The organism is Achromobacter sp. (assembly GCF_049647645.1).
Taxonomy (GTDB): domain Bacteria; phylum Pseudomonadota; class Gammaproteobacteria; order Burkholderiales; family Burkholderiaceae_B; genus Achromobacter.
The window spans coordinates 1-56,299 of the sequence record NZ_JBARYB010000031.1 but is presented as its reverse complement, the minus strand read 5'-3'; the positions used below and the strand labels follow the sequence as shown (position 1 = coordinate 56,299).

Annotated in this window: 50 protein-coding genes and 1 pseudogene; 17 read left to right on the top strand and 34 right to left on the bottom strand. The window is 67.5% G+C overall.

The genetic code is table 11. The features are described from left to right. From WBB14_RS03485 to WBB14_RS03470, 4 genes and pseudogenes are all read right to left on the bottom strand, one after another. A pseudogene (locus WBB14_RS03485) lies at positions 1-218 on the bottom strand (SAM-dependent methyltransferase); the annotation flags it as partial. Between the two features lie 303 nt (positions 219-521). Then, complete coding sequence (locus WBB14_RS03480; protein WP_424238590.1) at positions 522-1,346, bottom strand: class I SAM-dependent methyltransferase; 825 nt, start codon at positions 1,344-1,346, stop codon at positions 522-524. 123 nt (positions 1,347-1,469) lie between these two features. Further along, positions 1,470-2,153, bottom strand: coding sequence for a GntR family transcriptional regulator (locus WBB14_RS03475; protein ID WP_424238589.1), 684 nt, complete (start codon positions 2,151-2,153; stop codon positions 1,470-1,472). A gap of 8 nt (positions 2,154-2,161) precedes the next feature. Further along, a complete protein-coding gene (locus WBB14_RS03470; RefSeq protein ID WP_424238588.1) occupies positions 2,162-3,937 on the bottom strand; it encodes an IlvD/Edd family dehydratase in 1,776 nt (591 codons plus the stop codon). 219 nt (positions 3,938-4,156) lie between these two features. Here WBB14_RS03470 and WBB14_RS03465 point away from each other — a divergent pair, with 219 nt between their 5' ends. Both WBB14_RS03465 and pdeR read left to right on the top strand, forming a co-directional pair. After that, positions 4,157-5,152 (top strand): Bug family tripartite tricarboxylate transporter substrate binding protein, encoded by a 996-nt coding sequence (locus WBB14_RS03465; protein WP_424238587.1) that lies wholly within the window; start codon positions 4,157-4,159, stop codon positions 5,150-5,152. 287 nt (positions 5,153-5,439) lie between these two features. After that, positions 5,440-7,437, top strand: coding sequence for a cyclic di-GMP phosphodiesterase (gene pdeR, locus WBB14_RS03460; protein ID WP_424238586.1), 1,998 nt, complete (start codon positions 5,440-5,442; stop codon positions 7,435-7,437). 24 nt (positions 7,438-7,461) lie between these two features. On the opposite strand, the gene WBB14_RS03455 is transcribed toward pdeR, so the two are convergent. Beyond that, positions 7,462-8,346 (bottom strand): crotonase/enoyl-CoA hydratase family protein, encoded by an 885-nt coding sequence (locus WBB14_RS03455; RefSeq protein ID WP_424238585.1) that lies wholly within the window; start codon positions 8,344-8,346, stop codon positions 7,462-7,464. A gap of 344 nt (positions 8,347-8,690) precedes the next feature. Next, positions 8,691-9,434, bottom strand: coding sequence for an SDR family oxidoreductase (locus WBB14_RS03450; protein ID WP_424238584.1), 744 nt, complete (start codon positions 9,432-9,434; stop codon positions 8,691-8,693). A gap of 115 nt (positions 9,435-9,549) precedes the next feature. On the opposite strand from WBB14_RS03450, the gene WBB14_RS03445 reads away from it, so the two are divergent. Beyond that, positions 9,550-10,461, top strand: a complete 912-nt coding sequence (locus tag WBB14_RS03445; RefSeq protein WP_424238583.1) for a LysR family transcriptional regulator — start codon at positions 9,550-9,552, stop codon at positions 10,459-10,461. Here the strand turns inward: WBB14_RS03445 and WBB14_RS03440 are convergent. The 4 genes from WBB14_RS03440 to WBB14_RS03425 all read right to left on the bottom strand — a co-directional run bounded on the left by WBB14_RS03440 (position 10,440) and on the right by WBB14_RS03425 (position 15,483). Then, the gene (locus WBB14_RS03440) at positions 10,440-11,834 is read right to left on the bottom strand and encodes a GntP family permease (protein ID WP_424238582.1); all 1,395 of its coding nucleotides are present in this window, start codon (positions 11,832-11,834) and stop codon (positions 10,440-10,442) included. The genes WBB14_RS03445 and WBB14_RS03440 overlap by 22 nt on opposite strands. A gap of 91 nt (positions 11,835-11,925) precedes the next feature. Further along, a complete protein-coding gene (locus tag WBB14_RS03435) occupies positions 11,926-12,735 on the bottom strand; it encodes an aminoglycoside phosphotransferase family protein (protein WP_424238581.1) in 810 nt (269 codons plus the stop codon). A gap of 25 nt (positions 12,736-12,760) precedes the next feature. Next, the gene (locus WBB14_RS03430; RefSeq protein WP_424238580.1) at positions 12,761-14,047 is read right to left on the bottom strand and encodes an MFS transporter; all 1,287 of its coding nucleotides are present in this window, start codon (positions 14,045-14,047) and stop codon (positions 12,761-12,763) included. Between the two features lie 8 nt (positions 14,048-14,055). After that, positions 14,056-15,483, bottom strand: coding sequence for an amidase (locus WBB14_RS03425; RefSeq protein WP_424238579.1), 1,428 nt, complete (start codon positions 15,481-15,483; stop codon positions 14,056-14,058). A 123-nt stretch (positions 15,484-15,606) separates the two neighbouring features. On the opposite strand from WBB14_RS03425, the gene gcvA reads away from it, so the two are divergent. Then, on the top strand, positions 15,607-16,494 hold the full coding sequence (gene gcvA / locus WBB14_RS03420; RefSeq protein WP_424238578.1) for a transcriptional regulator GcvA: 888 nt from the start codon (positions 15,607-15,609) through the stop codon (positions 16,492-16,494). Between the two features lie 34 nt (positions 16,495-16,528). On the opposite strand, the gene WBB14_RS03415 is transcribed toward gcvA, so the two are convergent. Next, complete coding sequence (locus tag WBB14_RS03415) at positions 16,529-16,969, bottom strand: NUDIX hydrolase (protein ID WP_424238577.1); 441 nt, start codon at positions 16,967-16,969, stop codon at positions 16,529-16,531. A 151-nt stretch (positions 16,970-17,120) separates the two neighbouring features. Between WBB14_RS03415 and WBB14_RS03410 the strand changes: the two genes are divergently transcribed. The 4 genes from WBB14_RS03410 (at position 17,121) to WBB14_RS03395 (ending at position 20,883) form a co-directional block, all read left to right on the top strand. After that, positions 17,121-17,996 carry a LysR family transcriptional regulator gene (locus WBB14_RS03410; protein ID WP_424238576.1) on the top strand — a complete coding sequence of 292 codons (876 nt, stop codon included), beginning with the start codon at positions 17,121-17,123 and terminating at the stop codon, positions 17,994-17,996. A 131-nt stretch (positions 17,997-18,127) separates the two neighbouring features. Beyond that, a complete protein-coding gene (locus tag WBB14_RS03405; protein ID WP_088139915.1) occupies positions 18,128-18,913 on the top strand; it encodes an aldolase in 786 nt (261 codons plus the stop codon). A 45-nt stretch (positions 18,914-18,958) separates the two neighbouring features. Further along, a complete protein-coding gene (locus WBB14_RS03400; RefSeq protein ID WP_424238593.1) occupies positions 18,959-20,293 on the top strand; it encodes an MFS transporter in 1,335 nt (444 codons plus the stop codon). Next, on the top strand, positions 20,290-20,883 hold the full coding sequence (locus WBB14_RS03395; protein WP_424238575.1) for a 2-hydroxychromene-2-carboxylate isomerase: 594 nt from the start codon (positions 20,290-20,292) through the stop codon (positions 20,881-20,883). Before WBB14_RS03400 ends, WBB14_RS03395 begins: the two co-directional genes overlap by 4 nt. A 35-nt stretch (positions 20,884-20,918) precedes the next feature. Here WBB14_RS03395 and WBB14_RS03390 read toward each other — a convergent pair whose 3' ends face one another. From WBB14_RS03390 to WBB14_RS03350, 9 genes are all read right to left on the bottom strand, one after another. Continuing rightward, positions 20,919-22,643: an HAL/PAL/TAL family ammonia-lyase gene (locus tag WBB14_RS03390; RefSeq protein ID WP_424238574.1), complete on the bottom strand. Its 1,725-nt coding sequence runs from the start codon at positions 22,641-22,643 to the stop codon at positions 20,919-20,921. A gap of 98 nt (positions 22,644-22,741) precedes the next feature. Next, positions 22,742-23,836 carry an MBL fold metallo-hydrolase gene (locus tag WBB14_RS03385; protein WP_424238573.1) on the bottom strand — a complete coding sequence of 365 codons (1,095 nt, stop codon included), beginning with the start codon at positions 23,834-23,836 and terminating at the stop codon, positions 22,742-22,744. After that, entirely contained in the window at positions 23,829-25,169 is a 1,341-nt protein-coding gene (locus tag WBB14_RS03380; protein WP_424238572.1) for an MFS transporter, read from the bottom strand. Before WBB14_RS03380 ends, WBB14_RS03385 begins: the two co-directional genes overlap by 8 nt. 92 nt (positions 25,170-25,261) lie before the next feature. Beyond that, on the bottom strand, positions 25,262-26,398 hold the full coding sequence (locus WBB14_RS03375) for an acyl-CoA dehydrogenase family protein (protein WP_424238571.1): 1,137 nt from the start codon (positions 26,396-26,398) through the stop codon (positions 25,262-25,264). Between the two features lie 9 nt (positions 26,399-26,407). Then, positions 26,408-27,610 carry an acyl-CoA dehydrogenase family protein gene (locus WBB14_RS03370; protein WP_424238570.1) on the bottom strand — a complete coding sequence of 401 codons (1,203 nt, stop codon included), beginning with the start codon at positions 27,608-27,610 and terminating at the stop codon, positions 26,408-26,410. A gap of 11 nt (positions 27,611-27,621) precedes the next feature. Next, positions 27,622-28,809, bottom strand: coding sequence for a CaiB/BaiF CoA transferase family protein (locus WBB14_RS03365; protein ID WP_424238569.1), 1,188 nt, complete (start codon positions 28,807-28,809; stop codon positions 27,622-27,624). A 5-nt stretch (positions 28,810-28,814) separates the two neighbouring features. Next, positions 28,815-30,491: a urocanate hydratase gene (locus tag WBB14_RS03360; RefSeq protein ID WP_424238568.1), complete on the bottom strand. Its 1,677-nt coding sequence runs from the start codon at positions 30,489-30,491 to the stop codon at positions 28,815-28,817. A gap of 10 nt (positions 30,492-30,501) precedes the next feature. Further along, entirely contained in the window at positions 30,502-31,593 is a 1,092-nt protein-coding gene (locus WBB14_RS03355) for a DUF917 domain-containing protein (protein ID WP_424238567.1), read from the bottom strand. A 220-nt stretch (positions 31,594-31,813) separates the two neighbouring features. After that, positions 31,814-32,704: a LysR family transcriptional regulator gene (locus tag WBB14_RS03350; protein WP_424238566.1), complete on the bottom strand. Its 891-nt coding sequence runs from the start codon at positions 32,702-32,704 to the stop codon at positions 31,814-31,816. A gap of 100 nt (positions 32,705-32,804) precedes the next feature. On the opposite strand from WBB14_RS03350, the gene WBB14_RS03345 reads away from it, so the two are divergent. From WBB14_RS03345 to WBB14_RS03330, 4 genes are all read left to right on the top strand, one after another. Continuing rightward, complete coding sequence (locus WBB14_RS03345; protein ID WP_424238565.1) at positions 32,805-34,160, top strand: dihydroorotase; 1,356 nt, start codon at positions 32,805-32,807, stop codon at positions 34,158-34,160. Positions 34,161-34,171: 11 nt separating this feature from the next. After that, a complete protein-coding gene (locus WBB14_RS03340) occupies positions 34,172-35,437 on the top strand; it encodes a Zn-dependent hydrolase (protein WP_424238564.1) in 1,266 nt (421 codons plus the stop codon). A 115-nt stretch (positions 35,438-35,552) separates the two neighbouring features. Further along, entirely contained in the window at positions 35,553-35,888 is a 336-nt protein-coding gene (locus WBB14_RS03335; RefSeq protein WP_013393043.1) for a thioredoxin family protein, read from the top strand. Between the two features lie 50 nt (positions 35,889-35,938). Next, positions 35,939-36,823 (top strand): DMT family transporter, encoded by an 885-nt coding sequence (locus tag WBB14_RS03330; protein WP_424238592.1) that lies wholly within the window; start codon positions 35,939-35,941, stop codon positions 36,821-36,823. 22 nt (positions 36,824-36,845) lie between these two features. Here WBB14_RS03330 and WBB14_RS03325 read toward each other — a convergent pair whose 3' ends face one another. Together WBB14_RS03325 and WBB14_RS03320 are read right to left on the bottom strand one after the other, a co-directional pair. Beyond that, positions 36,846-37,745, bottom strand: coding sequence for a DMT family transporter (locus tag WBB14_RS03325; protein ID WP_424238563.1), 900 nt, complete (start codon positions 37,743-37,745; stop codon positions 36,846-36,848). Beyond that, positions 37,736-38,464, bottom strand: a complete 729-nt coding sequence (locus tag WBB14_RS03320) for a GNAT family N-acetyltransferase (protein ID WP_424238562.1) — start codon at positions 38,462-38,464, stop codon at positions 37,736-37,738. The genes WBB14_RS03325 and WBB14_RS03320 overlap by 10 nt, the downstream gene beginning before the upstream one ends. Positions 38,465-38,588: 124 nt before the next feature. On the opposite strand from WBB14_RS03320, the gene WBB14_RS03315 reads away from it, so the two are divergent. Then, positions 38,589-40,067: a PLP-dependent aminotransferase family protein gene (locus WBB14_RS03315; RefSeq protein ID WP_424238591.1), complete on the top strand. Its 1,479-nt coding sequence runs from the start codon at positions 38,589-38,591 to the stop codon at positions 40,065-40,067. Here WBB14_RS03315 and WBB14_RS03310 read toward each other — a convergent pair. From WBB14_RS03310 to WBB14_RS03290, 5 genes are read right to left on the bottom strand one after another with little or no spacing between them, the layout of a single operon-like run. Beyond that, entirely contained in the window at positions 40,042-40,533 is a 492-nt protein-coding gene (locus tag WBB14_RS03310; protein ID WP_424238561.1) for a MaoC family dehydratase, read from the bottom strand. The two genes, WBB14_RS03315 and WBB14_RS03310, sit on opposite strands and share 26 nt — an antisense overlap. Before the next feature lie 4 nt (positions 40,534-40,537). Next, a complete protein-coding gene (locus tag WBB14_RS03305; protein ID WP_424238560.1) occupies positions 40,538-41,722 on the bottom strand; it encodes an acetyl-CoA C-acyltransferase family protein in 1,185 nt (394 codons plus the stop codon). Further along, complete coding sequence (locus WBB14_RS03300) at positions 41,701-42,603, bottom strand: SDR family NAD(P)-dependent oxidoreductase (RefSeq protein ID WP_424238559.1); 903 nt, start codon at positions 42,601-42,603, stop codon at positions 41,701-41,703. The genes WBB14_RS03305 and WBB14_RS03300 overlap by 22 nt, the downstream gene beginning before the upstream one ends. A gap of 23 nt (positions 42,604-42,626) precedes the next feature. After that, positions 42,627-43,883, bottom strand: a complete 1,257-nt coding sequence (locus WBB14_RS03295; RefSeq protein ID WP_424238558.1) for a CaiB/BaiF CoA transferase family protein — start codon at positions 43,881-43,883, stop codon at positions 42,627-42,629. A 14-nt stretch (positions 43,884-43,897) separates the two neighbouring features. After that, positions 43,898-44,875: a Bug family tripartite tricarboxylate transporter substrate binding protein gene (locus tag WBB14_RS03290; RefSeq protein WP_424238557.1), complete on the bottom strand. Its 978-nt coding sequence runs from the start codon at positions 44,873-44,875 to the stop codon at positions 43,898-43,900. A 91-nt stretch (positions 44,876-44,966) separates the two neighbouring features. On the opposite strand from WBB14_RS03290, the gene WBB14_RS03285 reads away from it, so the two are divergent. Further along, on the top strand, positions 44,967-45,965 hold the full coding sequence (locus WBB14_RS03285; protein WP_424238556.1) for a LysR family transcriptional regulator: 999 nt from the start codon (positions 44,967-44,969) through the stop codon (positions 45,963-45,965). Here the strand turns inward: WBB14_RS03285 and WBB14_RS03280 are convergent. Both WBB14_RS03280 and WBB14_RS03275 read right to left on the bottom strand, forming a co-directional pair. After that, positions 45,900-46,196, bottom strand: a complete 297-nt coding sequence (locus WBB14_RS03280) for a hypothetical protein (protein WP_424238555.1) — start codon at positions 46,194-46,196, stop codon at positions 45,900-45,902. The genes WBB14_RS03285 and WBB14_RS03280 overlap by 66 nt on opposite strands. Continuing rightward, a complete protein-coding gene (locus WBB14_RS03275) occupies positions 46,196-46,828 on the bottom strand; it encodes a LysE family translocator (RefSeq protein ID WP_424238554.1) in 633 nt (210 codons plus the stop codon). The genes WBB14_RS03280 and WBB14_RS03275 overlap by 1 nt, the downstream gene beginning before the upstream one ends. A gap of 152 nt (positions 46,829-46,980) precedes the next feature. Here WBB14_RS03275 and WBB14_RS03270 point away from each other — a divergent pair, with 152 nt between their 5' ends. Further along, on the top strand, positions 46,981-47,796 hold the full coding sequence (locus WBB14_RS03270; RefSeq protein ID WP_424238553.1) for a DUF72 domain-containing protein: 816 nt from the start codon (positions 46,981-46,983) through the stop codon (positions 47,794-47,796). Between the two features lie 11 nt (positions 47,797-47,807). Here the strand turns inward: WBB14_RS03270 and gorA are convergent, their stop codons facing one another. Further along, a complete protein-coding gene (gorA, locus tag WBB14_RS03265; RefSeq protein WP_424238552.1) occupies positions 47,808-49,166 on the bottom strand; it encodes a glutathione-disulfide reductase in 1,359 nt (452 codons plus the stop codon). A gap of 171 nt (positions 49,167-49,337) precedes the next feature. Here gorA and WBB14_RS03260 point away from each other — a divergent pair, with 171 nt between their 5' ends. Next, the gene (locus WBB14_RS03260; RefSeq protein WP_424238551.1) at positions 49,338-49,961 is read left to right on the top strand and encodes a LysE family translocator; all 624 of its coding nucleotides are present in this window, start codon (positions 49,338-49,340) and stop codon (positions 49,959-49,961) included. A gap of 7 nt (positions 49,962-49,968) precedes the next feature. On the opposite strand, the gene aceE is transcribed toward WBB14_RS03260, so the two are convergent. The 3 genes from aceE to nirK form a co-directional block, all read right to left on the bottom strand. After that, entirely contained in the window at positions 49,969-52,632 is a 2,664-nt protein-coding gene (gene aceE / locus WBB14_RS03255) for a pyruvate dehydrogenase (acetyl-transferring), homodimeric type (protein WP_424238550.1), read from the bottom strand. A gap of 157 nt (positions 52,633-52,789) precedes the next feature. Further along, entirely contained in the window at positions 52,790-53,116 is a 327-nt protein-coding gene (locus WBB14_RS03250; protein WP_424238549.1) for a c-type cytochrome, read from the bottom strand. Between the two features lie 129 nt (positions 53,117-53,245). Further along, positions 53,246-54,328 carry a copper-containing nitrite reductase gene (gene nirK, locus WBB14_RS03245; protein ID WP_424238548.1) on the bottom strand — a complete coding sequence of 361 codons (1,083 nt, stop codon included), beginning with the start codon at positions 54,326-54,328 and terminating at the stop codon, positions 53,246-53,248. Positions 54,329-54,484: 156 nt separating this feature from the next. Here nirK and WBB14_RS03240 point away from each other — a divergent pair, with 156 nt between their 5' ends. After that, positions 54,485-55,321 (top strand): Crp/Fnr family transcriptional regulator, encoded by an 837-nt coding sequence (locus WBB14_RS03240; RefSeq protein WP_424238547.1) that lies wholly within the window; start codon positions 54,485-54,487, stop codon positions 55,319-55,321. A gap of 22 nt (positions 55,322-55,343) precedes the next feature. Here WBB14_RS03240 and WBB14_RS03235 read toward each other — a convergent pair whose 3' ends face one another. Further along, positions 55,344-56,228 carry a formylglycine-generating enzyme family protein gene (locus WBB14_RS03235; RefSeq protein WP_424238546.1) on the bottom strand — a complete coding sequence of 295 codons (885 nt, stop codon included), beginning with the start codon at positions 56,226-56,228 and terminating at the stop codon, positions 55,344-55,346. Between the last annotated feature and the right edge of the window lie 71 nt (positions 56,229-56,299).

Here is a 56,299-nt window from a genome sequence, read left to right as displayed (position 1 = left end):
GCCAGGCACAGGATGCGCGGCGCCGGGTTCATGGCCGGCAGCCAGTCCGCGGGCAGGGCGCGCGGCGTGAGGTGCACCTGCCAGTCGCCGCGCCGCGCGGCCTGGATGGTTTCGGCGCTTACCGGTTGCGACCAGGCGCATTGCTGCGCGGCCTGGCGGTCCCAGGCCGTGCGGTTGTGATGGTAGATATCGATAGTGTCAGTCTGCGGGGCAGGCATTGTGTTTTCCTTCTGCTGATGGGGAAAACTGCCGATGGACGCGCAATCCGCGAGTCTGTGCCTTGCAAGAGCGGGACGCGGCGCGCCGATAGGGGCCGGGACCTGCAAGACATCAGAATGGAACAAGCAATGCGGCTCGCGCGCCAGGCAGCGAGGGGAGGCAAGATGCGTGGGCATCCCGGCATTTACTTGTTCACTCTGAGTGCTCCGGTGGATGTGGGAGAGGGTGGCAAGCTTAACCCGGACGGCGCGGCGGGGACAAATGGCTGCCCGCCGCCGGTTCATTCCGCGGCCGTCGCGCAGCTATGTGCTGCGCGGCGTCGTGATCACATGCGCCTGGATCTTTCCCGCGATGGGCCCCGCGCCGTAGTGTGCACGCAGCGCATCGGTCGCGATGTTGATGGCCTGCTCCAGCATATCCGCGCCGCGGGCCTCGATCTCGTTGCGCAGCGGCGTCCCCTGGCAGTAGGCGATCGCGGCCATCTGCGGCGTGTCCGCCCGGCTTTCAAAGGCGACGGTTTCCAACGCCCGTTGTCCGGTGAATCCAGCGCGGGCAAGATCCGCGGCGATGACGGCCGCATCGTAGTAGCCATGGGGCACCCGGCTCATGAACTTGGGGGGATCGCCGGGAAACAGCCGCGCCAGGGCCTGTTCCACGGTATCGGCAAACGCGTTGTCCTCGATGCGGTCCCAGACATTGAACAGAAACGCTCCCCCGGGGCGCAGGACCCGGCGGGCCTCCGCGAAGCCGGCGGCCTTGTCCGGCAGGAACATGTAGCCGAACTGGCATACCACGGCATCGAAAACCTGGTCCTCAAAAGGCAGCTGCAAGGCGTCGGCCTGGCGCCAGCTCACGGCGCGGCTGGCGCCCAGGCCCTGGGCCTGCTCCAGCATGGCCGGGTTGAGGTCGGTCGCGACGATGGCCGTGGCGGCGGGCAGCTGCTCCGCGAGCTGCCGCGTCACCGCGCCCGTGCCCGCCGCGATTTCCAGGACGGTCGCAGGACGCAGCGCCGCCGCGCGCCGGGCGAGGTCTATGGCATAGGGTTCGAAGATGAGGGGAACCATGTACCGCTGATAGAACTGCGGGATGGATCCGGAGAAGACTCGATCGCCAGTGGACGTGTTCATGATGTTCGACTCCAAAGCGGCCGCGCGGGGCGGTCTTCAGACTGAACGCAGCCGCGTTCGGCGGCTGGGAAACTCAATTTTAGGCGTGGCGAGACCGCCTGGCGACAGACGCTCGGCATGGGCCTATGCTCCCAACCGCGCCTGCTCCGCCGCCAGATAGGCATCCCGCGACGGCAGCAGGTGCTCGCGGCATAGCGCCATCAAGGCTTCGCGGTCGCCGTCGCGCAGGGCGTGGATCATGGCCCAGTGTTCCTGGCGGGCGCGTTCGCGGTAGCCGGCGGCGGCCAGCGATCCAAAGCGGATGGGATGGGTGCGGCGGGCGTATTCCTGGATGGCCTGGCCCAGCACCGCGTTGTCCAGCAGGCCGAAGAATTCGCGGTGAAAGCGCTGGTTGCTGCGGAACACGCCGCGCGCGTCGCCGTCGGCGACCGCCGCATCGTGTTCGCGCTGCACGGCCACCAGCGCCGTCAGCCGCGCCTGCGGCACGGGCAGCGGGATCTGGCTGGCCGCATGCACTTCCAGCACCTGGCGCAGCGCGTACAGCTCCATGACTTCGCGCACCGAGTAGGCGCGCACCACCGCGCCGATGTTGCGCTTTTTCTCCACCACGCCCAGCGCCTCCAGGTCGGCCAGGACCTGGCGCACCACATGGCGCTTCAGGGCGAAGCGCGCCATGAGTTCGTCTTCGGTCAGGCGCTGGCGCGGGTGCAGCCGGCCGAAGACGATGTCTTCTTCCAGGATGGCCACCGCGGCCAGCGCGGCGTCCTGGACCTGTGCTTGAAAGGCGTCGGGCGTGACGGCGTCCATGGGCTTGCCTACTTCTTCGGCACGGTGTCGTGCGTGACGCCGGCGCGCAGGAAGTCGAAGTCCACGCCCTGGTCGGCCTGGGTCACGGTCTGCAGGAACAGCTTGCGGTAGCCGCGTTCGGCCGTGGGGCGGACCATGGGCTGGGCCGCGGCGCGGCGCGCCAGTTCGGCGTCATCCACCAGCAGCGCGATCTCGCGGTTGGCCACCGACAGGCGGATGCGGTCGCCGTTCTGCACGTAAGCCAGCGGGCCGCCGATGGCGGCTTCGGGCGTGACGTGCAGCACGATGGTGCCGGCCGCCGTGCCGCTCATGCGGCCGTCGGAGATGCGGACCATGTCTTTCACGCCGGCGCGCGCCAGTTTCTTGGGGATGGGCATGTAGCCGGCTTCGGGCATGCCGGGCGCGCCGGTCGGGCCGATGCGCTTGAGCACCAGGATGTCGTCGGCGGTGACGTCCAGCGCCTCGTCGTCGATGCGTCGCGCCATGTCCTTGGCGTCCTCGAACACCACGGCGCGGCCCTCGTGCTCCATCAGCTCGGGGTTGGCGGCGGACTGCTTGATGATGGCGCCGCCCGGGGCGAGGTTGCCGCGCAGCACGGCCAGGCCGCCCACGGGGTAGATGGGCGAGGCCGCCGTGCGGATCACGTCCTGCGGGAAGGCGGCAGGAGCATCGTCCAGTTCCTCGCCCAGCGTGCGGCCCGACACGGTCAGCGCGTCCAGGTGCAGGTAGGGGCGCAGCTCGCGCAGCAGCGCCGGCATGCCGCCGGCGTGGTGGAAGTCTTCCATGTAGTGCTGGCCCGAGGGCTTCAGGTCCACCAGCACGGGCGTCTCGCGGCTGATGCGGTCCAGGCCGGCCAGGTCGATGTCTATGCCCAGGCGGCCGGCGATGGCCGTCAGGTGCACGATGCCGTTGGTGGACCCGCCGATGGCCAGCAGCACGCGCAGGGCGTTCTCGATGGACTTGCCGGTGAGGATGCGGTCCGGCGTCAGGCGCTGCGCGGCCATGGCCACGGCCGTGGCGCCGGTTTTCTCGGCGACGCGCACGCGGTCGGCGGTGACGGCCGGGGCCGAGGCGCCGCCGGCCACCATCATGCCCAGGGCTTCGGTGATGCAGGCCATGGTGCTGGCCGTGCCCATCACGGAACAGGTGCCCACGCTGGCGACCAGCTGATTGTTCACATCCGCGATCTCGGCCGCGTCGATCTCTTCGGCGCGGTAGCGGCCCCAGTAGCGGCGGCAGTCGGTGCAGGCGCCCACGCGCTCGCCGCGGTGCGAGCCGGTCAGCATCGAGCCCGTGACCAGCTGGATGGCCGGCACGCCGGCGGAAGCCGCGCCCATCAGTTGGGCCGGCACGGTCTTGTCGCAGCCGCCGATCAGCACCACCGCGTCCATGGGCTGGGCGCGGATCATTTCCTCGGTGTCCATCGACATGAGGTTGCGCAGGTACATGCTGGTGGGCTGGGAGAAACTCTCGTGCACCGAAATGGTGGGGAAGTCCATGGGCAGGCCGCCCGCCAGCATGACGCCGCGCTTGACCGCCTCGATCAGCTGCGGGGCGTTGCCGTGGCAGGGGTTATAGCTGCTGCCCGTGTTGACGATGCCGATGATGGGACGCGACAGGGCGTCGTCGGTATAGCCTGCGCCCTTGATGAAGGCCTTGCGCAGGAACAGCGAAAAACCGGTGTCGCCGTAGTTGGTGAGCCCGCGGGCCACGCCGCGCGCGGCCGTGCCTGCACTGTCGAAAGGGCCCGGTGCCGCTGCGCCGTTCTTGGTCTCGTCCTTCATTTTGATCTCGATAATATTATTGATAATCCAATGGCGGCATCATATCCAGCCTTTGAAATCGGCCGCAAGCGATTTATCAATGTCGTTCAATTGATCTTATTGGTTGATCAGTCGATAGAAAAATTCTGATTCTTCAATCAAGTTTCGACACCTACACTGGCGCGGTTGACGAGCCGGGCGTCCGTTTCATTCCTATACCCATCCCGGCAGGAGACCTACATGTCAGACCTGCGTCTGCGGCCGCGCCGCGCCGTGTTGTTTTCCCTGCTGGCCTTGTGCGCCAGCGCTTCCGCTCCCGCCCTGGCCGCCGACGCCTACCCCGACAAGCCCATCCGCATGATCGTGCCTTACCCGCCCGGAGGCGCGACCGACGTGATCGGCCGCGTGCTGGCGCAGGAACTGACCGGTGCGCTTGGCCAGTCGGTGATCGTGGAGAACCGGGCCGGCGCCGCCGGCAACATCGGCGCGGACCAGGTCGCCAAGGCGCAGCCCGACGGTTACACGCTGCTGATGGGTGCGCTGACCAGCCATTCCATCAATGCCGCCCTGTACCGCGGCCGCGTCACCTATGACGTTGAGAAGAGCTTCGCGCCGGTATCCATCGTGGGCACGGTGCCGCTGGTGTTCGTGGTGAACCCGTCGGTGCAGGCGAAAACGCTGGCCGAGTTCATTGCGCTGGCCAAGTCCAAGCCCGGCTACATCACCATGGGTTCGGCCGGCAACGGTTCGCCCCAGCATCTGGCCGCGGAAATGTTCAAGCGCACCGCCGGCGTGGAAGTGCTGCACGTGCCCTACAAGGGCAGCGGTCCGGCCATGACCGACCTGATGGGCGGCCAAGTGCTGAGCATGATCGAAACCGTGCCCGCGGCGCAGGGCAGCATCAAGGCCGGCAAGCTGCGCGCGCTGGCGGTGACGTCGGCTGCGCGCGTGGACGCGCTGCCGGATGTGCCGACGGCGGCCGAAGCGGGCCTGAAGGATTTCGAGGTCAGTTCGATGTTCGGCATCGTGGCGCCCGCCAATACCCCGGCGCCCGTGATCGAGCGCCTGAACGGCGAGCTGAAGAAAATCCTGGCCAAGCCCGAGGTCAAGGCCTCGCTGCTGAACCAGGGCGCGATCGCCACCTGGACTACGCCGGCCGACGCTGGCGCCCGCATTTCGGCGGAGCTGGCGCGCTGGACCAAAGTCATCGACGAAGCAGGCGTGAAGGGGGACTAATACTCCCAAGGTTGCGGCTTTACGTCACACGCCGGAAGTTCCGCTTGGAACTCCCGGCGATTTTGTTTGCGCGCGGGGGGCCGAAAGACGCAACAAGGTTTGCGTGCCTGGTGCGGAAGACGCACTGAAAAAGCTGCACATGCAAAGATTTGCGCTATGAACCGCCAATGGGGACGCAATAAACCGCAATAAAGGCTGCGCGAGATTGTATACAGTGGTTGACCCCGAATAGACTAGGCCGTAATGTACTTTGCGGGCCTTCCCAGGGCGGCAGAAGGGGGATAACAATGACAGACGACCAAGACGAAAAGTCGATTCTGTACACGCATTTCGGTACGCATAGTCCTTATTGGCGCCTGTCCGCCGATAGCGACGCGTTCGAACTTGCAGCGGTCAAGGGCGCCGCCAACATCGCGATGGCATTGCGCCCGGAACAGGCCGAGACGATACGCAGCCTGACGGGCATCACTTCCAGCGTGCGCATCGACATCTCGCTGTACGGCGACATGCTGCGGCTCCATCTGGTGGGCCGCAAGATCAATCCGAATGAATGGGCGGGCACAGCATCCGCGCATTCCGATACCGAATCCGTGGCCAAGGACCTGGTCGAAGGCCTGTCCTTTGCCGAGACCGTGGTGTCCGAGGCCAACTCGGTCATCGTCATCGTCGACCAGAACGGCCGCGTGCAGCGTTTCAACAAGCTCAGCGAGGAATACACCGGCAAGCGCGAGCAGGACATCATCGGCCGCAGCGTCTTCGAGATGTTCATGACGCGCGAAGAGGCGATCGCCTCGCGCCGCAATATCGCCGAGTTCTACAAGCGCGGGCAGTCCTACGAGGCCGAGCGCCTCATCAATACGGTCAAGGGGCCGCGGCTCTTCCTGTTCCGCAACAAGTTCGTCACCAGCGGCAGCGGCGAAAAGCGCGTCTACCTGATCTGCTCGGGCACCGACATCACCGAGGAACGCCAGGCGCAGGAGCGCCTGCGGGTGCTGGCCAACACCGACATGCTGACCAACCTGCCCAACCGCCACGCGATCACGACGCGCTTGAAGACGGCGCTGGCGGCGGGCCAGGACGGGCGGGGCGGCGTGCTGTTCCTGGACCTGGACAATTTCAAGCGCATCAACGACCACTACGGCCACGGCTTTGGCGACCGCCTGCTCAAGTCGGTGGCGGTAGCGATCTCGTCCTGCCTGGCCGAAGGCCAGACCTTGGCGCGGCTGGGCGGCGACGAATTCATCGTGCTGCACGAATCCGCCCAGGCCTGGGAGCTGGAGGCCACCGCGCAGCGCATCATCGAGCGCCTGCGGGAGCCTTTCCGCCAGGGGCTGATCGAGGTCTACACCAGTTGCTCCATCGGCATCGCCATGTACCCCGAGCACGGCGCCGACCTGGACAGCGTGGTGCGCAGCGCCGACATCGCCATGTATGTGGCCAAGGAAGCGGGGCGTCATACTTACCGCGTGTTCCAGCCCGAGATGGACCGCCGCAACGCGGACTACGTCTGGCTGGACACCAATCTGCGCAAGGCCCTGGCCGAAGACCACCTGATGCTGTACTACCAGCCCAAACTGGCGGGGCGCAACGGCGAGGTCGACGGGGTCGAAGCCCTGGTGCGCTGGCGCTCGCCGGAGCGCGGCATGGTCGGCCCCAACGTCTTCATTCCCTATGCCGAGGAATCGGGCCTGATCTCGCCGCTAGGCGTGTGGGTCATGCGCGAAGCGGCCAGGCAGGCCGCGGCCTGGAAGCGCGACGGCCTGAACATCCGCATCGCCATCAACGTGTCGGCGCGGCAATTGAACGACAAGGGCGTGGTCAGCGACTTCATGCGGGCCATCAGCGATGCCAGCCTGGATCCTTGCCTGCTCGATATCGAATTGACCGAAAGCTGCCTGATCGACGACGAAGGCGCCGCCATCGAGCTGATCAAGCAATTCCGGCAACTGGGCGCGCGCGTCCATCTGGACGATTTCGGCACCGGCTATTCGTCGTTGTCGCAGCTCGCCCGTATTCCGCTGGACGCGATCAAGCTGGACGCCAGCTTCGTGCGCGGCGTCAACGAGAACCCGGTGTCGCAGGCGCTGGCGCGCGCCATCGTGGCCGTGGCGCGCACGCTGGAGCTGAAGGTGATTGCCGAGGGCGTGGAAACTGCCGAAGAGGCGGTTTTCGTGGACACCCTGGGCGTGGACGCCAAGCAGGGCTACCTGTACGCCAAGCCCATGCCGGCGGCGGAACTCACCGCCTGGCTGGCCCAGCGCCGCCGGCTGCATCTCATCGCCTGAGGCAGCCGGCTTCACATTACCGCATCAATGCATGGTGGCTTCCAGCGCGGATTCCGCGCTGGAAGAGGTGCGGCGGTTCTGCGCCATCACCAGGCGCTCCATGTAGGCGCGGTCCTTTGGGTCGATCGAGAAGGCGGCTTCGACCCAGTCCTCGGTAATGTCCATCAGCTCCGAACGCGGCAGGCTCAGCACGCGCTGGCGCGCGCGCAGCATGGCGCGCATGCCGTTGAGCTTGGGCCGCATCACGTCGATGAAGGTGCGCGTGGCCTTGTAGGCGTCGCCCGGCTCGAACAGCACGTCGACCAGGCCCTTGCCATGGAACCATTCGGCGGTGTGCGATTCGCCGGTGCTGATGAGTTCTTCCGCCAGCTTCATGCCAGAGCGCCGCGCCACCAGCGAGTAGCCGCCCATGCCGGGGAAGAGGTTGAACGCCATTTCGGGAAAGCCCATGCGGGCGGTGTTCTGCGCCAGCACGAAGTGGTGGGCCAGCGCGGCCTCGAAGCCGCCGCCCAGGGCCGTGCCCTCGATCATCGCCAGCGAGATCGCGCCGGTATCGAAGCCGCGGGTGGCGGCATGCACGCAATCCACGCAAGCCCGGGCGTACGCCCGCAGCGCTTCGCGCTTGCCGGTGCGTATGGCTTCCGCGAAGAAATTCAGGTCGCCGCCCACGTTGTAGATCTGAGGGACGAGCGAGCCGGTGACCCAGAAGTCGATGGGCAGGCCGGAGTCCTTGGCGGCGCGCGCCAGGGTCATGATCTCGTCGATCAGTTCATGGTTGAAGCACGGACGCGGTTGAGCGCGAAGCATCATCCACATGACCCGGCGTCCCTCCTCGTAGAACGCCGAGAGCTGCTTCAGGTTGCCCGCGGCGGTGAAGGGGTGGCAATCCGGATGAATGAGTTGATTCATTTACTTTCGTCCAATTGATCAAGGTGAGTCGGAGTACTACGGGGTCAGCCTAATACAGACCTTCCGGCTTCCGTCTCATGCAAACCTCGTCCAGCTGGCCAGACTTGTCCGTAAGTCAAAGGCCCGAGTGATCAGTGGAGAAAAGCAATCAGCGCGCGTGGCCGCTCAACCCATCAGGCGATGGCGGCATGGGTAAAACGGATGAGGGATACACGCAAATTCGCGGCGATCGGGGCGATGCGCCGCGCGCGCGCCGTAGGCTGCGCGCTCATGCGTAGGGATGAGGAAGGGCGCGGCCGGGCGGCCGCGCGGGCTTGCATCTTGTAGTTGCGGAATACGCCGAGTCAGGCGACGCCGCCGTTGGCGCGCAGGATCTGGCCGTTGACCCAGCCGGCGTCGGGGCCTGCCAGGAACGACACCACATTGGAGATGTCCTCGGGTTGGCCCAGGCGTTCCAGCGGCGGCATCTTGGCGTAGTGCTCGATCAGCTCGGGGCTCTTGCCGTTGAGGAAGAGTTCGGTGGCGACGGGACCGGGCGCCACGGCGTTGACGGTGATGCGGCGGCCGCGCAGCTCCTTGGCCAGTACTTGGGTAAGGCTCTCCACCGCCGCCTTGCTGGCGATGTAGACGGAGTAGTTCGGCAGGTTGAGTGCGATGGTGGTGCTGGACACGTTGACGATGCTGCCGCCGTCGGCCAGCCGCGTGGCGGCTTCGCGCAGCGTGTTGAAGGTGCCGCGGGTGTTGATGCCAAAGGTCTGTTCGTAGAGCTCGTCGCTGGTCTCGGCCAGCGGCACCATCTTCAGGATGCCGGCGCTGTTGACCAGCACGTCGATGCGGCCCAATCCGGCTTCGACCTGGTCGAACATGGCACGCACCTCGGCCGCCCGCGACACGTCGGCGCGCACCGCCAGGGCGCGGCCGCCGGCCGCGCGGATTTCATTGGCCAGGGCCTCGGCTTCGGCGGCGCTGGAGGCGTAGTTGATGGCGACGGCGTGGCCGTCGCGCGCCAGGCGGCGGACGATGGCGGCGCCTATGCCGCGCGACCCGCCGGTGACGAGCGCGATGCGTTGCGTGGCCTGGGTATTCATGTCGTATCTCCGGTTGCGTAAGGGGTGAGACGTATCATGAACTATTCCAGAAGGAAGATAATTACTCTATATTCGCTAACATAATTTCATTTCCATTAATAATAGGCGCATAGCGATGGACCGGTTCCAGGAAATGCAGGTGTTCGTGCGGATCGCCGAAAGGCGCAGCTTTTCCAAGGCGGCCGAGGACCTGCAGATCCCCCGTCCCACGGTCACCAATCTGGTCAAGCGGATGGAAGCGCGCCTGGGCGCTCGGCTGCTGGAGCGCACCACCCGCCAGGTGCGGCTCACGCATGACGGCGAGGCCCACTATCGGCGCTGCGTGCGGCTGCTGGCGGATCTGGAAGAGGCCGACGGCGCCTTCCTGGATACCTCGCCCAAAGGCTTGTTGCGGGTCAATGCGCAGGGCACGCTGGCCAGGTTCTTCGTCATGCCGGGCCTGCCCGCGTTCCTGGAACGCTACCCCGACATCGTGCTGCAGCTAGGCGAGGACGACCGCCTGGTCGACTTGGTGCGCGAAGGGGTGGACTGCGTGCTGCGCACCGGCATGCTGCAGGATTCGTCGCTGGTCGGGCGCCAGATCGCGCTGATGCCGCAGGTGACGGTGGCCAGCCCGGCCTATCTGGAGCGCTTCGGCATACCCATGCGGCTGGAGGACCTGGAAGGCCATTGCGCGGTCGACTATCTGTCCAGCGCCACGGGGCGGGGCATGCCGCTGGACTTCATGGTCGAGGGCAAGAATGTGCAGATGCGCCCCAGGGCCGTGGTCAGCGTCACGGGCGCGGAGCTCTACACCAGCGCGGCGCTGGCCGGCCTGGGCCTGGTGCAGGTGCCGCGTTACCGCGTCGAGCGCGAGCTGGCCACGGGCGAACTGAAGATCGTGCTGCCCGGCGCGCCGCCCGCGCCCATGCCCGTGTCGGTGCTGTATCCGCAGAACCGCCAGGTGTCGGCGCGGGTGCGCGTCTTTACGCAATGGCTGGCGGAGATCATCGCCGCCGGCCTGGCTCAGACGATGCCGGTCAGGTAGTACACCGCGATCGCCAGGAAAACCGAGGCGGTCGATATCAGGGTGATGGCGAAGATGTCGCCATAAGACTGGCGGTGCGTCAGGCCCGTGACCGCCAGCAAGGTAATGACCGCGCCGTTATGCGGCAGCGTGTCCATGCCGCCGCTGGCCATGGCGGCAATACGGTGCAGCACTTCCATCGGGATGCCCGCCGCGTGGGCGCTGTCGATGAAGGTCTGCGCCATGGCGGCCAGCGCAATGCTCATGCCGCCCGAGGCCGAGCCGGTGATGCCGGCCAGCGCGGTCACGGCCACTGCTTCGCCCACCAGCGGATCGGGGATCGCCTTGAGCGCGTCGGCAACCAGCAGGAATCCAGGCAGGGCGGCGATCACGCCGCCAAAGCCATATTCGGCCGCGGTGTTCATCGAGGCAAGCAGGGCGCCCGACACCGCATTCTTGCTACCCTCGGCGAAATGCGCCTTGATGCCGCGGAACGAGAACAACAGGATGGTGACGATGCCCGCGATCAGCGCGCCCATCACCGCCCACAGCGCGACCTGGTCTTCGGCGTTGACGGGCATGGGCTGGGGCAGGCCCGGCAGCGCGACTTCGGAGCCGGCCGGATACCAGCCCGGTATCCAGCGCGTGAGCAGGTAGTTGGCGACGCCCACCACCACCAGCGGCAGCAACGCGATCAGCGGATGGTGCTCGCGTTCACTGGGTGGCGTGACCGGTTCGTTGCGCAGCTCGGTGCCGTAGGTCTCGCCGGCGGCGGCAGCGCGCTTGCGCCGCCACTCCAGATAGGCGATGCCGGCGGTCAGCGTGAAGCAGGCGCCGATCAGGCCCAGCCAGGGCGCGGCCCAGGTGGTGGTTTCAAAGAAGGTGGTGGGGATGATGTTCTGGATCTGCGGCGTGCCGGGTAGCGCCGTCATGGTGAAGGTGAACGCGCCCAGGGCGATCGCGCCGGGCATCAGCCGCTTCGGGATGCCGCCCTGGCGGAACATCTCGGCCGCGAACGGGTACACCGCGAACACCACCACGAACAGCGACACGCCGCCGTAGGTCAGCACCGCGCAGACCAGCACGATGGCCATGATGGCGCGTTCGGCGCCGATCAGCCGCAGCACCGCCTGCACGATGGCGCGTGAAAAGCCCGACAGCTCGATCAGCTTGCCGAACACGGCGCCCAGCAGGAACACCGGGAAGTAGAGCTTGGCGAAGCCCGCCATGCGTTCCATGAAGATGCCCGAGAACACGGGCGCCAGCGCCGACGGGTCGGTCAGCAGCACCGCGCCCATGGCCGCGATGGGCGCGCACAGGATCACGCTGTAGCCGCGATACGCCGCCAGCATCAGAAATGCCAGCGCCGCCACCACGATGAACAATCCGGTCATTCGATACTCCAGGAATGAAGAGATAAGGGGTGGGAACAGGGCCTACACCTTACCGCATCGAACCAGATGTCTTGCTTACAGGGACCGGGACTCAGCGTTCCAGCAGCGCCTGCGCCTGGCGGGCAATGTCCAGGTCGATCGCGGCATCCTCGCCGCCGCCCATGAACCAGGCGGCGGACAACCCGCACCAGGCCAGGATCCATTGCAGCAGCCGGCGGCGCTCCAGGCCCGACTGCGCGGCAACGAGTTCCAGCCGCCGCTCGAAGCGTCCGGGCACGATGGCCACCGGCGGCACGGGATCGGCCAGATCCGGGTTGCAGAAGATGTTGGCGTAGTCGAAGGCGCGCTCGCCATGCAGGCGCTTGGGATCGATGACCAGCCAGCCGCGCTCGCCGAAGTCCAGGATGTTGTCGTGGTGCACGTCGCCGTGCAGCACCGTCAGGTCGCGCGGGCTGTCGAGCAGGGCGCGGGCGTGGCGGGCGCTGTGCGCCAGAAGGCCGCCTTGCGCCTGCGCCATCGGCCATAGTTCCTCGAACCATTCCTCCAGCGGGCGCAGCGCGGGCAGGGGCCGGGCGCGCGGCGCATGCAGGTCATTCAGCACGCTGCAGATGATGCGGGTGGCCTCGTCGTCGCGCCCGCTGCGGGCGTATTCGGCCAGCGAGCGCGTGCCCGTGGCCCGCTCCAGCAGGATGGCCTCGTCGTCATGGGCCAGCACGCGCGCGGCGCCCTGGCCGTCCCACCAGCGCATCAGCACGCCGCCTTGTTTCTCGTCTTCCTCGTGCGAGACCTTGAGCATGGCGGGCTGGCCGCGATGCCGCACCGGCAGCAGCCGGGCCGCGCGGGTGACGATGGGGGCGCCATCGGGCAGCAGTTGCCAGCGGGAGAGGTAGGTCTCGAACATGGGGCGGGAAGTGTTTCGGGGGCTTTTATAGTAGTGCCCGGCGTGTGTCCGCCGGGCTGGCCCGCGTAGCGGCTTGGCGCGGCAGCAGGCCGGTGACGGCCGCCGCTACCGCATTGCCCGCCGCGCTGGCGATGATGGGCAGCAGATAGGAACCGCTGAGGTCATAGGCATAGCCAGCCGCCACCGGTCCGATCAGGGTACCGAACGCCACGCTGGTGTAGAGCGCGCCGATGATGCCGCTGACATGGCGGCCACCGAAATAATCCATGACCACCGCCGGCATCAAAGCGACCCAGCCGCCGTAGAACGCGCCGAACGCCAGGGCGAACAGCGCCAGCGTCCAGAGCTGGCCGCAAGCGCCCCACAGCGCCAGCGTTGCGGCCATGCCGGCATACATCGTGGCGAGCGAGGCGCGTCGGCCCAGACGGTCGGCCAGCGTGCCCAGCAGGAACCGGCCCGCCGTGCTGCCCACGCCCACCATGCCGAGCAGCAATACGGCCAGTGCGGGCGTGATGCCATGATCCAGCGCGTAGGGGATGAGATGCACGAAAGGCACGAAGACGCCGAAGGCGCCAGCCATGCTTGCCAGATACAACAGCACGAAGGCTTTGCTGCGGATGGCGGCGCGCACCGGCATGCCGGCCGGTGCGGACGGTGTCGTCGTGACGGCGGGCGCAGCATCGCCGTCGGGCTGCAGGCCGCGATCCTGCGGTGAGTTCTCCACCCAGAACGCCGCCGCGCAGCCCAGGACCGCCACCACTGCGGCCAGCGCCAGATAGGCGGCGCGCCAGCCCCACAGCGCTATCAGCGCGGAAGCCAGCGGCGGCACCAGCAGCGTGCCCACGCCTATGCCGCTGACTGCAAGCCCCGAGGCCAGTCCGCGCCGGCGCAGGAACCAGCGCTGCACCGCGCCTACCACCGGCACGTAGGCGCAGCCTACGCCCAGCCCGACGCCCAGGCCATAAGCCAGGTAGATCTGCGTCATGTCCTGAGCGGCGCTGGCGAGCGCCAGCCCCAGTGCCACCAGCAGCATGCCTATCCATGCCATGCGGCGCGAGCCGTAGCGATCCGCCAGGGGGCCGCTGACCACGCCGAAGCCGAAGTAGAGGAAGCCCGCCAGCGAGAACACCAGCGACACCGCGCCGCGCGTGGCGGCGAAGTCGCGCTGCAAGGCTTCGACGAAGGCGCTGAAGGAATAGGCGCTGCCGAAGCCCAGCAGGGTAATGACGAAGGCCGCGGCCACCACCCGCCATCCGTGAAAAATCCGGCCGGCGATGGAGGAGGCGGAGCTGTGTTGCCCATGCATGTTCATCGTCGGCCTCACATCGCTGGCCGGCGCAGGTGCCAGCCCGTGGCCGCCTGAAATGCGGCGCCCAGCTGGAACAGCACAGGCTCGCCCAGATGCGCCGCCACCAGTTGCAGCCCCATCGGCATCCCTGCCTGGCACTGCCCGGCGGGCAGCGTCAGGCAGGGATGGCCCGTCATGTCGAACACGCAGGTATAGCGTTGCAGCGCCTCGACCAGTCCGGGTTGCCGGCCCAGCACGCTGACGGCATTCAGGGTGAGGGGCGGCATGGGCTGCACCGGCGTCAGCAGCGCATCGACTTTGGCGAACAAGGCGTCGACCTGGCCGCGCATGGCCATGCGGCGCAACAGGATGCGCTGGTAGGTTGGGCCCGACAGCGCATGGCCTGCCTCGATCACACTGCTCAGCACCGGTCCGTACTCCGCCTTGCGCGAGGGATAAGTGGGGGCGTGCGCAATGGCCGCTTCCACCGCGCAGAGCGGCGCCCAATCGCGCACGGCCTGCGCGGCGTCATCCGAGGGGAAGCGCAGCGGCACCAGGATCGCGCCCAGCTGCTCGAAGACCTGCATTGCCGCCGCCATCATGCGCTGAGTCTGCGGATCGACCTCACTGGCGTTCCAGTCCGGATCCACGCCGATCCGCAAGCCGCCGACCGGGGTTTCGGCTGCCTGTGTGTAGTGCGGGACAGGCGCCTGCAGTGCCGTCGGATCCGCCGGATCGGGGCCGGCGATTGCCTCCAGCAGTACCGCGGCGTCTTGCGCGCTGCGCGCGATGACGCCGGCATGATCCAGGGAAGCCGCAAGTTCGAATACGCCGTGGCGGCTGACGCGGCCCCAGGTGGGCTTGATGCCGGTCAGCCCGGTGGCGGCGCAGGGCCAGCGTATGGAGCCGCCAGTGTCCGAGGCGGTCGCACCAAAGCATAGGCCCGCAGCCGTCGCCACCGCCGATCCGCTCGATGAAATACCGGTCCAGTAATCCGTGTTCCATGGGTTGCGCGGAGGCGCGACGCTCGGGTGGTGGTCGGAGTACGCGCCTTCGGTCATCTGCAGCTGCCCCAGCAGCACCGCCCCCGCGTCGCGCAGGCGGCGGACTACCGTGGCGTCGTGATCCGCGGGCGTGTCGCGGTGGATGGCGGTGCCGGCGGCGGTCGGTACGCCTTTGCGGCGGAACAGGTCTTTCAGTCCGATGGGCACGCCATGCAGAGGGCCTCGGTAGCGTCCCTGGCGTATCTCGGTTTCCGCGGCCTGCGCCTCTTGCAGCGCAGACGCCGCCGTCACGCGGGCATAGCTGCGCAGGTCATCGTCCAAGGCTTCGATGCGCCGCAACTGGGCGAGCGTGATCTCTACCGGCGAGACCTCGCCCGACCGGATCAGGACGCCGAGCGCGAGCAGGTCCTGGTGGTGCAGGCCGGCTGCGGCCTTGATATTTTCCGTATAGTTCATCTATTCTTTATCTGGCTTTGAGTCATCGGGAGATATTCAAATTAAAGCCTATGGAATCGCAGGACAAACCACGATTTCTATCCTGAATAGATTAGAAAAACTAAATAATTTATTGGTAGCGCCATGACCGCTTCGCGACTGCCCCCGCTTAACGCGCTGCGCGCCTTCGAGGCCGCAGCCCGCCATCTGTCCGTGAAGGATGCGGCACAGGAACTGTGCGTGACGCCCGGCGCGGTCAGCCAGATGATCAAGTCGCTGGAGCAGCATCTGGGCGTGGCCTTGTTCCTGCGCGTGAATCGCGGCATCCAGCTGACGGACGCAGGCCACGGTTTTCTGCCACCGGTGCGCAACGCCTTCCGCCAGATACTGGCCGCATCCGCCCGCATTGCCTTGCCGCCCGAGAGCCGCGTGCTTACGGTCAGCACCACTGCGTTCTTCGCATCGGCCTGGCTGGTTCCCCGGCTGCACGACTTCCACGCGCGCTATCCGCAGATCGATCTGCAGATCGTCACCAGCAACGCGCTGGCCGCATTCGGCCGGGACGGCGCGGACCTCGCCATCCGCCACGGACTGGGCCGCTACGCGGGATTGCAAAGCGAACATGTGTTGACCGTCGAGGTCGTGCCGGTGGCGTCGGCCGGTCTGGTGGCAAAGCAGGGCATGCCGGCAGGTGCGCAGGATTTGCTGGAGTGGCCGCGAGTGCATGACGAGGCGCGCAGCGGCTGGCAACTATGGTTCGCGGCGCAGGGCGTGGAGGATGTGGGCATGCCGAGGGGGCCTGCCTTCGATGATGGCAGCCTGCTGCTGCAGGCGGTGGCTGCGGGCCAGGGCGCGGGCCTGCTGCCGCTGGCGATGGTGCAGGACGAACTGGCGGCGGGACGCCTGATCCGGCTGTCCGGCGACGCCTGGCTGGAAGAATTCGGTTATTACCTGGTGTGGCCGGGCAGGGGCGCCTTGTCAGGCAAGATGAAGGCGTTCCGCGACTGGCTGCTGGAACGCGTGGCGGTTTGAGGAAAGCCGGATCCGCGGCCGGCATACCGAGGCTTCAGAGCGTGGCCGACAGCGCAGCCGCCTTGTGGGCCAGTTCCGCCACGCCGAAGCTGGTCGCGAGCGAGTGCTCGTCCAGTTCTTCCAGCGATACCCAGCGGGCGTCGGCGGCGTCGTCGCCCGCTACCGGTTCACCCGATTGCCAGCGACACAGTACCGCGATCAGGATGAAATGGCGGCGCAGCGCGCCCGCGTCGTCGCGGTCGTAGACGTCGACGGCGTCGAACACATGCAGCGGTTCGGCGCGCACGCCGGTTTCTTCCAGCAGTTCTCGGGCTGCGGCGGCATGGAGGCTTTCGCCCGCATCGATCTTGCCGCCGGGGAAGGCCCAGCGGCCCTGGTCTGGCGGGTTGGCGCGGCGCACCAGCAGCACGCGGCCGTCGCGGACGACTGCGGCGATGGTGGCGGCGATGGGACGCTGGGGGGAGGGCGCGGTCATGCGGGCTTCCTTTCTGTGGCGACGGCCTGGGTATGCCAGGGTACGCCAAGCCGGCCTTAGCGCAAATCCCCGTAGTGCCGGACCGGTCCCTGGTGCACACTGTCAGCCGCGCCGGCATGAGCGCATCGTATATAGGGGGCGGGAGGGCAGCATGGATACACCGGACCGGCAGTTGCGCTATTTCTTGCGCATTGCGGAACTCAAATCGCTATCGCGCGCGGCCGAGGACCTGGACCAGACCCAGTCCGGGCTGAGCCGGCAACTGGCGGCGCTGGAGGCCCACGTGGGCAAGCCGCTGTTCACCCGCACCGGACGCGGCGTGGAGCTGACCGAGGCGGGCGCGCGCCTGTTGGACGGCATCCAGCCCGCCTACCGCAACATAGACCGGGTGCTGGAGGCCGTGCGCCAGCGCGAGGGCGTGACGCAGGGGACGGTCCGGCTCGCCACCGTGCATACGCTCAGCTACTACTTCATGGCCGAGGTGGTGGCCAGTTTTGTCAGCAGCCATGAACACGTGAACCTGTCCGTGATGGGCCGCAGTTCGCCCGAGGTGGTGGCGCTGGTGGAAAGCGGCAAGGCCGACGTGGGCTTCGTCTACGACGCGGCGGTGGCGTCGGACAACCTGGCGTCGGCCACGCTGTTCGATGACGACATGTGCCTGATCGTGCGCGGCGACGTGCCGCTGCCGGACGTCGTCGACCTGGCCGGCATGGATCTGCGGCTGGTGGGCTTCCCGCCGCATTACGCGTTGCGCAAGATGATCCACAGCGCGGGACTGGAGCCCGAGTTCGTGGCCGAGGCCGAAACCATAGACGCCATGCTCAAGCTGGTGTCCTCGGGCGTGGGCGCCTGTATTCTTCCGTCCCGCATTCCCGACAAGCTCTTGACCGAATACGGACTGCGCAAGGTCCGCGTCCATAGCCCCATTTTGCGGCGCCGCGTGGTCGCGATCACCCTGGCCAACCGCCAGCCGCTGCCGCTGGTGAGCGATCTGCTGGCCGTCGCGCACCGCATTGCGGCGCGGTAACCGTCCTGGCGGACTCGAATAGCAGCTATGACCCTGGCTGCATGGCTGTATCGCGGCTGGCTTTCCATACTGTGCATACCTCGCGCGGCGTCCGCTGGCGCCAATGACGCGGGCAATACACAGGGGAAGACATGAGCACCGCATTACGAGAGAAATCCTATTTCGACACCCGCGCCACGCAGGAAATGGCGCGCCACCTGCACGCCGTGCCGCGCAGCATCCAGGAAACCATGGCTTACGCCTGTCGCATTCTGGCCATGACCGAGCAGGAAGCCGGGCTGGCGGGGCAGATCAGCGTGCGTTCGCAGCGTCCGGGGGCCTATTGGACCCTGCGCTTCGGGCTGGGCTTCGACGAAGCCACGCCGGCCGACTTCATCGAAGTGGACCGCGACCTGCATACGCTGACGGGCGAGGGCATGGCCAATCCGGCCACGCGCTTTCACCTGTGGGTCTACGAGGCGCGGCCCGACGTGCAGTCCATCATCCACACGCATTCGCCCTGGGCCTCGGCGCTGGCCGCGGCGCGCCAACCGCTGGTGATCTCGCAGATGGACATGACGCCGCTGCACGACGACTGCGCGTTCCTGGGCGAGTGGCCGGGCGTGCCGATCGCGGACCAGGAGGGCGTGATCATTTCCGGCGCGCTGGGTAAAAAACGCGCCATCATCCTGGCGCATCATGGCTACCTGACGGCTGGCGTCACCTGCGAAGAGGCGACCTATCTGTCGGTGTACCTGGAACGCGCGGCGCGCATGCAGATCCGCGCGCAGGCGTTCGGACCGCTGACGCCGGTGGACGACGCGCTGGCGCGCGAGGCGCACGACTATCTGCTCAAGCCCTCGATCGTCAACGCGACGTTCAACTACTGGGCCCGGCAGACGCATGGCATCCCGCCCTTGCCGCTGCCCGCCGCCTGATACCGCGCAGCCACATTCTTCCAGAACTTTTTTTGGGGAGTCATGATGATGACGACCAAGCCTGCGGCTGCGCGCTCGCGCCGCGACTACGTGACGGCCGGACTGGCCAGCATGATGGGCACCACCATCGAGTGGTACGACTTTTTCTTGTACGGCACCGCTGCCGCGCTGATCTTCAACAAGATATTCTTTCCGTCCTTCGACCCGCTGACGGGCACCCTGGCCGCGTTCGCCACCTATTCCGTGGGCTTTTTCGCGCGGCCCCTGGGCGGCGTGATCTTCGGCCACTATGGCGACAAGATCGGCCGCAAATCCATGCTGCTGATCACTTTGCTGCTGATGGGCGTGCCCACCATCCTGATCGGGCTGATTCCGTCGTATGAGCAGATCGGCTACTGGGCGGCGGTGCTGCTGGTGCTGATGCGTTTCCTGCAAGGCATTGCGGTGGGCGGCGAATGGGGCGGTGCGGTGCTGATGGCGGTGGAGCATGCGCCGGAGGGCAAGAAGGGCTTCTTCGGCAGCCTGCCGCAAGCCGGGGTGGCGCCGGGCCTGATCCTGTCGTCGCTGGCGATGGGGGCGGTCGCCAGCTTGCCGGAAGCCGACATGCTGGCCTGGGGTTGGCGCCTGCCGTTCCTGGCCAGCGTGATATTGCTGCTGGTGGGCTGGTTCATCCGCGTCAAGGTGGCCGAGTCGCCCGACTTCGAGCAGATGAAGGAGAAGGGCGCCAAGGTCGAGGTGCCGGTGGCCGAGGTGTTGAAGCATCATCGCCGCGCCCTGCTGGTGGTGGTGGGCGCCAGGCTGGCGGAAGTGACCTGGTTCTACACCGTGGTGACCTTTTCGCTGGCCTACGCCACGGGCACCCTGGGCATTGCGCGTTCGGTCATGCTGGACGCCACGATCTGGGGCGCCGCCGTCGCGCTGTTCACCATGCCGCTGTTCGGCATGCTAGGCGACAAGATAGGCCACAAATGGGTGTTCATGGTCGGCACCCTGGGCATCCTGGCTTGCGCGCCGGTGTTCTTCCATTTGCTGGGCACCCGCGATACCTCGTGGATCATCCTGGCGGTATGCCTGGCGGTCGGCCTGGTCTACGCTTGCCTGTACGGGCCGGAAGGCACCTTGTTCTCCAGCCAGTTCCCGGCCGAAGTGCGCTACACGGGCATTTCGCTGGCGGTGCAGGTATCCGGCGCCATCGGCGGCGGGCTGGCGCCCATCGTGGCGACCTGGCTGCTGGCCAAGGGCGGGGGCGATCCCAGGTACGTGGTGTGGTACTTGAGCATCCTGGGGGTGATCGCCTTGTTCAGCGCCTGGCTGATGCGCAGCGAGGCCGCGGCCCCTGCCTTGCGGGTGCCTGCCCGCGCAAACCTGAGGACGCCGTGAAGACCATCGACTATTACTTCTGGATGAATTCCGACTGGGCCTACCTGGGCGCCGACAGGCTGGAGGCGCTGGCCGCGCGCCAGCAGGCCAGGATTCGCTACCTGCCGGTGGACCTGCCCGAGGTCTATGGCCGCACCGGCGGCATCCTGCTGGGCCTGCGTTCGCCCGAGCGCCAGGCTTACCGGGTGGCGGAGCTGGCGCGCTGGTGCCGCAAGCTGGATATCCACGTCAACGCGCAGCCGGCATATATGTGCCCGGATGCCGGCCTGGCTTCGCGCATCGTCATCGCGGCGGACCGCGCGGGCCTGCCGGTGGCGGCGCTGTACAAGGCGATCCTCAAGGCCGAGTGGTGCGACGAGCAGGACATCTCTGACGAAGCTACCTTGCGCGCCATCCTGCTGCGCCAGGGGCTGGACGCGCCGACGCTGCTGGCCGCGGCGGCCGAGCCCGGCATCGAGACCATCTACCGCCGCAACACCGACGACGCGGTCGCGGCCGGGGTGTTCGGTTCGCCCGCCTATGTGTACCGCGGCGAGGTGTTCTGGGGGCAGGACAGGCTGGAGATGCTGGAAGAGGCCGTGGCCGCGTAGGCCGCCACGGCAGGCAGGGGCGGCAGGGCAGGCGGTCAGGGCGCCACGCCGGCCCCTGCCGGCTGCCGCTGCCGCACGAGAAAATCGCTGGCGCGGACGATGTCCTCATCGTTGCGGCGGTCTTCGGCCATGTAGGGGACCTGCTTGCGGAAATCGCGCCACAGCGCGCCGGTTCCCGCTCCGATCATGAAGCCGGGACGCTGGGCCACGCGCAGATCCACGGCTTGGGCGGCGTGCATCAGCTCCACGGCCAGCAGCACCGTCAAGCGGTCGACCTGGGCCGCCATCCGGCGGGCCGCGGTTGGCGCATTGGTGCCGACGTCTTCGATGTTGCCGGCCTGGGGCTGCACGTCGGTCATCACCGGCAGCGCCAGCACTCTAATCTCCGTCGCCAGCGACGACACCGTCTTCTGGATCGGGCCGTAGCCAATCGCACCGTTGCCCGGGCTGAGGAACCGAGGGAGTCCGGTGAAGGCGGTGTCGGTCAGCCGCAGCGTGCGCTGGGCCGATAGCTGCGCCACCTGGGACAAGGCGATGCCCATGCCCTGCAAAGGCAGCGCCCAAGCGCTGGGATCGAAGCCGGCGTTCGGCAGCACGGCGCCGCGGACCGGGCCTTGCGTCACGTAGAACTGCAGCTCGTAAGAGGGCGCATTTTCGGCCGGCTGCGCATCCAGCGCCACGCTCGGGTTGTCGTCGGAACTATTGATCTGCAGCAGCAATTGCCGCTGCAGCGGCGCCAGCATGTCGCGCGCCGCGCCGTGCGCCTGGCTCACGGTGCGAAAGCTCAAGGGATCCTGTAGCGCGCGTTGCGTATCCTGCTGCCACAGGGAACTGCCACGCAACAGGGCGCGGATGTGTTCAGCCGTGTTCACTTGGCCGTCATAGGGCCGTTGGGCCTGCGACGCGGACAGCACCGGCGCCAGGTTGCCGTCCAGGCCTTCGAGCGATAGCGCGGCGACCGCATCGGCTTGGGACAGCAGCCTGGCCGCGTCCAGCGCTGCCAGCGATGCGATGGCCGCGCCGTAGGCGTTGGAGCTGACGATGGCCAGGGCGTCCTTGCCGAAGGGCTGCACCGGCTCCAGGCCTGCCTGGCGCAGCGCCTGCGCGGCGGGCAAGCGCTGGCCGCGGTAATAGGCCTGGCCTTCGCCCATCATCGCCAGTCCGATCTGCGGAAGAACCGTGATGTCGGCCTGTCCGACCGAACCCTCGCCGAACATGACCGGGGTGACGCCGCGATTGAGGAATTGGGCGTACTGGCGCAGCACGGCCGGCTGCAAGCCGGAGCCGCCGAACAGCGCGGTGTTCAGCCGGATGAGCATCGCCGCCCGGGTGACTTCCTGAGGCGCTTCCGCGCCGTAGGCGGCGCTGTGCGAGCGCAGCAGGTTGCGGTTGAACTGCTCCGACAACTTGCGGACTTCGGGCGAAATTTCCCCGCCCTTGAAAATGGTCTGGTCCTTGTTCAGTCCCACGCCCCGGTTCAGGCCGTACACAGGCCGGTCCAGGCGCGCGTAGGCCAGCAGCAGGTCGTAGGAGCGTTCCGCGCGCCGCATGGCTTCATCGGCCAGCGTCACGCCGCAGCCTTGTCTGGCGACGGATTCGATCTGCGCCAGGGTGAGCGAGCGGCCGTCCAGATCGACGTCCGAGCAAGCGGTGGCCACGGGTGCGGCAAAGACCCCCAGCAGCGCGGCGGCGCCAAGGGACTGGCGGATGGCCGTCAGGTATGGACGGGCAGGGGCGGACGGCGAGTTCTGCATAGGCATTGCGACTCCGGGCAGGGTGGAAGAAACAGGCGTGGCGACGCCGCCGACCGCCAGGCGGTCGGCGGCGACGAGGCACAGCAGGAAAGAGCGCGGGGGCGCTAGGGCTGGCGCGGGGCGTCCAGGGGCAGGCGTAGCAGGTCCTGACCCAGCACTACGGGTCCGCGGAAAGTCTGCCGCGCCTGCAGCCAATGCTCGGCGGGGGCATCGCCCGGCACCAGGTGCGACAACACCAGCGTCTTGACGCCGGCGCGGGTGGCGACTTCGCCCACCTGCTGCGGCGTGGTGTGGGCCTCCAGCAACTGCTTGGCCAAGGCCTGTTGGCGGGCGTCCCAGGGCTTGGCGCCGACGATGTGGTCGACCCAGGCCGGGTCGATCGCTTCGTGCACCAGGATGTCCGCGCCGCGCGCCAGCTTGATCAGGTTTTCGCTGACCGCGGTATCGCCCGAGAACACCACGGAGCCTGCCTGGGTATCGAAACGGTAGGCGAAATTGGGATACACCAGTCCGTGCGGCACCAGGATGGCGCTGACCTTGACGCGTTCGTCCTGCCAGACGGGAAACGGCTCCATCGGCGGGGCGGGTTCGGTGTTCGGATCCTTGACCACGCCGGCCGGAACCTCGATATCGTGAGCCTGAAAGAACTGCCGGATATCCGGCACGCCTTCGCTGCGTACCCGTATGTTCAGATCGGCCGACATGCCGGCGATGACCGATTCGACCAGGTCGCGAGTACCTGCCGAGGGATTTTCGGCATGGATCACCGGGTCGTCCTTCATGCCAGGGGCGAGCGGCGGCAGGACCCCGCGGCGCCCAGGGCCGTATATCTGCATGGACGCTTTGGCGCGCCGACGGGCGCTCGGGTCGTACATCAACAGGTTCGCCAGGTCGATGATGTGATCGGTGTGCAGGTGCGTCAGGAAGACAGCCTGTTCCGAGCCCGGCTTGACGCCGGCGCGGCGCAACTGGCGGTACGCGCCCGAGCCCAGGTCGACGATATATGCCCGTCCGTCGACCAGGACCGCCGAGGAAATCCCATGAGGCGAATCGTCGCCGTACCAGGTCGGCCCGCCCGCCACGCCCAGCAGCACCAGTTCGGTTGCGCGCGGCGGCTCCGAAGCCGCAAGCGGCGCCGAGCACCAGCCGGCCACCGCGAACGCGGCGGTGGCGATCAATGCATTGCGCGCTTTAAACATGGCGGCCCTGCGGCAGAAGCGTCAAGGCCACCAGCGCGACCACGCTGGCGCCCATCACGTACAGTGCGGGCGCGAACGCCACTCCGGTGGTGTAGGTGATCCAGGTAAGAATGACCGGCGCGAATCCACCCAGGACGGTGACCGCCGTGTTGTAGGACAGGGACATGCCCGAAGAGCGCACCGCAGTCGGAAACACTTCGGACAGTGCCGCCGGGGCAACGCCCACGTACATGGCCACCATCAGGCAGAACAGCGACTGGACGACGATGAGCGTGCCCTGGGTGTGCGATGCCTTCAGCCACATCATCAGCGGGTAGACGGCGACCAGCAGGATCAGCGCTGCCGCGCGCAGCACATTGCGGCGGCCGTAGCGATCCGAGAGCGTGCCGGAGAACACGCAGCCGCCGATCAGGAACAGATTGCCGACGAGCGCGGCCAGGAATGCTTGCGAACTGGTGAAGCCCAGCGATTTCTGCACGTAGATGGGCATGAAAATAATCAGCGCGTAGGGGCCGACGGCCCACAACACCGACATGCACAAACCAGTCACCAGTTCCTTGGGATAGTCCCGCAAGACCGACAGCAGCGGCGCCTTGACGTGGTCGCCCTGGCGCGCCTGGCGCGCCTGCTCCTCGCGGAAATGCGGCGTTTCGTCCAGCGCCCGGCGCATCCACAGGCCGACCGGGGCGATTGCGAGGCCGATGATGAAAGGCACGCGCCAGCCCCATTCGCCCACCTGCTGTTCGGTCAGCAGCGTGGTGACCAGGGTCGCCACCAGCGCGCCCAGCAGGTTGGATATGCCCATGCTGGCCTGCAGCCAGGACGCGTACTGGCCGCGCTTGCCTTCCGGCGCATGCTCGACCAGGAAGGCGGTGGCGCCGCCGACCTCGCCGCCGGCGGAGAAACCCTGCAGCACGCGGCCGCAGACGATCAGCAGCGGGGCGCCCACGCCGATCGCGGCATAAGGCGGCGCCGCCGCGATCAGCAGCGTGCCCACGGCCATCAGCATGATGGTCAGGGTCAGCGCCGCCTTGCGCCCGGCCCGGTCGCCATAGGAACCCAGCACCAATGCGCCTAGCGGCCGCACCACGAAGCCCAGGCCGAAGGCCAGGAACGAGGCCATCAATTGCACGGTCGGGTCGGCGTTCTGGAAGAAGTTCTGCCCGATATAGACGGCGAACAGCGCATAGACGGTGAAGTCATACCATTCGAGCGCATTGCCGGCCGATGCGGCGATCACCGCCTTGCGGCCGCTGCGCTCGTGCGCCGTGGCCTGATGTGCCGGACGGCCGGGTGGAGCGCCCGCTCCCGGATTGATCGTGATGTCTTTCATTTCTTTCCCCTGGAATCATGCGCGCTTGGAGCACGCTCTGAAAAAACGCAAAATGGACCGCCGCCCTTGGGGCGCGCGGTCGTGCCTGGTTGCTATGCCTGCTGGTCCCGTGCCAGCCGCGCCAGATGGTGCTGGCGCGAACCGAACATGGCTTCGATCACGGTTGCCCGCTTGAAATGCGCGCCGACCTGCAGCTCTTCGGTCATGCCGATGCCGCCGTGCAGCTGGATGGCGCCCTGGCCGACGATGCGGGCCGACTTGCCTATCTGGGCCTTGGCCATGGAAAGCAGCCGGTCCGCTTCGGGCAGGGATTCCGCCAGCGCCATGTTGGCGGCCAGGGTCAGCGAACGCGCTTCTTCGAGCGCTGTGTACATGTCCACCTGCCGGTGCTGCAAGGCCTGGAACGTCCCGATGGCGCGGCCGAACTGTCGCCGGACCTTCAGATACTCCAGCGTGGCGTCGTGCATGGCCTGCATCGCGCCCAGGGCTTCGCCGCAAAGCGCGCCGATCGCGTGCGCGTAGAGATCGTCCAGCACCGCGGCGCCTTCGCCAGGACGGCCCAGGATGGCGCCGGCGTCCACCCGCAAGCCTTCGAATGCCAGATGCGAGGCGTGGCCGCCGTCCAGCCTGCGGAACGGCCGCTGCGCCAGGCCGGCGGCGGTGGCCGGGACCAGGAACAGGGTGATGCCGTCGCGCGCGGCGGCGTCGCCTTGCGTGCGTGCGGACACGATGAACGCCTGCGCGCCCGGCGCGTCGAACACCATCCGCTTGGCGCCGTCCAGCACGTAGCCGGCGCCATCGCGGCGCGCCCGCAATCCCACTGTGTAGCGATTTTCGTGGGAGTCTTCCTCGCGGTGCGCCAGCGCCATCCGGTAGTCGCCCGATGCCAGCGGACCCAAGCAGGTGTCGCGCTGCGCGGGCGTGCCATGCCGCAGCAGGCATCCGGCGCCCAGCACCGCGGTCGACAGGTAAGGCTCGCCGGCCAGGGCTTTGCCCAGCGCCTCCATGATGATCATGGTTTCCACCGGGCCGCCGCCGATGCCGCCGTGTTCCTCCGGCAACAGCAGCGCCAGCCAGCCTAGGTCGGCCATCAGTTGCCAATCCTCTGGCGCATGGCCGGCGGCGCTGGCGATCAGGCGGCGCCGGCGTTCGAAGTCGCCGTGTTCGCGGGCGTAGGTTTCGGCGCTTTCATGCAGCATGCGCTGCAGTTCGTTGAACGAAAAATCCATGGTGGTCTCCTACAATCCCAACACGTGCTTGGCCAGGATATTGCGCTGGATCTCGTTCGATCCGCCCCAGATCGTCACCTTGCGCAAATTGAAGTACAGCGGGCCCGCCGCTGCCGCGAAATCCGGGCCCAGCGCGTCCGGGTCCGCGCTCAAGCCGTCCAGCAGCGCCTCGTCCAGCGCCAGCGCGTCTTCCCCGAGGCAATCCATCGCCAGTTCGCTGATGGCCTGTTCTATCTCGGTTCCGCGTATCTTCAGGATCGAGGCGGCGCTGCCAGGGCTCTGCCCGGCATTCATGGCGCTCAGGAAGCGCAATTCGGTGTATTCCAGCGCGCACAGCTGCGTTTCCAGATCGGCCACGCGCAAGCGCAGCGTGGGGTCGTCCAGGCGGCTCCCGCCCATGCCGTCGGGCAGGCGTCGCGCCACGCCCTTGACGCGCGCCAACAGGCGCTTGGAGCGGGCCACGCCGGAGATCACGAAGCGCTCGTGTTCCAGCAGGAACTTGCCGTAGGACCAGCCTGTGCCTTCGCCGCCCACCAGCTGGGATGCCGGCACCCGGACGTTGTCGAAGAACACTTCGTTGACTTCGGCGTCGCCGTCCAGCATGCCTATCGGCCGCTGGCTGATGCCGGGCGAGCGCAGGTCCAGCAGCAGGAAGGAGATGCCTTGCTGCGGCCGTTCCTCCTTGCTGGTGCGCACCAATGCGAACATCCAGTCCGCCCATTGCGCCCAGGTGGTCCAGATCTTGGAACCGTTGACGATGTAGTCGTCGCCGTCGCGCACGGCAGTCGTGCGCAACGACGCCAGGTCGGATCCCGACCCTGGTTCCGAGTATCCCTGGCACCACCAGTCGCGGTTGGCCAGGATGCGCGGCAGGAAACGGGCTTTCTGCGCCTCGTTGCCGTAGGTGTAGATCACCGGCCCGACCATGTTGACGCCAAACTGCACCAGCGGCGGACAGGGCTGCGCGCCATACTCCTGCTGGAAAAGATACTTCTGCACGGGGCTCCAGCCGGGGCCGCCGTATTGCTCCGGCCAGTTCACCGCATACCAGCCGCGCGCCACCAGGATGTCCTGCCAGCGGGTGTAGTCGCTGCGTTCCAGGCGCAGGCCCAGTTCGACTTTGCGCCGGATATCGGCCGGCAGGTTGGCGGCGATGAAATCGCGCACCTCGCAGCGGAAGCGTTCTTCTTCCGCGCTGAACCGCATTTCCATTCCCATGCTCCTCAGATCACACCGGCCGCGCGGAGGCTTTCTATCGCCGCGGCATCCATACCCAACACGTCGGCGAGGACGGCAGCGCTGTGCTGCCCCAACGCCGGCGCGGTGGCCAGCCTGCCGCGCTGCATTCCCGAAAAATGCACCGGCTGCTCCATCAAAGCGGTCTCGCCCAGGACGGGGTGGGGGGCGCGCGTGGTCAGCTGGCGCACCCGGGCCTGCTCGCTGTCGACCGCCTGCGCGGTGTCCTGGATGGGGGCGGCGGGCACGCCGGCGCGCGTCATGGCCGCCACCGCTTCCTGCACGCTCAGCGTCATGCTCCAGGCTTCGATCAGCGGACGCAGTTCGGCGTCGTGGCGGCTGCGTTCGCTGTCGGTGCGAAAGCGCGGATCGGCCGGCAGCCCGGGGCGGCCGATGGTGTCCGCGACCGCCTGGAACAGCTTGTCGTTTGCCGCGGCGATCACCAGATGGCCGTCGCGCGCGGCGTAGGCGCCGAACGGCGAACTCAGCGGATGCCGGTTGCCGACGCGCACGGGCGCCGCGCCGCCGAACAGATACTGCGCCAGCGCCGTGGGCTGCATGGCCAGCAGCGAATCGAACATGGCGACGTCCACATGCCGGCCTTGCCCGCCGCGTTCGCGGTCATACAGCGCAGCCATCACGCCCCAGGCGGCGAACATACCTGCGCAGATATCGCCCACCGATTCGCCGATCAGCGTGGGCGCGCCTTCCGCCTCGCCGGTCAGGCTCATCAGCCCGCTCATGGCCTGGGCCACCACGTCATAAGACGGGCGGGCGGCGTTCGGGCCGTTTTGCCCGAAGCCGGAGATGCTGCAATACACCAGGCGCGGGAACAGTACGGACAGTTCGGCGTAGCCGATACCCAGCTTGTCGGCCACGCCAGGCTTGAAGTTCTCGATGAGCACATCGCTCCTGGCGGCCAGTTCGCGCGCGATGCGCCGGCCTTCCTCCCGTTTCAGGTCCAGCCGGATGCTCTTCTTGCCCCGGTTGTTGAGGATGAAGTTGGTGCTTTCGCCTTGCACCATGCGTCCCATGTGGCGCTGGTCATCGCCCTGGGGCGGCTCGACCTTGATGACCTCGGCGCCCAGGTCGGCCAGCATGGCCGTGCAGTACGGCCCCGCCAGCACCCGCGTGAAGTCCAGCACGCGCACCCCTTCAAGCATCTTCCTGTCCATGTCCGCTAGTCGCCACGTCCGGGGTTGCCATGCCCGTGCAGCGCAGTGTCGATGCGGGCGATGCCCTTCTTCCGCACTTCGTCCAGCGCGTCTTCATAGCCGGCGTCGGCATAGCGCAGCACGCCGCTGGCGGTGTCGTTGGTCATCGACAGGCGCAGCCGCTGGTCGGCGGCGTCGGTGCCGTCGGCCACCACGGTGACGCCGGCGCTGGTCATGTAGCCGCTGTATCCGCCGCCGCCGGAATGGATCGCCACCAGGTCGGCGCTGGACGAGCAATTGATCATGGCGTTGAGCAAGGGCCAGTCGGCGATGGCGTCGGAGCCGTCGCGCATGTTTTCCGTCATGATGTTCGGATGGGCCATGGCGCCGGCGTCCAGGTGGTCGCGCGTGAAGGCCACGGGCGCGCTGAGTACGCCTTCGCGCACCATGCGATTGACTTCCAGCGCCAGCTCGGTGCGCTCGCCATGCCCAAGCCAGGCGATGCGCGCGGGCAAGCCCTCGAACGGCACCTCCTTGCGCGCCAGGCGGATCCAGTTGGACACGATGAAGTTGTCCGGGAAGCGTTGCAGCAGGAAGTCGTCGATCTTGCGGATGTCGTCCGCGTCGTTCGATAGCGCGATCCAGCGGAATGGACCGATGGCGCGCGCGAACAGGGGCCGCAGGAAAGCCTCGGTGAACACCGGAATCTCGAAGGCGCGTTCGACGCCGCCCTGTTTCGCGTGGGTGCGGATGAGGTTGCCGTTGTCGAACACGACCGAGCCTTGGTCCTTGAAGCCGAGCATGGCGGTGACATGCCGGACGATCGAGGCGCGGCTGGCGTCCATCAGGCCAGGGATGTCGCTGCGGCGCATTTCCGCCACTTGTTCCAGCGTGTGGCCGGCGGGGATGTAGCCGTAGACCAGGTCGTGCGCCGAAGTCTGGTCGGTGACGATATCGGGCACGATGCCGCGGGCCAGGATTTCGGGATAGACCTCCGCGGCGTTGCCCAACAGGCCGACCGAAATGGGTTCGCGGCGGGCCTGTGCAGCGCGGATCAGTTCCAGGGCTTCGTCCAGGGAGTCGGCGCGTCGTTCGAGGAAGCCCGCCTTGATGCGCTTTTCGATGCGCTCGGGGTTGATCTCCACCGTGAGGATGGCGGCATTCGCCAGGCGGCCGGCCAGCGGCTGCGCGCCGCCCATGCCGCCCATGCCCGCCGTCAGGATGAAGCGGCCGCGCAGATCGTTGTCGAAATGGCGTTCGGCGATGCGCGAGAAGATCTCGTAGGTGCCCTGGATCACGCCCTGCGAGCCTATGTACTGCCAGTCGCCCGCCGTCAGCCCGCCCCAGCAGATCAGGTTGTCGCGTTCCAGCTGGTAGAAATTCTCGGCGTGCGCCCACTGGCCGACCATATTGCAGTTCGCCATGATCACGATCGGCGCTTGCGGATGCGTGCGCAGCACGCCGATGGGCTTGCCCGATTGCACGATGAGCGTCTGGTCTTCCTCCAGTTCCATCAGGGCCTTGACCATGGCGTCATGCGCGGGCCAGTCGCGCGCGGCGCGGCCCAGCGCCGCATAGACCACCAGGTTGGCCGGGTCTTCGCCCACCGCCAGCACGTTTTCCAGCAGGCGCAGCAGCGCTTCCTGGCGCCAGCCTTTGCAGCGCAGGGTGTTGCCGCCGGGGATATTGAATTCTCGTTTCACGCCGTTTACCTCAGGATGCCAATGCGTAGTCGGTGAAGTTCATGCCCAGCGCCTTTTCCACGATGGGGTAGACCGACGGGTCGGTCACGCTGGAAGAAAGGGGGATGTATTGCTTGCGCACGTGTAGGACGCTGACCTGCAGGCCCTCGCGCAGCTTGCCGGCGCTGACGGGGTTGCCGTCGCTGTCCAGCGTGGTGATCACGTCCGGATAGCAGGCGACCCGTTCTCCCTGGCCGTCGGTCACCGCCATGTGTTCGTTCATCACATGGATGACGCGCTTGGAGGCGCCTTCGCCGATTTCGACGGTGCCGATGTCGAAGGCTTCCTCGGTGTAGCGCAGCGTGTTGCGCACCACCTTGCCGGAAGCGATGATCTCGCCCTGCGTGGCCTTGCAGATCGCATCGATGACCGCGCTGCCGCCGCGCGGCTGCGCCGCGATGATGGCCTCGCCCAGCGCCAGCGCCTTGCTGATGCCGCCCAGCGCGGCGTGGCGGCGCACGTAGGATGCGCGTATGGGGTTGCGGCAGCTGGCGATGAAGCCGCCCGCCATGTCGGCGGCCTTGCGCAGCACCGGCGAGACCTTGCCGGTGGCGCCGTGAACGGTCAGCTCCATATAGGAGTTGCTGGCGCGGTTGCCGCCCACTGCGCACTGGATCATCGGTTCGGGGCTGCCCGCCAGTCCGAGCGAACCCATGTCGCCGGTGGGGTGGGCGCGGATGTCGCCCACGGCGTCGACCACCTTGGTACCCAGCACCGCCGAAGGCAGCCAGCCGTTCAAGGTGCTGGACATGCCGTTCTGGCCGATGATCAGTCCGTAGACTCGCTCGCCCAGCGCGTCCTGCAGCCGCTGCGCGGCCTTGACGTAGTCGATGCCCAGCATTTGCCAGTCGGTGAGTCCGCCCGGCGCGCCGATGGCGGCCGCGGTGGCGATCCACGCGTCGTCCGGCACCTCGTCCATGGTCACCAGTTCGGGGCGGCCGATGGTGACGGCCAGCGAGCCCAGTTCACGCCCGTGCTCGGCCCAACCGCCGCCGCCGCAGGCGAATACCGAGCCGCCGCGAACCGCGGCTTCGACATCCCGCATCGTCAAGATTCTTCCCATGACCCCATACCTCCCGATTGCTGTTTTCAACGATCCCGCAATGCTTGTGCGGGATGGACGGGGGGATCATAGGAAGCAAGTTCGATAATGTCGTATTACCTTTTATGCTTTACACATAACATGATGTTAATTGTTGGCCGCGCTCATAGTGGAGCAGTCGGGCGGCTGGAAAAGGGACTGAGGGATATCCCTAGGCGCGTGATCGAGGCGGCAGCTTGATTCAGCCGCGCAGGTCGAGTTTGTGGAGCACGTCGATAAAGGCCAACGCCAGCCGTGACAGCGGCTGGAGCTGGACGTGGAACACATTGACCGGGGCATTCACGGTGCCGATGATGGGCAAGGTCACCACTTCCGACCAGATCGGCCCGGCGACCGTGATCTCGTCCACCAGCGCCACCCCGGCGCCGGCTTGCACCAGTGCGCAGGCGACGTGGGCTTGCTGAACCTCGATGCGCGGTTCGGGCTGCTCGTTCTCGCCGCCGAACAGCTTGTTGATCAGCATGCCGAAGGGAATGTCCGCGCTATAGCCGATCAAAGGCTCTTCGGCCAGATCGTGCACCGTCACGCGGCCGCGCGCCGCCAGCGGATGCCCCTTGGGCAGTACCGCCACGATCTGGTTTTCGTACAGCGGCTGCCACGCCAGGCTGGGGTGGTCCACGGGCATGTAGGCCACGCCCAGCTCCACCTGCTGCGTCAGCAGCGATTGCTGCATTACCGCGGGGATCAAGGTCTGCAGCACGATGCGCACTTCGGGAAACTGACGCCGGAACTGCGCGATCGCGCGCGGCAACAGGGATTGGCCAAGGCTGGGGCTACAGGACAGCCGCAACTGGCCTTCGCGGTTTTCCGCCAGGTTGTCGGCCACTTCGTTGACGCGCTGCACGTTCTGGTAAAGCGCCGTGACCTCCACGAACAGCCGGCGGGCTTCCGGCGTGGGGTACAGCCGGCCCTTGATGCGCTGGAACAGCATCAGGCCCAGCCGTTGCTCCGTATAGGCGATCAGCCGGCTGACGGCCGGCTGCGAAACAAACAGCAGCTTGGACGCGCCACTGATGGAGCCGCTGAGCATGATGGCCCGGAAGACCTCGATCTGCCGTAGATTCAATTTCATATGCTTAACCTGATGTTAATTCTCACCCACATATAAGCATAAGACGTTTTGGGGTGGGCGCTCCTACACTGCCTGCACTCAACACAGGATGGAAGCGGTCATGAGCGATTTCGAATTGGTGGTGCGCGGCAACATCGTCGACCCGGATGGCGTGACGATGGACGGCTGGCTGGCCGTGCAGGGCGGCAAGATCGCGGCGCGCGGCGTTGGCCAGCCTCCCGCGGCTCGCGACAGCGTGGATGCGCGCGGCCAGTGGATCGTGCCCGGCGTGGTCGACGGCCAGGTGCATTCGGGCAGCCAGCTGAACCAGGAGGGATTGGGCTGGGCGTCGCGCGCGGCGGCGGCGGGCGGGGTCACGGTCATGGTGGACATGCCGTACGACGATCCGGAGCCGGTCGCCTCGCGTCCGCAGCTGGATGCCAAGATCGCCGAGGTCGAGCGCGATTGCCACGTGGACGTGGCACTGTTCGGCACCCTGAACACCGAGCACGGCCTGGCGGCCGCGGCCGGCCTGATCGAAGGCGGGGTCTGCGCGTTCAAGTTCTCCACCTTCGAAGCCACCCCGGGCCGATTCCCCCGCATCGAGGAAGACGATCTGTACGAAGCCTTCCGTCTGATCGCGCCTTCCGGCTTGGTTTGCGGCGTGCACAATCAGATGCAGGAACTGACCCGCAAGAACATCGCGCGTCTGGTCGAGGCCGAGGATACGGGCTGGGACGCGTTCATGCGGGCCCACACTCCGCTGATCGAAAACCTGGCCACGGCGCTGATCTATGAGATCGGCGCCGAAACCGGCGCCCGCGCCCACGCGGTGCACGTGTCGACCTCGCGCGGCTTCGAGATCTGCAATATGTACCGCCGCAACGGCCATCGCGCCAGTATTGAAACCTGCATCCAGTACCTGATGCTGAACCATGAAGAGCACACCCGCCGCTTCGGCGCGAAGACCAAGCACTATCCGCCGATCCGGCCCAAGGCCGAGGTCGACCTGCTCTGGACCCATATCGCCAACGACGAATGTACTTTCGTGTCGTCGGACCATGTCAGCTGGGGCCTGGAGCGCAAGCAGAATCCGAACGTGTTCAAGAACTCGTCCGGCGGTCCTGGCCTGGAAACGCTGCTGCCCGCTTTTTGGACGGGTTGCGAGGAGCATGGCATTGCGCCGTCCATGGTGGTGCGCCAGCTGAGCCGCAATCCGGCGCAGCACTTTCTGCTGGACGACCGCAAGGGCACGCTGGAGGTGGGCAAGGACGCCGACATCGTCATCCTCAAGCCGGAACGTTATGCCTTCGATCCGTCGACCAGCCTGTCGGCGGTGCAGTGGAGTTCGTTCGAAGGCCGCGAGTTCACCGTGCGCGTCGCGGGCACCTGGTGCCGCGGCCAGCAGGTCTATGACGGACAGCGCATCGTCAACCAGAAGGGCGACGGCCGTTTCCTGCGTCCGCGCCAGGCTTGAGAGACGCCGCGATGTCTGTCCAATTTCCCCCGCTGAACGCCGAGCGCCTCTGGGCCCGCGTCGAAACCCTCTCCCGATTCACCCTGCCTGACGTCCCCTGGACGCGCCGCGCGTTCTCGCCGCTGTTCGATGAGGCCCGCGCCTGGCTGCGCAGCGAATTCGAAGCCGCGGGTCTCGCGACCCGCCTGGACGCCGGCGGCAACCTGGTCGGCACGCTGGCCGGACGCGATCCGGCGCGCAAGCCCATCGCCACCGGTTCGCACTGCGACACCGTCATGGCCGGCGGCCGCTTCGACGGCATCATCGGCGTGCTGGCCGGCATCGAAGTCGCCCACAGCCTGCGCGAGCATGGCGTTCAGCTGGCGCACCCCTTCGAGGTCATCGACTTCCTGTCCGAAGAGCCCAGCGACTACGGCATCTCCTGCGTCGGCAGCCGCGCCCTTTGCGGCCAGCTGACGCCCGACATGCTGCAAGCCCGCAACCCGGATGGCGAGACGCTGGCGGCCGGCATCGCCCGCATCGGCGGCGATCCCTCGGCGCTGGGCGCGCCGCTGCGCGGCCCGGGCGGCACCGCGGCTTTCGTCGAACTGCATATCGAACAAGGCCCGGTGCTGGAAAGCCGCGGCCTGCCCATCGGCGTGGTCACCAACATCGTCGGCATCCGCCGCGTGCAGATCACCGTCGAAGGCCAGCCCGACCATGCCGGCACCACGCCCATGGACATCCGTCGCGACGCCCTGGTGGGTGCGGCCCGCATCATCGACGCCGCCAACCGCCAGGCCAGCGCCGCCAGCGGCAATCCGCACTACGTGGTCGCCACCGTGGGCCGCCTGTCCATGACGCCCAACGCCGCCAACGCGGTGCCGGGGCGCGTCGAACTGACGCTGGAAATGCGCAGCGACAGCGACGCCGTGCTGGATGCGTTTCCGGAAACGTTGATGGCCGGCGTGGCGGGCGATCTCAAGGCGCTGCGCCTGACCGCCAGCTTCACGCAATTGAGCCGCGCCCGCCCCACCGACTGCACGCCGCTGGTGATGGACGCGGTGCAGGCCGCCGCTGACCAGCTGGGCTACGCCTCCATGCGCCTGCCCAGCGGCGCGGGCCACGACGCGGTCTACATGGCGCCGACCGGTCCCATCGGCATGATCTTCATCCCCTGCCTGAATGGCCGCAGCCACTGCCCGGAAGAGTGGATCGAGCCCGCGCAGCTGCTGGACGGCACCCGCGTGCTGTACCAGTCCGTGCTGGAACTGGACCGCAAGCTGCGCACCGCCTAAGCCCGGGGCGTCCCCTCCAGGCCCGCGGGTATCTCCCGCCCGCGGGCGCCGCGCTGCCATAATGGGCGCCTCGCGCCGCCACCGGCGCCCTTGCGCAGCCCCGCCCCCCAATGCAATGGAACAGATAGAACTCAACGACAGCACCGCCGACCGCTACCTGCTGGACGCGCCCGGCCTGTCCCTGCTGGTCTTCCACAGCCGCACCTGCGGCACCTGCCGCATCGCCCGCGAACAGCTGCCGCAGCTGGAATTGCCCGTGGAACGCGTGTGCTGGGTCGACGCCGGCGACAACCGCGGCATGGTCGAGCGCTACGAGGTCTTTCACCTGCCCGCCATGTTCGTGACGCGCGACGGCGCCTTCTTCGGCCCGGTTCAATCGACCCTGGCGGAATGGGATCTGCGCCAGCAGATCGGCCTGGCCCTGGACAGCTACCCCGCCGAACTGCCGTGAACGGCGCCAAACCCTTGCGCCAGCCGCTGGACGGACTGGCTACCGGCGCCATGCTGTTGTTGTGCGTCTGCTGGGGCTTCCAGCAGATCGCCATCAAGCTGGTGGCGGCGGACGTCTCGCCCATCATGCAGATCGGGCTGCGCTCGGCCTTCGCGGCGCTGGTACTGGCTGTGGCGGTCTGGCGGCGCGAAGGCCCGCGCGCCTTCACCGATGGCACGGCGCTGCCGGGCCTGATTGTGGGCCTGCTGTTCGCCGGGGAATTCCTGTTCGTGGCGCAAGGCCTGGTCTACACCACGGCCTCGCACATGTCGGTGTTCCTGTACACCGCGCCTATCTTCGCCGCGCTGGGGCTGCACTGGCTGCTGCCCGAGGAACGCCTGAAGCCGCTGCAGTGGCTGGGCGTGGCCATCGCGTTCTTCGGCATCGCCGTGGCCTTCCTGGGCAAGGGCCAGCCCGAGGGCTCCGCCGCCGCTCCCAATATGCTGCTGGGCGACGCGATGGGGCTGCTGGCGGGCCTGTTCTGGGGCGCCACCACCGTGGCGATCCGCAAGACCACGCTGTCGGAAGCCGCGCCCGCCAAGACCCTGTTCTATCAGATGGCGGTCGCGGCCATCACCCTGCTGGCCTTCGCGGCGGCCACCGGCAACGCCGGCTTCCGCTACACGCAGGCGGCGGTGCTCAGCGTCGTCTTCCAGTCGGTGGTCGTGGCCCTGTCCAGCTACCTGGCGTGGTTCTGGCTGCTCCGCCGCTACCTGGCGTCGCGCCTGTCGATCCTGTCGTTCATGACGCCGCTGTTCGGCGTGAGCTTCGGCGTGCTCATCCTGGACGAGCCGCTGGATGGCGGCTTCGTGCTGGGCGCCCTGCTGGTGCTGGCCGGCATCACCCTGGTCAGCGGCGCCGAACTGCTGCGCGAGAAGTTGCGGCGCGCCCACTGACCGGCCTGGCCGCCGCTCGCGCTTACCGCTTGGTTCGCAGCGCGGGGGCCGCGCCCAGGTTCAGCACGATCAGCGCCGCCCCTCCCAGCACCAGGGCGAAGCCCCACCAGTCCATGGCGGCGGGCCGGTCGCCCACCAGCGCCATCGCGCCCAACACGCCCACCACCGGCACCATCAGCGTGGTCAGCGCGGCCACCGTGGCGCTGACGCGCTCGCTCAGCACGAACCAGAGCCAATACGCCACGGCGGTGCCCAGGATGATGTGGAACGACAGCGCCGCCGCCACGCGGCCATTCCAGCCCTGCGTGGGAAAGGATTCCCCCGCGATCAGCACGCCCACCAGGGCGCAGGCCGCGCCCACCGCCAACTGCCAGGCCGTGACGACGATGCGGTTCCCGGCCACCGGCCAGCCCTTCAGGTAGACCGTGCCGGCGGCCCAGCCGAAGGCCGCCACCAGCGGAAACACCAGGCCCTTGGCCGCAGCCGCATCGTGCTCGCCGAAGACCGCGCGCAGCACCGGCCAGGCCAGGATGGAAACGCCGGCCGCGCCCAGCAGCAGCGCCAGCGCCCGGCGCCGGTCCAGGCGTTCGCCCAGCACCGCCCAGGCCAGCACGGCGGACATCATCGGCATGGTGAAAGTCAGCACCGCCGCGCGCGAAGTGCTGGTGCTGAGCTGCGCCCAGGCCACCAACAGATTGAAGGCCGCGACCGCAAGCAGGCCGCCCACGACAATACCCCGCCACGACGCGCGCGGCGGCAACAAGGGCACCCGCTTGGCGCGCGCCAGCAGCAACAGCAGCACCGCGCCGCTGCCCAGGCCGAGCAGACGCAAGGTGAACGGCGGGAAGATCGACAGGATGATCTTCACCGCCGGCCAGTTCAGGCCCCAGAACAGGGCCAGCGCCACCGGGATCAGGCGCACGCCGCGCGCGCCTCTGCGGTCAGTTCCGACAGGCCCTGCCGCTGCCGGCCTTGCGCATCGAAATTGTCCGGGCTCAGCCAGCATTCATAGGCGGTGCGCAGCGCGGGCCAGTCGCCGTCGACGATGGCGAACCAGGCCGTATCGCGGCTGCGGCCCTTGTACACCGTGGCCTGGCGGAAGATGCCTTCGAACTCGAAACCCAGGCGGGCAGCCGCCGCGCGCGACGGCGCGTTCAGGCTGTCGCACTTCCATTCGTAGCGGCGGTAGCCCAGCTCATCGAAGGCGCGGCTCATCAGCAGGAACTGCGCCTCGGTGGCGATGCGGGTGCGCTTGAGCTGGCGCGAGAACGACACGAAGCCGACTTCGATCGCGCCGTTGGCCGGATCGATGCGCATCAGCGCCAAGGTGCCGATGGCGCGGCCCGTTTCCAGATCGATGATGGCGTGGTGCAAGGGGTCGTTGCCGGCCTGCGCTTTTTCCGCGAACTCGCGGTAAGCCGCCAGGTCCGCGAACGGCCCAACCGACATGTAAGTCCAGTCGCTGTCGTCCGGCGCCTGGCTGAACGCCAGGTACAGGTCCTCGGCGTGGCGCTCGGCCGACAGCGGCTCCAGCCGGCAATAGCGGCCGACGATCGGAGTCAGGGGCGGACGCGGGCGCGCGGTCCAGCCCGTCATGTCCGGGCCGATGGGTTGCTGGTAAGCGTTGACTCGGGGTTGCATGCTACGGGGCCTCATCAGGGTTGGCGCGCCGCCGGCTCGGGCGGACGCAATACGCATGCCCTCACGATATCGGAATCGTGGCATCATAAAAAGCACCACGATCCCGTATTTTAATAGGGCCATGATGAACCCCGCCGCCCTGCTTTCCAGCCCGCTCACGCGCGGCCCCGGCGCCCTGCCGCGCCAACGCCAACTGATCCAGCGCCTCAAGCAGGCCATCCTGGCAGGCCAACTGCCCGCGGGCGGCAAGCTGCCCTCGTCGCGCGCCCTGTCCGAGGACCTGGACATCTCGCGCAACACGGTGCTGATCGCCTACGAACAGCTCACCGCCGAAGGCTATGTGATCGCCGATCGCCAGGGCACGCGGGTCGCGCCCCTGTCGGCTGCCGCCGCCCTCGCCGCCAAGCGCGCGGCCCCGCCCGCCGCACAGCCTACGCTCACGGCCAAGCGGCTGACGCGCATCGTCTCCACGCGCTACGCCCACGACGGCTCGCTGCCCATGACACCCGGCACGCCGGCGCTGACGCAGTTCCCCATCAACGCCTGGCGCCGCGCGCAGGACCGCGCCCTGCAAGCCGCCCCGGCCACCGCGCTCGGCTATGGCCATCCCGTGGGCGAGCCCGCCTTGCGCGAAGCCATCGCCCAATACCTGCGGGTGTCGCGCGGCGTGCGCTGCGACGCCTCGCGCATCGTCATCACCGAAGGCGCCCAGGGCGCGCTGGCGCTCTGCGTGCAGTTGCTGACCAACCCCGGCGACACCGCCTGGCTGGAAGACCCCGGCTACCGCGGCGCCAAATCCGCCTTCCACGCCGGCGACCTGGATGTGGTGGCGATGCGCGTGGACGCGGACGGCATCGTGATCCCCGAAAGCGCCTGGCAGGAACGCGCGCCCCGCCTCATCCAGACCACGCCGTCGCACCAGTACCCCACCGGCGCGGTGCTGTCCCTGCCGCGCCGCCTGGGCCTGATCGAGCGCGCCCGCCAGGCCGGCGCCTGGATCATCGAAGACGACTACGACAGCGAATTCCGCCACCAGGGAGAACCCATCGCCGCGATGCAGGGCCTGGTCGAAGACGCGCCGGTGCTCTACGTGGGCACGTTCAGCAAGACCATGTTCCCGGCGCTGCGCCTGGGTTTCCTGGTGCTGCCCGAAGCCATCGCCGCGCAGGCGATGCCCTCCATCATCGAGATGCTGCGCGGCGGCCATCGGCTGGAACAGCTGACCATGGCCGCCTTCATCGAAAACGGCCAGTTCTCGCGCCACCTGGGCCGCATGCGCCGCCTGTACCGAGAACGCCAGGGAGCGCTGCGCGAAGCGCTGGCGGCGCATCTGGGGATCGAACACGAGGTGTTGGGCGGACATTCCGGCCTGCACCTGACGGTGCGGCTGCCGCAACAGTATCCGGACAAGGAGATCGTGCAGCAGGTGCGCAAAATCGGCATGAACCCGGGCGCGCTGTCATCATTTGCGGTAACGCCGCGAGTGGAGGACAACGGCCTGGTGATCGGCTACGGCAATACGGGAGCTGAGCGGTTCGCGGGCCTGGTGCGCAGGCTCCGCGACGTGGCGCAGGGACTCAAGCGCCCCCGTAGCGCACCATGATCAGCCAGTCGGCATGCACCGACGGCCTGGGCGCCCCCTCAGCCTGGATCGCGACCTTCCAAGCGCAGCGGGCTGCGCCCGGGCCAGTCTCCACGACCTGCGCCAAGGAAAAGCTGGCAGCCACGCGCGCACCGGAAACCACGGGCGCAGTAAAGCGAACCTTGTCAAAGCCATAGTTCAGCAACATCGCCGCGCCCGGAAAGGCGATACAGCTGGTCTGCCAATGCGTCAACAGGGACAGCGCCAGGAAGCCATGCGCGATGGTGTCGCCGTAGGGGGATTCCGCTTGCGCGCGCACCCGGTCCACGTGGATCCACTGCCTGTCGAGCGTGACCTGCGCGAACTGGTCGATCATGTCCTGATCGATCAGTACCGCCTCGGAAACAATGGGAGACCGCCCCACGACGTCCAGCAGCGACTGGACGGAGTCGAACGACAGAGGAGATGAAACAGGGGCGCGTGTCATGGCTTCAAATGCGTTCAAAGATTGCGGCTATGCCCTGCCCGCCGCCTATGCACATGGTGACCAGCGCGTACCGCCCGCCCATGCGCTCGAGTTCATGCAAGGCCTTGACGGCGATGACTGCGCCGGTAGCGCCCACCGGATGCCCCAAGGCGATGCCCGAGCCATTGGGATTGACCTTGGCCGGATCCAGATCGAGTTCGCGCGTCACGGCGCAGGCCTGCGCCGCAAAGGCCTCGTTGGACTCGATCACATCCATGTCGGCGGCAGACAGGCCCGCCTTGGCCAGGGCGGCGCGCACGGCGGGAACCGGGCCCATGCCCATGTACCGCGGGTCCACGCCGGCATGGGCATAGGCAAGCAGGCGGGCCATGGGGCGCGCGCCGCGGGCTAGCGCCTCCGCGCGCTCCATCAGCACCAGCGCGGCCGCGCCGTCATTGATGCCGGACGAATTGCCCGCCGTGACCGTGCCATCCTCGGCAGTGAATACGGGCTTGAGGCCGGCAAGGTCCGACGGCGCGATATCGCCGCGGACGTGCTCGTCCCGCGTGAACACGATGGGCTTGCGGCCGGTCGTCGTGATGGCCACGAGTTGCGCGTCGAAACGGCCCTCGGCAATGGCCCGCGCGGCGCGGCGATGGCTCTCCAACGCAAGCGCATCCTGCGCGTCACGCGTGATGCCGTAGCGCTTGGCGACGTTTTCCGCCGTGACTCCCATATGGATGCGATGGAACGGATCATGCAAGGCGCCTAGCAGCATATCCGCCATCGGCGCGTCGCCCATGCGTGCGCCAAAGCGCAGCGCCGAACTGGCGTAGGGCGCGCGCGACATGCTCTCGGCGCCGCCCGCCACCGCAATCTTGCAGTCGCCAAGCAGGATGGACTGCGCCGCGGAAACGACCGCCTGCAATCCCGAGCCGCACAGGCGGTTGACGTTGTATGCCGGCGTGCTGTCGGCGCAGCCGCCCTCGATCGCCGCTACCCGGGACAGGTACAGGTCGCGCGCTTCGGTGGCGATGACCTGGCCGAAGCAGACGTGCTCCACCTGCGCAGGCGCGAGGCCCGCGCGCGCCACGGCGGCCTTCAACACCTCGGCGGCCAGCGTCGTGGGCGGGACGTCCTTCAGGCTCTTGCCGTAACTGCCGATGGGCGTGCGCACGCCCGCCAGAACTACAACTTCTCGGTTTCGCATGCGTGGGCCTTGGCGATTTCGTGGCGCAACTGGTCGAAGCCGGTAGCGGGAACGGTTTCCTCCGCACGGTCGGCAACCTCGTCCAGACGGTCGATCAGAACCTGCGCGGACAACTCCGCACCGTTCAGGCAGATACCGCGGGTCATGGTGATGTTCGCCTGCTCGAAACTGCCCGCGCCTGCCATCAGGATGGTCCGCGTCGGCGCGTTTTCCGCCACCAGGGCAACCAAGGCGGGACTGACGGAGCCCGGCGTCAACAAAGCCAGCGCCTGCGCGTCGAGCAGGCCTTCGGTCATGGCCGTGGCGGCCGTCGGCGCCAGGCAATTCACGCGAATGCCATGGCGTTCCCCCTCGAGGGCGAGGGTTTGCATCAAGCCGACCAGCGCCATCTTCGCCGCGCCGTAATTGGCCTGGCCGAAGTTGCCGTAAAGCCCCGAGGATGAGGTGGTCATGACGATGCGCCCGTAGTTCTGCTCGCGCATGGCGTTCCACACCGCCTGGGTGCAGTGCACCGCGCCCATCAGGTGGACTTCCACCACGAGCCGGAAATCCTCCAGGCTCATCTTGGCGAAGGTCTTGTCGCGCAGGATGCCCGCGTTGTTGACCAGGATGTCGACGCGCCCCCACCTTGCGATGGCCGCTTGCACCATTGCTTCGACCTGCTGTGGCTGGGTCACGTCGGCGCCGTGCGCCAACGCATCCCCGCCGACTGCGCGGATGGCGTCCACCACGGCCTGGGCCGGCGAGTCCGGCTGGTCGGCGCCCATGTCGTTGACCAGCACCTTGGCGCCATGCTGCGCGAGTTCCAGCGCATGCGCGCGGCCCAATCCACGCCCGGCTCCGGTCACGATAGCGACGCGGCCCTGCAAAAGTTGAGTCATAGAGTCTCCGGATGAATGGTTGTTCAGGGGATCAGGGGAAGGGCCGCGTCGGCCTGGGTCCGTAGGACTCCGGCGCGCTCGAGTTCGGCAATCGCGGCGTCATCCAGGCCCACGCGCCTGAGCACCTCGCGCGTGCCTTCGCCCAGCGCGGGAGCGCCGGCCTGGGAGGGGCCGCCGTCCTGCTCGAAGGCAAAGCCCAGTCCATGCGTGCGCAGCTCGCGTCCCCCCTGATGGAAACGATGGTCAGGCAGGTTCACGCAGCCGGTGGCGTCCGCCTCGTCGAGGAACTCCTCGAGCTTTCTTACCTTGGCCGCGGGCACCCCGGCCTGGCTGAGCATATCCTCGAGTTGCGCCGCGCTGCGGGTCGAGAACGCGGTTCTCAGCTGTTGCACGACGTACTCGCGGTCGTTCGGCACCACGAATCCGTTGGGCAGGTTGAAGGCATCGAGATCCAACGCCCTGGCGTCGCTGCACAGCGACTCCACCCCGAGGGCGGCGGTCAGCCTGCGGAATTGCTCCGGCGTGTTCGCCGCTACCGCCAGCCAACCGTCCGCGCAGCGGTAGGTGTCGGCGGCAGGACTGCCCGTATAGCCCCGGTTGCCGACGCGGCGAGTCGGCGTGCCGTCGCTCAGGTAGGCGCAGGTATTGGTGTACATCAGCGCCAGCGAGGCCTGGACCATGGACGCGTCGATGTACTGGCCGGCACCCTCGCGCAGCCTGCGATGCAGCGCCGACACGATGGACAGCGCGCCCAGCATGCCCACGGCCACGTCGATCACCGGAAAGCCCACTTTCAGCGGCGGCGCGTCATCGCCCTCGCCCGACATCATCATCATGCCGGTCATCGCCTGGACGACGTGATCGTAGGCTCCGCGCTGTGACCAGGCCCCTTGCTGGCCGAAGCCTGAAATGGAGCAATACACGATGTCGGGCTTGACCGCCTTGATCGACGCGTAGTCCAGCCCGTAACGGGCCACCACGCCCGGCCTGAAGTTTTCGATGAACACATCGGCCGAGGCGGCCAGCGAGCGCAGCAGGTCCGCGCCCTGCCGGGTCCGAATATCCAGCGCCAGCGATTGCTTGCCGGCGTTGATGGCCGCAAAGCCGGTGGGCGTATCGGTGTCGACGCCGTTCTTCATCGAGCGCAGGACTTCGCCCGCCAGGGGCGGCTCGACCTTGATGACTTCGGCGCCCAATTGCGCAAGATAGAACGAGGCGAGAGGACCGGCGATCACGTGCGACAGGTCGAGCACGCGTACGCCTTCGAGAGGCTTGGCCATAGATTTCCTGCGGATCAACCGGCGATGATGCCGGTCAGTTTGATGATTTCTGCCCATTTGCGGGCTTCGCTGCGCACGAACGACGCGGCGGCTTCCGGGCTATCGCTTTGGATCACGCTGACGCCCGCGGCCTCGAAGTTGCTCTTGACACCCGGGTCCTTGAGCGACGCGATGGTCGCGCCATAGAGCTTGTCGACCACCTCGGCGCTCGATTTGCGCGGCAGCCAAAAGCCGAACCAGAACTCCTGGACCGCCAGATCGCTGCTCAGGATCTCCCGCAGCGTGGGAACGCCCGCAAGCTCCGCCATGGGCTCGCGGCTGGTGACGGCCAGCGCGCGCAGCCGGCCGCCCTGCACCTGCGGAACGGCGGTCCCGGCAATCGCGAAGGCGAAATCCGTGTCGCCGCGCAGCAGCGAGGTCGGGATCTCCACCGACCCCTTGAATGGAACGTGCGTCGCTTCGGCCCCCAGCAGCGTCACGAAGGTCGCGCCGCCCAGATGCGCCGCCGATCCGATGCCGCCGGAGGCGTAGTTCATCTTGCCCGGACGCGCCTTCAGGGCGGCGATGAGATCTTGCGCCGTTCGGTAAGGCGACTTGGCCGAGACGACCAGGACGCTGGGCGAGGCGCCGATGACCGTGACCGGAAGAAAGTCATGCTCCGGGTCGAACATCAGGCTGGGCTGCAAGGCTTTCTGGATCAGGTGCGAGTTGGAGCCCAGCAGCACGGTATAGCCGTCGGCCGCCGACTGGGCCACGTGCTGGGCAGCCAGCACGCCACCTGCGCCCACCTTGTTTTCCACCACGATGGGCTGGCCCATCTTGGCGCCGAGCACGGGGCCGAATTGCCGCACCATGATGTCGGGTCCCCCGCCTGCGGCATAGGGGACGACGACGCGGACGGCCCGCGACGGATAGCTCTCGGCGGCGTTCGCCATGGAACGGAACATCATGCCGGCGCCGAGGGCGCTCAGGCAAAAAGTGCGGCGTTGCATGTTGTCTCCTTGTTATGCGGGCAGGATAAGTGATCGCAGCTAATAGAAAAATTGATATATTTTGATATAGCGATAACTTTAAGTTCTACCCATGATCCCCACAATCGAACCTGACCATCTGGTATCCAAGCTGCGCTTTCGCCATCTGCGCATGCTGCAAGTGGTCCAGGGCACGGGCAGCCTGCGGGCCGCGAGCCTGGCGCTCAACCTGACGCAACCCGCCCTGAGCAAGGCGCTGACGGAAATCGAAAGTGCGTTCGGCTTTGCCTTGTTCCTGCGCACCGCGCGCGGCCTGAAGCCGACGCCGCAAGGAGAGGTGGTGCTGCGCGGCGCCGCCCTGTTGCTCGAAGAACTCGGCCATCTTCGCGCCGACGCCCAGACCGCCGATCGCTACGCGGCAAAGATCCGGATCGGCGCGCCTCCCTTCGTCGCGCAGACCTACCTGAGCGGCGTGGTCGAGAAGCTGGTGAACCATACAAGGCCGATGCGTGTGCAATTGCTGGAGGAACGGGTGCCGGCCCTGCTCCACGCCCTGGAACAGGGCGAAATCGACGCGCTGATTTCCACCTTTCCGCTGCAGATGCTGGCGCCAGAGGCGGCCGCGTTCCAGTACGTCAAATTGTTTGAAGTGCGGGGCGCTGTGATCGCGGCCGCGAACCATCCGCTGGTCCGCGCGCGGCGCGTGGACTGGGCCAGCCTGGCACGGGAACGTTGGGTAATGCCGGCCGAAGGATCCATGGGCCGCAAGCTGATAGAAGACTGCTTCACCCATGCCGGCCTGCCCGCGCCGCTGCCCGTGGTGGAATCAACCAGCCCCACGACCGGCGTTCAGTTCGTTGCCAGCGGCCTGGGCATCGGCATCGTGCCGGACATGGCCCTCATCCGCCGCAACGTGGCGCCCGCGGGCGGGGTCAAGCAGATACGCGTGCGGCCCGAGCCGCCCGCCAGCGTGGTGGCCTTGATCACCCGCAAGGGCGCATCCAATCCGCGCGTCGCCCTTTTGCGGGAAGCGTTGGGAGAGGCGCTAGGCGCTCAGGCCGCCCAACAGCAGGAGCGCCACGATCAGCCAGAACAGGAAGCCGATGATTGAACGGCGCAGCAGCGCCTTGACCGCAGCCCACAGGCACATCAGCCCCAGCGCCAACAGGATGAGATTGAATATCGATGGGCTCATGCCCATTGCGCCGGCCAGCCCCGAATAGAAATCGCCGAAGGCGCGGCCCAAGCCGCCCAGCAGCCACTTCAGGCCGGCCACGACATTGCGCAGCGCCTCGCCCAGCATCCCGCCCAATGAAGCGAAAAAACCGTCCTCGGTCTGCATCAGCGCCGGCTATCCATCAGCATGCGCACGGCCAATCCGGCCAGCACCGTTCCCATCAGCCAGCGCTGCACCACCATCCACACGGGACGGCCCGCCAGGAACCCGGCAATGGAACCGGCCATGATGGCGATCAACGCATTGACCGTCAGGCTGATGGCGACCTGCGTCATGCCCAGCGCCAGCGACTGCGTGAACACGCTGCCGCGCTCGGGCTGGATGAACTGCGGCAGCAGCGACACGTACATGATCGCGATCTTGGGATTGAGCAGGTTGGTCACCAAGCCCATCGTGAACAGCGTGCGCGGGCTGCTCTTGGGCAGCTCGCGCACCTGGAACGGCGAACGTCCGCCCGGACGCAGCGCCTGCCATGCCATGTAAAGCAGGTACAACGCGCCGCCGATGCGCAGCGCGTCGTAGGCAAAAGGAACCGCCATCAACAGCGCCGTGATGCCGAAAGCCGCGCAGAGCACGTAAAAAACAAAGCCGACCGCCACGCCCCCCAGCGAAATCAGGCCGGCCTGCGCGCCTTGCGAGATGGAACGGGAGACCAGATAGATCATATTGGGCCCGGGGGTGAGCACCATGCCCAGGGCAACCAGGGCGAACGTCATCAAATGGGTAAAGTCGGGCATGATGGGCCGGCGCGGGGCCGCGCGGAAAGTGGAAACGTGAATCCACACCTTAGCGCAAAACTGTATCGGAACAGCGAACTTCCGGGAGGGGTTTGCGGACCAGTGGCGCCGGCGATACAGTTGTCCGGTTCCCACGCCTGGAGAGCCTGGACATGCCGCAAGCTCATCCTCATCCGAAAGACGGCGCCATCCGCGTCGGTATTGGCGGCTGGACCTACGCCCCCTGGCGCGGCGCCTTCTATCCCGAAAACCTGCCGCACGCGCGCGAACTGGAATACGCCAGCCGCCAGCTCACCGCCATCGAGATCAACGGCACCTACTACAGCACCCAGAAACCGGCCACCTTCGCCAAATGGCGAGACGAAACGCCCGAAGGCTTCGTGTTCTCGCTGAAGGCCTCGCGCTACGCGACCAACCGCCGCGAACTGGCGGGCGCCAAGGACTCGATCCACCGCTTCGTGCACAGCGGCATCGCCGAACTGGGTCCCAAGCTGGGCCCCATCGTGTGGCAGTTCGCCCCCACCAAGGTATTCGACGCGGACGACTTCGGCGCTTTTCTGGCGCTGCTGCCCGACCGGGTGGACGGCCTGCAGCTGCGGCACGTGCTGGACGTGCGCCATGCCAGCTTCGCCTGCGAGGAGTATCTGGAACTGGCCCGGCGCCACGGCGCGGCCACGGTCTACACGGACAGCGAGGACTACCCGTCCATCGCCGACCGCACCGCCGATTTCGTGTATGCGCGGCTGATGCGCGCCAGCACGGCCTACAAGGCCGGCTATGCGCCCAAGGCGCTGGACGCCTGGGCGGACCGCCTGCGCGGCTGGGCTCGCGGAATGCACCCGGCCGACTTGCCGCTGGCCGGCGCCCCCGAAAAGAAGGCGCAGCCAGGCGACGTCTTTGCCTTTTTCATCAATGGCGCGAAGGAACGCGCGCCGATGGCGGCGCGCGCCATGATCGAACGCCTGTAGCGCGCCCCGCCTTACTGGGCGACGGGCGTGCGCAGGGTCACGAACTCTTCGGCCGCCGTGGGATGGATGCCGATGGTCTCGTCGAACACCTGCTTGGTCGCGCCGGCCTTCAGCGCAATCGCAATGCCCTGCACGATCTCGCCGGCGTCCGGCCCGACCATGTGCACGCCCAGCACGCGGTCGGTCTTGGCGTCCACGATCAGCTTCATCAGCGTCTTTTCCTGCGACTCGGTCAGGGTCAGCTTCATGGGCCGGAAGCGGCTCTCGAACAGCTTGACCTCGTGGCCCGCCGCGCGCGCCTCTTCGGTGGTCATGCCCACCGTGCCGATGTTGGGCAGGCTGAACACCGCGGTCGGGATCAGCTGGTAGTCGACCTTGCGGTATTCCTCGGGGCGGAACAGGCGCCGCGCCACCGCCATGCCTTCCGCCAGCGCCACCGGCGTCAGCGGCACCCGGCCGATCACGTCGCCGATGGCCAGAATGGAAGGTTCGGCCGTGCGGTACTCCTCATCCACCTCGATGAAGCCGCCCTTGCCCAGCTTGACCGCCGTGTTCTCCAGCCCCAGGTTGTCCAGCATGGGCCGGCGGCCGGTGGCGTAGAACACGCAGTCGGCCTCGATCACGGAGCCGTCCTTGAGCGTGGCGGCGAGCGTGCCGTCCGCCTGCTTGTCGATGCGCGTCACTTCCGAGTTGAAGCGCAGGTCGATGCCCTTCTTCGTCAGCTCGTCGCGCAGATGTTCGCGCACGCCCTGGTCGAAGCCGCGCAGGAACAGCGGGCCGCGGTAGACCTGGGTGGTCTGCGCGCCCATGCCATTGAAAATGGAGGCGAATTCGACCGCGATGTAGCCGCCGCCCACCACCAGCACGCGGCGCGGCAGTTCCTTCAGGAAAAAAGCTTCGTTCGAGGTGGTGGCGTGTTCCTTGCCCGGAATGTCCGGCACCTGCGGCCAGCCGCCGGTCGCCACCAGGATATTGGCGGTGCTGTAGGACTTGCCGTTGATCTCGACCGTATGGGGGTCCAGGATGCGGGCATGGCCTTCCAGCAGGGTCACGCCGCTATTGACCAGCAAGTTGCGATAAATGCCGTTAAGACGCTCGATTTCCCGATTCTTGTTCGCGATCAGCGTGGGCCAGTCGAAGCGGGGCTCGCCGGCGTTCCAGCCGAAGCCGCGCGCCTGCTCGAAGTCTTCGCTGTAGTGGGCGCCATAGACCAGCAGCTTCTTGGGCACGCAGCCCACGTTGACGCAGGTGCCGCCCAGGTAGCGGCTTTCCGCCACCGCCACGCGCGCGCCGAAACCGGCCGCGAAGCGCGCCGCGCGCACGCCGCCAGAACCCGCGCCGATCACAAACAGATCAAAATCGAATGCCATGGTGTTTCCTTCGCGTCGCCTTGAGGCGCCGCGCTCACTGTCCGGGAAAGCTGTATTTAACACCACCCGGCGTTACTGCCCGCCCGGGCGCGGTTTGCAGGCAGCCGCGATTGCTATACAGTTTGCCGCAGGCTGGCCGCCGCGCGCAGCCCCACCCCTGGAGCAGATCCCATGTCGCTTGAAACCTGGCTGGCCTTTCTGGGCGCGTCCGCCCTCCTCGTGATGCTGCCCGGCCCCACGATACTCACCGTCATCAGCTACTCCATCGCGCAAGGCAGGCGCGCCCGCCTGCCGCTGGTGCTGGCGGTGGCGCTGGGCGACTCCACCGCCCTGCTGCTGTCGCTGCTGGGCCTGGGCGCCCTGCTGGCGACGTCGGCGTTCTGGTTCACGGTGGTCAAGATCGTGGGCGGCCTGTATCTGCTGTACCTGGGTTTCAAGCTGCTGCGCGCCGGGGTCTCGCCCGCGGCCTTGCCCACAGCCGCCGCGTCGGGTTCGCGCTGGAAGCTGTTCGCCAACACCTATCTGGTGACGGCGCTGAACCCCAAGGGCATCATCTTCTTCGTGGCCTTCCTGCCGCAATTCATCGATCCGACAGGCGACGTGACGCGCCAGCTCTGGATCCTGTCGGCCACCTTCGTCGCCTGCGCCGGCATCAACGCCACCGCCTACGCCATCTTCGCCGGGTCCGCCCGCCGCCTGCTGGCTTCGCCGCGCGCCCAGCGCGGCTTCAACCTGGGCGGCGGCGCCCTGCTGTCCGCCGCCGGGATCTGGGCCTTGCTGGCGCGGCGCGTCTAGCCTGCCCCTAGGGCCGCGCCGCGGACACGGCCTCTGGGTCAATGCCGTAGCGGGCGATGGCGTCCGCCGCGCACTCGTGCGGCATCAGCCCCTCGTCCGCCAGCGCCTTCAGGGCCGCCAGCGCGATGTGATGCCGGTCGACCTCGAAGTAGGCCCGCAGGGCCGCCCGCGTGTCGGAGCGGCCGAAGCCGTCGGTGCCCAGCGTGACGTAGCGGCGGTCCTGCATGAACGGCCGTATCTGTTCGGCCACGGTCTTCATGTAGTCGGTGGCGGCCACCACCGGCCCCTCGCTGTCCGCCAAAACCGTTTCCGCGTAGCCGCGGCGCCTGTCCTCCAGCGGATGCAGGCGGCTCCAGCGTTCGGCCTCCTGGCCGTCGCGGCCCAGTTCCGAGTAGCTGGTCACGCTCCAGACGTCGGCCGCCACGCCGAAATCCTGCCGCAGCAAATCGGCCGCCGCCAGCACTTCGCCCAGGATGGCGCCGCTGCCCAGCAATTGCACCCGCAGCGCGCCGTCGCCGCCGTCGCGCAGGCGGTACATGCCGCGCAGGATGCCGGCTTCGGCGCCCGCCGGCATGGCCGGATGCGCGGTCTTCTCGTTGAGCAGCGTCAAGTAATAGAAGACGTCCTCTTCCTCCTGGTACATGCGGCGCATGCCGTCCTGCACGATCACCGCGATTTCGTAGGCATAGGCAGGGTCGTAGGCCACGCATGAAGGAATGACCGAGGCCAGCACGTGGCTGTGGCCGTCGTCGTGCTGCAAGCCCTCGCCCTCCAGGGTGGTGCGCCCAGACGTCGCGCCCAGCAGGAAGCCGCGCGCGCGGATGTCGCCCGCCGCCCAGGCCAGGTCGCCCACGCGCTGGAAGCCGAACATGGAATAGAAGATGTAGAACGGAATCGTGGCGATGCCGTGCGTGCTGTGGGCGGTCGCCGCCGCGATCCACGAAGACATCGCGCCCGATTCGTTGATGCCTTCCTGCAGGATCTGGCCGCGGCGGTCTTCGCGGTAGACGCTCAACTGGTCGGCATCCTGCGGCGTGTACAGCTGCCCCACGTGCGAATAGATGCCCACCTGGCGGAACATGCCGTCCATGCCGAAGGTGCGCGATTCGTCGGGCACGATGGGCACCACGCGCTGGCCGATGGCCGGGTCCTTGAGCAGTTGCGCCAGCACCCGCACGAAGGCCATGGTGGTCGAGAACTCGCGGCCGTCGCTGCCCTTCAGATGCGCGGCGAAGGCTTCCAGCGGAGGCGTGGCCAGCGGACCGGGCCCCGCCGGCCGCCGCGGCAAATGGCCGCCGGCGCGCGCGATCGCGGCATCGAAGTAGGCCCGCTCGGCGCTGCCGGGCGCGGGCTTGATGTACGGAATCTGTTCCAGCTGATCGTCCGGCACCGGAATGGAGAAGCGGTCGCGGAACGCGCGCACGGCCGGATCCGCCATCTTCTTCTGCTGGTGGTTGGTATTGGCCGCCTCGCCCGCCGCACCCATGCCATAACCCTTGACGGTCTTGGCCAGAATGACGGTGGGCTGGCCGCGGTGGGCCAGCGCCGTGGCGTAGGCGGCATAGACCTTGGCCGGATCGTGGCCGCCACGATTCAGCGCGCCGATTTCCTCGTCGCTCAGGTGCGCCACGCGCTCCAGCAGCAGCGGGTCCGCGCCGAAGAAATGTTCGCGCACATAGGCGCCGCCGCGCGCCTTGAACACTTGGTACTCGCCGTCCACGCACTGCATCATGCGCCGGCGCAGGCGGCCGTCATGGTCCTGGGCCAGCAGCGCGTCCCAGCCCGCGCCCCAGATCACCTTGATGACGTTCCAGCCGGCGCCGCGGTAGACGCTTTCCAGTTCCTGGATGATCTTGGCATTGCCGCGCACCGGACCGTCCAGGCGCTGCAGATTGCAGTTCACCACGAAGACCAGGTTGTCCAGCTTTTCGCGGCCGGCCATCGCCACCGCCGCCAAGGTCTCCGGCTGGTCCTGTTCCCCGTCGCCCAGGAAGCCCCATACCTTGCGGCCCTGCGCGGGGATCAGTTCGCGGTCTTCCAGATAGCGCATGTAGCGCGCCTGGTAGGCGGCCATCAGCGGCCCAAGCCCCATCGACACCGTGGGGAACTGCCAGAACCCGGGCATGGTGCGCGGGTGCGGATAGGACGCCAGCCCGCCGCCGGCCGTCTCGCGCCGGAAGCGGTCGAGCTCGTCCTCGGAGATGCGGCCCTCCAGGTAGGCGCGCGCATAGATGCCGGGCGCGGAGTGCCCCTGGATGTACAGCATGTCGCCCAGGAAGTCCGGGGTGGCAGCGCGGAAGAAATGGCGGAAGCCGGTTTCATACAGCGTGGTGGCCGAGGCATAGGTGGCGATGTGCCCGCCCACGCCCGAGGTCTTGCCCGCGCGCAGCACCATGGCCATGGCGTTCCAGCGCAAATAGGCGTCCAGCCGCAGCTCGATGCCCATGTCGCCCGGAAACAGCCCCTGCTCCGCCGGCCGGATGGTGTTCACGTAGGGCGTGGCATTCGGCGCGGCGTAGCCGCCGTGGCCGGCGCGGTCCTGGCCGATCAGTTGATCCAGCAGGTAGTGGGTGCGCGGCCGGCCCTCGTGGGCCAGCACGGCCTGCATGGCCTCCAGCCATTCCTGGGTTTCCTGCGGATCGGCGTCGGTCGGTTCTATCGGGGTATCCATGGCGTCCTCCTGGTGGCGCGAAGGCGGCGTCCCGATGTACGGGCGTCGTGATTTCGCATCGTGAATTGCAATTGCATCATGTGCAATTGCAATCGTATGGAGGAATTTCGATAATTGCAAGTGCAACTATCTATGGACCAAGGCGCGGACCTGCCCGCTAGCGGGACGCGGCCATCATGAATTCCACCGCCGCCCTGAGCGTGGACTCGTCCGCGGACGAACCGCCGCGCGGCGGCATCGCGCCCTTGCCCTTGAGCACGGTCGCCAGCAGCGCATCGGCGCCCTGCGCGATGAAGGGCGACCAGGCCTGCTTGTCGCCCAGCTTGGGCGCGTTGGCGACCCCGTTGGCGTGGCACACGACACAGGCGGACTTGTAGAGTTTTTCGCCGGCCGGGTTAATGGCGGCCAGCGTCTCGGCGCCCGCTTGCGGGAGGGGCAGGCCGGCCAGCGCGGCGGCGAACGCGATTCGATAAAACTTGGACATGGCAAGGCTCCGGAAGGGAAAGGCGTGATGACGACGCGAACGGACGCGAGAAAGACGCCAGGCGCAAGGAGTGAGGTGCAGGGCGTAAGGCGCGAGGCGGGACGCGAGAAGCGCATCCCGCCGTTGCGCTCAGCGTGGGATCGGACCCGGCGCCTTGATCTGCTTCATCAGGTCGTCATTCCATTTACCCTCGACCTTGATATGCCCGGCCGCGCCCAACTCGAAGGCCTCGATCAGGTTGTGGTTCAGGTAGGCGTACACGCCCGGCTGCTTGAAGGTGTAGAGCGCCGCCCCCGCCGAACCACCTCGGATGAACCAGGTTTCCAGGTCCTTCTGCGGCGGGTTGGCGAACTTGCCGGTCTCCCAGACCCAGTCGCCATGCCCCCCGATCAGGTGCGGGCGGGTGTCGCGGTTGGCCTGCGAATGGATCAGCAGCACCGTCTCGCCGACCTTGGCGGTGAGCGCGTTCGCGCCTGTCAGGGCGCCGACCTTGCCGTTGAAGACGATGTGCGACGGCGTCAGCGTGCGCATGACTTCCACCGTGTCGCCATAGCTTTCCGCCAAGGTCGCGTAGTCCTTGTACTTGCCGTTCGCGTCCTTGGGGATGTACAGGTCGAACTCGCCTATCGTGTAGGCGCGGTCGTAGCGCAGCGGCTTGCCTTGAGGATCCTTCAGGCCGTCGCGCGGCAGCACCATCAGCGTGCCGCTCATGCCGGCGACCACGTGCCAGGGCACCATGCCTTCCGGCGCACAGTGGTAGACGAAGGTGCCGCTGCGATCCGCCTTGAAGCGCAGCGTGGCCTGTTCGCCCGGGTTGACGTTGGTGAGCTTGGCTCCGCCCAGCGCGCCGGTGGCCGCATGGAAATCCACATTGTGCGGCATGGCGTTGGTGGCCGGGTTGACCAGGGTCAGTTCGACATAGTCGCCCTCGTGCACCACCAGGGTCGGACCGGGCATGGAGCCGTTGAACGTCATGGCCTGCAAGGTCGTGCCCTTGTCGTCGATGACCATCTTCTTCTCCTCGATGGTCATCGTGAATTCGATCACCTTCGGGCCCGAACGCGCCACCTGCTCATGCGGGTGGACCATGGGCGGGGCGACCAGTGCGACCTTGGCGCGTTCCAGCTGATCGGCGTTCTGGGCGGCCGCTGGGCCGCCCGCCATCGTTGCGATCAAAGCCATGGCAAGCAAGGTGGGGCGCAAAGCGTTCATGTGCAACTCCTCTTCCGGTTTCTGCTAAGCCGAGTCTGTCGGCAGTTCCATTGAAGGCCGCGCACCTCTTGCGTTCTTTGCTGTAGCGCAAACTTCGGACCAGCCTGGAGGCCGGCGCGCATTGCGGCAGCGCAGCGACGATGTCACCATCGGGACATGGACCCTCCACACGTATCCGAGCGGCCCCCCGCGTCGTCGCCGCTGTGCCACGCCCTGCTCCGCAACCTGGATCTGTTCAGGCCGCTGTCCGATGCGCAGCTGGACACGGCGCTGCGCGGCGCGACGCCTTGCCGCCTGCAGGCCGGCGCACTCGCATACCGCCAGGGCGCGCCCGCCGCGCACTTCTTCGTGCTGCTGCACGGTTGCCTGAAAGTGGCGCAGCTGACGCCGGAAGGCGAACAGGTGGTGGTGCGCTATGTGAATCCCGGCGACATGTTCGGGCTGGCTTGCGCCATGCGGCAGCCCAGCTATCCCGCCACGGTCCAGGCCGTGCAGGAAAGCGTTTGCCTGGCATGGCCGGCCACGGCCTGGGAACGCTTCACCGCCAGCCATCCCCAGCTGGGCGCGGCCGCGCTGCAAACCATGGGGCAACGCCTGCAAGACGCCCATGTCCGGATCCAGGAACTGTCCACCGACGAAGTCGAGCAGCGGGTCGCGCGCGCCATCCTGAGGCTGGTGCAGCAATCCGGCCAACCCATGCACGACGGCATCGGCATCGGCTTTCCCATCACTCGCCAGGACATCGCCGAAATGACCGGCACCACCTTGCACACGGTCAGCCGGCTGCTCAGCGACTGGAAGCAACGCGGCATCGTCTCGGCCGGCCGCAAGCGCGTGGTGCTGCGCTCGCCCGCCGCCCTGGCGCGGCTGGGCGAACACGCCGGGCCAGCCATGGACTGTTCGGCCTGCCTGTCCTGTCGCCACGGATCGCCGGCCGCGGACGATGCGGCAGAGTCGTCGGCCGCTCAGACGCTCCTGGAGGCCGGCGCGTAGCGGCTCCCGGCGTGGACGGGCGCTAGCCCGATTCCAGCACCAGCCTCAAGCCCAGGTTCGCGGGCGGCACACCCACCGAACACGCCCCGCCCTTCGGGTCGCGGATGAAGTCGGGCAGATAGGCGATGTGCCTGCCGGCGGCGACGCGTATGCCGCAATTGCGGCTTTCCTGCGCGTTTGCGCCGTTTGCGCCGTTTGCGGGCGCATCATCCCGCAGCGCGTCCAACACGTGCCGCGCGTGGCAATCGTCGGTCCAATCCCACACGCTGCCCGCCATGTCCATCAAGCCTGCGCGGTTGCTGCCGAAGGCGCCGAAGGTCCGCACCGTGTCGTCGCCCTGCGCGCCGCGGCGGCTCTGCTGCTCGTATTCCGCCAGCCAGCGCTGCGCGGGATCGGCGCCGTCCGGCAACGCCGGCAAGGCGTCCTCGCGATAGGCTTCGCCCGCGGCATAGACCCACTCCGCATAGCTGGGCAGGCGGAAGCGCTGGCCCGTGCGCGCGGACAGCCATGCGGCATAGGCCGAGGCGTCGGTCCAGCTGATTCCCACCGCCGGCAGGTCGGGCGCAACCGCCTGCCGCTGCGCGGGGTCCGGCGCCTTGCATCCGCCAGCGCGCACGCAAGCCGCGTACTCCGCCTGGCTGACCTGCCGCGTCATGATGGCCAGGCCCTCCGGGTAGCGCGCGATGCGCGGCGCGGGCGTGGCGGGATAGCCGTTGCGCAGCGCCTCGCCCGGCGGCACGTAGCTCACCTGGCCGGGCGGCAGGCGCGTGACTTCCGGCAATGCAAAACGGGCCCCTTCCTGGGGCCCGCAAGCGGTCAACAGCAATGAAACGATGACGGTCGGCAGGATACGCATGCGGCGGCACTCCGGAATGCCCGCGCCGATCGGGTGCGGGCTGGCTTCCATTGGACCTGCTGCCGTGGCCGGCCTCTTTGCGCTGGCGCAAGGAGGCCGGCGCCTGCCAGGCCGTCCCGCGG

What these genes read in the sequence shown, in the direction of transcription:
- WBB14_RS03480 (WP_424238590.1), bottom strand. Translation starts at nt 1,346, where the DNA reads ATGAACACGTCCACTGGCGATCGAGTCTTCTCCGGATCCATCCCGCAG.
- WBB14_RS03475 (WP_424238589.1), bottom strand. Translation starts at nt 2,153, where the DNA reads ATGGACGCCGTCACGCCCGACGCCTTTCAAGCACAGGTCCAGGACGCC.
- WBB14_RS03470 (WP_424238588.1), bottom strand. Translation starts at nt 3,937, where the DNA reads ATGAAGGACGAGACCAAGAACGGCGCAGCGGCACCGGGCCCTTTCGAC.
- WBB14_RS03465 (WP_424238587.1), top strand. Translation starts at nt 4,157, where the DNA reads ATGTCAGACCTGCGTCTGCGGCCGCGCCGCGCCGTGTTGTTTTCCCTG.
- pdeR (WP_424238586.1), top strand. Translation starts at nt 5,440, where the DNA reads ATGACAGACGACCAAGACGAAAAGTCGATTCTGTACACGCATTTCGGT.
- WBB14_RS03455 (WP_424238585.1), bottom strand. Translation starts at nt 8,346, where the DNA reads ATGAATCAACTCATTCATCCGGATTGCCACCCCTTCACCGCCGCGGGC.
- WBB14_RS03450 (WP_424238584.1), bottom strand. Translation starts at nt 9,434, where the DNA reads ATGAATACCCAGGCCACGCAACGCATCGCGCTCGTCACCGGCGGGTCG.
- WBB14_RS03445 (WP_424238583.1), top strand. Translation starts at nt 9,550, where the DNA reads ATGGACCGGTTCCAGGAAATGCAGGTGTTCGTGCGGATCGCCGAAAGG.
- WBB14_RS03440 (WP_424238582.1), bottom strand. Translation starts at nt 11,834, where the DNA reads ATGACCGGATTGTTCATCGTGGTGGCGGCGCTGGCATTTCTGATGCTG.
- WBB14_RS03435 (WP_424238581.1), bottom strand. Translation starts at nt 12,735, where the DNA reads ATGTTCGAGACCTACCTCTCCCGCTGGCAACTGCTGCCCGATGGCGCC.
- WBB14_RS03430 (WP_424238580.1), bottom strand. Translation starts at nt 14,047, where the DNA reads ATGAACATGCATGGGCAACACAGCTCCGCCTCCTCCATCGCCGGCCGG.
- WBB14_RS03425 (WP_424238579.1), bottom strand. Translation starts at nt 15,483, where the DNA reads ATGAACTATACGGAAAATATCAAGGCCGCAGCCGGCCTGCACCACCAG.
- gcvA (WP_424238578.1), top strand. Translation starts at nt 15,607, where the DNA reads ATGACCGCTTCGCGACTGCCCCCGCTTAACGCGCTGCGCGCCTTCGAG.
- WBB14_RS03415 (WP_424238577.1), bottom strand. Translation starts at nt 16,969, where the DNA reads ATGACCGCGCCCTCCCCCCAGCGTCCCATCGCCGCCACCATCGCCGCA.
- WBB14_RS03410 (WP_424238576.1), top strand. Translation starts at nt 17,121, where the DNA reads ATGGATACACCGGACCGGCAGTTGCGCTATTTCTTGCGCATTGCGGAA.
- WBB14_RS03405 (WP_088139915.1), top strand. Translation starts at nt 18,128, where the DNA reads ATGAGCACCGCATTACGAGAGAAATCCTATTTCGACACCCGCGCCACG.
- WBB14_RS03400 (WP_424238593.1), top strand. Translation starts at nt 18,959, where the DNA reads ATGATGACGACCAAGCCTGCGGCTGCGCGCTCGCGCCGCGACTACGTG.
- WBB14_RS03390 (WP_424238574.1), bottom strand. Translation starts at nt 22,643, where the DNA reads ATGCCTATGCAGAACTCGCCGTCCGCCCCTGCCCGTCCATACCTGACG.
- WBB14_RS03385 (WP_424238573.1), bottom strand. Translation starts at nt 23,836, where the DNA reads ATGTTTAAAGCGCGCAATGCATTGATCGCCACCGCCGCGTTCGCGGTG.
- WBB14_RS03380 (WP_424238572.1), bottom strand. Translation starts at nt 25,169, where the DNA reads ATGAAAGACATCACGATCAATCCGGGAGCGGGCGCTCCACCCGGCCGT.
- WBB14_RS03375 (WP_424238571.1), bottom strand. Translation starts at nt 26,398, where the DNA reads ATGGATTTTTCGTTCAACGAACTGCAGCGCATGCTGCATGAAAGCGCC.
- WBB14_RS03370 (WP_424238570.1), bottom strand. Translation starts at nt 27,610, where the DNA reads ATGGAAATGCGGTTCAGCGCGGAAGAAGAACGCTTCCGCTGCGAGGTG.
- WBB14_RS03365 (WP_424238569.1), bottom strand. Translation starts at nt 28,809, where the DNA reads ATGGACAGGAAGATGCTTGAAGGGGTGCGCGTGCTGGACTTCACGCGG.
- WBB14_RS03355 (WP_424238567.1), bottom strand. Translation starts at nt 31,593, where the DNA reads ATGGGAAGAATCTTGACGATGCGGGATGTCGAAGCCGCGGTTCGCGGC.
- WBB14_RS03350 (WP_424238566.1), bottom strand. Translation starts at nt 32,704, where the DNA reads ATGAAATTGAATCTACGGCAGATCGAGGTCTTCCGGGCCATCATGCTC.
- WBB14_RS03345 (WP_424238565.1), top strand. Translation starts at nt 32,805, where the DNA reads ATGAGCGATTTCGAATTGGTGGTGCGCGGCAACATCGTCGACCCGGAT.
- WBB14_RS03340 (WP_424238564.1), top strand. Translation starts at nt 34,172, where the DNA reads ATGTCTGTCCAATTTCCCCCGCTGAACGCCGAGCGCCTCTGGGCCCGC.
- WBB14_RS03335 (WP_013393043.1), top strand. Translation starts at nt 35,553, where the DNA reads ATGGAACAGATAGAACTCAACGACAGCACCGCCGACCGCTACCTGCTG.
- WBB14_RS03330 (WP_424238592.1), top strand. Translation starts at nt 35,939, where the DNA reads ATGCTGTTGTTGTGCGTCTGCTGGGGCTTCCAGCAGATCGCCATCAAG.
- WBB14_RS03320 (WP_424238562.1), bottom strand. Translation starts at nt 38,464, where the DNA reads ATGCAACCCCGAGTCAACGCTTACCAGCAACCCATCGGCCCGGACATG.
- WBB14_RS03315 (WP_424238591.1), top strand. Translation starts at nt 38,589, where the DNA reads ATGAACCCCGCCGCCCTGCTTTCCAGCCCGCTCACGCGCGGCCCCGGC.
- WBB14_RS03310 (WP_424238561.1), bottom strand. Translation starts at nt 40,533, where the DNA reads ATGACACGCGCCCCTGTTTCATCTCCTCTGTCGTTCGACTCCGTCCAG.
- WBB14_RS03305 (WP_424238560.1), bottom strand. Translation starts at nt 41,722, where the DNA reads ATGCGAAACCGAGAAGTTGTAGTTCTGGCGGGCGTGCGCACGCCCATC.
- WBB14_RS03300 (WP_424238559.1), bottom strand. Translation starts at nt 42,603, where the DNA reads ATGACTCAACTTTTGCAGGGCCGCGTCGCTATCGTGACCGGAGCCGGG.
- WBB14_RS03295 (WP_424238558.1), bottom strand. Translation starts at nt 43,883, where the DNA reads ATGGCCAAGCCTCTCGAAGGCGTACGCGTGCTCGACCTGTCGCACGTG.
- WBB14_RS03290 (WP_424238557.1), bottom strand. Translation starts at nt 44,875, where the DNA reads ATGCAACGCCGCACTTTTTGCCTGAGCGCCCTCGGCGCCGGCATGATG.
- WBB14_RS03285 (WP_424238556.1), top strand. Translation starts at nt 44,967, where the DNA reads ATGATCCCCACAATCGAACCTGACCATCTGGTATCCAAGCTGCGCTTT.
- WBB14_RS03280 (WP_424238555.1), bottom strand. Translation starts at nt 46,196, where the DNA reads ATGCAGACCGAGGACGGTTTTTTCGCTTCATTGGGCGGGATGCTGGGC.
- WBB14_RS03275 (WP_424238554.1), bottom strand. Translation starts at nt 46,828, where the DNA reads ATGCCCGACTTTACCCATTTGATGACGTTCGCCCTGGTTGCCCTGGGC.
- WBB14_RS03270 (WP_424238553.1), top strand. Translation starts at nt 46,981, where the DNA reads ATGCCGCAAGCTCATCCTCATCCGAAAGACGGCGCCATCCGCGTCGGT.
- gorA (WP_424238552.1), bottom strand. Translation starts at nt 49,166, where the DNA reads ATGGCATTCGATTTTGATCTGTTTGTGATCGGCGCGGGTTCTGGCGGC.
- WBB14_RS03260 (WP_424238551.1), top strand. Translation starts at nt 49,338, where the DNA reads ATGTCGCTTGAAACCTGGCTGGCCTTTCTGGGCGCGTCCGCCCTCCTC.
- aceE (WP_424238550.1), bottom strand. Translation starts at nt 52,632, where the DNA reads ATGGATACCCCGATAGAACCGACCGACGCCGATCCGCAGGAAACCCAG.
- WBB14_RS03250 (WP_424238549.1), bottom strand. Translation starts at nt 53,116, where the DNA reads ATGTCCAAGTTTTATCGAATCGCGTTCGCCGCCGCGCTGGCCGGCCTG.
- nirK (WP_424238548.1), bottom strand. Translation starts at nt 54,328, where the DNA reads ATGAACGCTTTGCGCCCCACCTTGCTTGCCATGGCTTTGATCGCAACG.
- WBB14_RS03240 (WP_424238547.1), top strand. Translation starts at nt 54,485, where the DNA reads ATGGACCCTCCACACGTATCCGAGCGGCCCCCCGCGTCGTCGCCGCTG.
- WBB14_RS03235 (WP_424238546.1), bottom strand. Translation starts at nt 56,228, where the DNA reads ATGGAAGCCAGCCCGCACCCGATCGGCGCGGGCATTCCGGAGTGCCGC.